This window comes from Legionella drozanskii LLAP-1, assembly GCF_001467585.1.
Classification (GTDB): domain Bacteria; phylum Pseudomonadota; class Gammaproteobacteria; order Legionellales; family Legionellaceae; genus Tatlockia; species Tatlockia drozanskii.
This window is the reverse complement of record NZ_LNXY01000027.1, coordinates 115,343-173,013: the sequence shown is the minus strand read 5'-3', so window position 1 is coordinate 173,013 and position 57,671 is coordinate 115,343. Positions and strand designations below refer to the sequence as shown.

Sequence of the window (57,671 nt, the reverse complement as noted above, 5' to 3'; positions counted from 1 at the left end):
AGGCAGCATAGTTTAGCAAACGAATAATCATTTCACAGAGGAATAGGCGTAACCAGCAACAACTTTCTGGTTCTTAGAGTCTTTAATCAAAGTTATGCCGCTGACTTCCGGTTGCATGCCTGCAAAAAAATCCACCCAGATTGGCCTTTCCGTCGTGTGCCAAATCAGTAATGAATGCCCACGAGGTAATTTCGGATAAGTTGAGGGATGTAATAACCAGCCTGTTTGCTCAGGTAGCATTAGCATGAAATTGCCTAAAAGCCAAAGTGAGTCCGCAACAAGGTATTCTGTGGGCTGCGGTTTTGTTTTGATTGTCTGCATCATTTGATTAATCAGTAACCGCTGCTGATTTTTTTGTTCGCTATGACCTCTATAGATTAATACCATAAAAAAGAGACCTTGCGTCAATAAAGCCAAAATCAGAAATTGTTTTACTCTTGGCTTTAATTCCTCTATTAATTTCACTCGATTAAACATTAAAAGGGGAGATAGAAAAAGAATAGGTATCAGCCAGCGGGTTTCAAAATTACTCAGGCCACCAAAGAAAACTAAAGCGATTAGCAGCGGGATGCTCATAAAATGATAGCGTATAAGCAAGGAATTTGAGGGATTTATGGGGGCAGTGTTTCGCCAATTTGAGAAAAAAAGTCCAGAAATAATGACATTGGGGAGCAAAAAAATGAGGCAGCCTTTAATTAAATCGATGAACCCATGAAATTGCCTAGTTTCATTCGTGAGTTTATAAGCGCTACGAAATGCAAGATTAGGATAGTGCGTAAGCCAAAAAAAATAAGGGCTAGCAACTATAGCGGCAATAAAGAGCGTAATGAGCAGATGCCAGTTAAGTAGTTTAGCTCGATAAGCGTTCAAAGAAATTGCACTCGCAATTAGCAAACTAAGAAAGATGAGGTAATTAAATTTAGAAAGAAATCCTATGCCTATGAACAAACCGAAAATTGCATACCAAGCCGTTTTTGCTAAACCTGAGGGAGCAACAAGCCAGTACCAAGTCAGGCAAGCTGCAAATAAAGCTAAAACGGAATGGGTATTGTCTTTGATTAAGTCCAAACTAATTGAAGGAATAAATGCCCAACTCAATGTTGCACACCAGGCTAATAAAGTGGACTGACAGTAAAGGCGGCAAATTTGATGAAAACTATAAAGACAACCAAAGAGCAGCAGGGATTTTAATACAGCAAGACTCACTAGATGTCGGCCAAGTAACTGAAAAATAAGGTATTGAAGCCAAGAATAGAGGGGCGGTTGATCGGGGTAACCGAGCTTGAGCTGTTGAGCCATGACGATTTGCTCGGCCTCGTCTATTTCTAAAAGTTGCCCGCGCAAAAAAGTACGCAGCAAAATAACAAGAATAGTGAATAAAAATAAAAAAAGCGCAGGTCGATTAACCCAAGCCTGCTGTTCGATGGAGTGTTTATCCAACATCTTCTTTCATCTACCGATAAGTAATACAGAATTGTCATTTTTATCTATTTTGCTGATAATGGACAGATTTATTTAGGGATAAATATGATTATCGCGGTCTATGGCGCTGGGTATGTGGGTTTAGTATCTGCGGCCTGCCTTGCTAAATTAGGGCATTGGGTCACCTGTGCTGATATCAATGAAGAGCGAATAGACCTACTTTTGCGGGGTCAATGCCCATTTTATGAGCAGCAACTTCCTGAATTATTGCAGGAGCAACTTGCCTCTAAACAACTTCATTTTACTGCAGATTTAGCATCGGCCATAAAACAAGCGGAAATACATATTATTGCTACGGGAACACCGAGCTTAGCTGATGGCAACGCTGACTTATCGCAAGTTTATGCAGTAGCTTCGCAAATCGCTAAAGAGGTCAATCATGACTGTCTCATAGTGATTAAATCCACTGTGCCTGTGGGGACGGCTGATGCAATTCAAAAGCATATTCATAAAGAGTTAGCTAGCGAAGGTAAGACAGTGCAGATCGCTGTCGCTTCTAATCCTGAATTTTTAAGAGAGGGTACGGCTGTTCATGATTTTCTAAATGCGGACCGAGTAATTATAGGCGGGGATGCGCAAACATTTGCAGTTTTAAAATCCATTTATCAGCCTCTCAGCGAACAGGGAGTTCCTGTTTTAACCATGAGTCGGCGCTCTGCCGAACTTACTAAATATTCGGCAAATGCTATGCTGGCCTGTCGTATCAGTTTTATAAATCAAATCAGTCGTCTTGCGGATAAGCTGGGGGCGAATATCGATGAAATACGCCAAGGAATAGGTTTGGATCATCGTATCGGCCCTCATTTTCTACAGGCAGGAATTGGCTATGGTGGCTCTTGTTTTCCCAAAGATGTACGTGCTTTGATCCATACTGCTAAAGCAGTGGACGTGGATACTAATTTGTTGGACGCCATAGAAACAATCAATAGCTTACAAAAAAACTGGATTTTTGAGCAAATAACTAACCATTTTGAGCAAAAATTAAATGGATTAACGATAGGAATCTGGGGTGTATCGTTTAAACCTGGAACAGATGATTTGCGCGAAGCCAGTAGCTTAGTTATTATCAATGCTTTATTAAAAGCAGGGGTTAAACTTCGCGTTTTTGACCCAGTAGCGATGCCAGCCGCAGAGCAGTTATTAGCAGACAATACAGCGATTAGTTGGTGCGATTCGTTGGAAGCGGTTTTTACTACGCCTTTACAAGCTTTGGCGATTGCAACGGAATGGCCACAATTTAAAAATTATAATCTTAATAGTCTAAAAACTAAGCTAGGAAATGCACCCCTTTTTGATGGTCGTAATTGTTTTGAATTATCTAAAGTGATTCTGTCTCAATTAGCGTGTTATTATTCTGTAGGTCGTCCACCCATTGTTAACCTTTAGAAGAGGTGAACCAGGGCGAAAAACTGAGATGGTCTTGTGGGAAAAATAAATATTTAGTATAGGTATCGCATCTTGAGGTAAGGAGATTATTGACGATGCAAGTAAAGAAAGCTGTTTTTCCGGTTGCTGGGTTAGGTTCCCGTTTTTTACCCGCAACAAAAGCGAATCCTAAGGAAATGCTACCGATTGTCGATAAGCCATTGATCCAATATGCCGTAGAAGAAGCGGTTCGAGCGGGCATTAGCCATGTGATTTTTATTACGAGTTCAACCAAACGGGCGATAGAAGATCATTTTGATAATCATTTCGAGCTAGAAACACGCTTGCAAGAGCAAGGTAAAGAACAACTACTTGAACTAGTAAAAAGTGTTTCCCCCCCCGGTATTCAATTTTCATACGTGAGACAAAATCAACCTTTAGGGCTAGGGCATGCGATTCTTTGTGCTGAACATGTGGTAGGTGATGATCCTTTCGCAGTTTTACTAGCAGACGATCTCATTGATGATTCAAAATTACCTTGCCTGTCGATGATGACTGAGCTTTTTAAAAAAGATAAGCACTCCATTGTGGCCGTTCAACCTATTCCTTGGAGTGAGGTGAGTCACTATGGAATTGTACGAGTCGCTGACGCCTCTGAGAATCATGCTGTCATTCTCGATATGATCGAAAAACCACAAAGAGAACTAGCGCCTTCAAATCTTGCGGCTGTAGGTAGATATATTTTTACCCCCGAGATTTTTAGATGTCTTAGACAAACGAGTGCAGATTCCCGCGGCGAAATTCAGTTAACCGACGGTATCAAGCACTTAGTCAATGAACAAAAAGTGTATGCTTACCAATTCCTTGGAAAACGTTATGATTGCGGGTCGAAATTAGGTTATTTGCAAGCAACGGTTGAGTTTGGAATGTATCACTCTGAAGTGGGGCAGGCTTTTAGGGATTATTTACGTACATTAGACGAATGAGTCTTAAAATTTTTTTATCAAGAGATCGTTGGTTTTTCGTTCATCCTGTTGAATTGGAGCTACCATCTCTGGCAATATGCTGAACTGATTTGAAATTCCAGTGAGGAACTATGAAAATTCTAGTTGCAGTGAAGCGAGTAGTAGACCCCTACGTCAAGGTGCGAGTTAAAGCAGATGGCACGGGTGTGGAAAAGCAAAACGTCAAAATGTCCATGAACCCTTTTGATGAGATTGCAATAGAACAAGCAATCCGCTTGCTTGAACAAAAAATTGCAACAGAAGTAATCGCTGTAACAATAGGCTCTGATGCTAGCCAAGAAACGTTGAGACAGGCTTTAGCCTTGGGGGCGAATCGGGCAATCCTCGTTAAAACCGACTCTAATCATTGTAGTCTTAATATTGCAAAAATTTTGCAAAAAATTGCTATGGATGAGCAACCTGATATGATTTTAATGGGAAAACAGACGATTGATGGAGATAACAATCAAACGCCGCAAATGCTAGCAGCACTGCTGAATTGGCCTCAAGCAACCTTTATCTCTGAACTGAATATCGAGGGCCGCTCTATAAAAACAACTCGTGAAATAGATGGCGGTTTGGAAACGCTCGGCATGACTTTACCGGCAGTAATTTCTGTTGATCTTCGCTTAAATGAACCGCGCTATGCTAGTTTACCCAACATTATGAAAGCGAAGTCCAAACCTTTGTCAGTGCTTGATTTAGATACACTGGGCTTAGAACTCAAAAATCATATCGAAATTCTTGCGGTAACGGCACCTCCAACTCGTGGTGGAGGGATCAAGGTGGATTCAGTTGAAGAACTACTGAAAAAATTAAAAGAAGAAGCCAAGGTGCTTTAATCAGGAGGAAATTATGAGCACTTTAGTCATTGTTGAACACGATAACCAGCAGATGCATGCGGCGACACGTAATACTTTTGCAGCTGCATTGCAATTAGATAAAAATCCGGTCTTACTTGTCGTAGGCCATGACTGTCATAAGGTAGCTGAGCAAGCCGCCGCTATGGCCGGAGTGCACGCAGTTTGGTTGGTTGATAATTCTTGCTATGCTCACCAGCTTGCAGAAAATATGAGTGAATTAGTCGTCGCAATGGCTTCTTCATTTTCGGCAATCCTTGCTCCTGCATCTACTTTTGGTAAAAATTTATTACCCCGTGTTGCCGCAAAATTAGATGTGGCGCAAGTTTCCGATGTAAGTCGGATCATTGATCAAAACACGTTTGAGCATCCAATCTATGCAGGTAATGCGATTGAAACAGTACGAGTTTTGGACAAAATTAAAGTCTTAACGATTCGTACAACCGCGTTTGATGCCATTAATGAAACACAAAGTCCTTGTTCTATTGACCAGATTGATAAACTGGTTGAAGAAAAGAATTCTCATTTCATCAAGCACGAACTAAGTCGCTCAGAACGTCCTGATCTAAGTAGTGCTAAAATCGTTGTTTCCGGTGGACGCGGTCTGCAAAGTGCAGAGAAATTTAAATTAATTGAAGAACTTGCTGATGCTTTAGGTGCTGCTGTGGGTGCATCAAGAGCTGCTGTTGATGCTGGTTTTGTCCCGAATGACTTCCAGGTTGGTCAGACTGGAAAAGTGATTGCTCCTACCTTATACATTGCTGTTGGTATTTCTGGAGCAATACAGCATTTGGCAGGAATGAAAGATTCAAAAGTCATCGTAGCGATTAACAAGGATGCTGAGGCTCCAATTTTCCAAATTGCTACTTATGGTTTGGTTGGTGATTTGTTTGAATTGATTCCGCAAATGATTAAGCAAATAAAGGAAAATTAAGAAAGATTAGGCTAACAATTTAGAAGGAATATATTATGTTTGTTGGAGTTCCAAAGGAAATAAAATCGCAAGAAAATCGCGTAGGTCTTGTACCTGCAAGCGTTAGAGAAATTGTACGCACTGGCAGTACAGTTTTAGTGGAAAAAGGGGCAGGATTGGGAATTGGCATTAGTGATGACCACTACAGTGCGGCAGGAGCAGAAATAGTTGCCACTCCCGATGAAATTTTTGAGCGCGCTGAACTTATCGTAAAAGTAAAAGAACCACAACCCATTGAATGCCGACGTTTAAGAGAAGGACAGACGCTATTTACCTATTTGCATTTAGCGCCAGATCCTCAACAAACTCGACTGCTCAAAGAATCTGGGGCCACGGCAATTGCCTACGAAACAGTGACCCAAAATGATGGTGGATTACCTTTATTAACACCCATGTCACAGGTCGCTGGAAGAATGTCTATTCAAGCAGGAGCACACTGCCTGGAGATGGCACAAGGAGGCTCTGGAGTTTTATTAGGCGGTGTACCTGGTGTCGCACCGGCAAATGTCGTGGTAATTGGCGGCGGTGTAGTGGGAACTAATGCCGTGCGCATGGCCATGGGTATGGAAGCTCGCGTTACTGTGTTAGATAAATCATTATGTCGTTTGCGAGAACTTGATTTTCAGTTCGGCTCAAAGCTCAATACAATTTATGCAACGGTTGAAGCTTTAGAACAATATGTAGCCGCGGCCGATTTAGTCATCGGAGCAGTACTTGTTCCAGGTGCAGCAGCTCCTAAGCTAGTGAGTCGTACTATGTTAAAAACAATGCGGCCAGGCTCTGTGGTGGTTGATGTCGCCATCGATCAGGGCGGTTGCTTTGAAACGAGTAAGCCAACGACGCATCAAGAACCGACTTATGTGGTGGACAATGTTGTTCATTACTGCGTCGCCAATATGCCAGGCGCCGTTCCTCGCACCTCCACCTTCGCACTCAACAACGCGACGCTGCCCTTTGTGATGAGTTTGGTTACTAAAGGAGTTAAGCTGGCTTTATTAAGTGACGGCCATTTATTGAATGGGTTGAATGTTCACAAAGGTATGATTACTTATGAAGCAGTTGCTCGTGATTTAGGCTATGAATACGTTGCCGCTACGGATGCCTTGGCGAGTTAGCGGGTTATATGGACCCCCGCGGTCGACGCCGCGGGGATTCGCAGTATCAATTGAATAATCATTACACTCCACCAAGGCGTGAGGTGGAGAAATCTTGCGTAATTCAGCGGCATCTATTCAACTACACTTTCTGCAAGGTCTTAGACTGAGCTTGAGCAGCTAATTGCTGACGATAGGGCTGTAGTTCAGATAAAATCAAGGGTTGCAATAAGCCCTTTGCCAAAAAAATCGAAGCGAGAGGTGTAAGATGAGCGGCGTCCCAAGTTACTAAACCTTCACGCCTATTATCATTAACATAAGAGATACAACCTTTTCTATTACAGAAAAAATCCCATAAAGAAACATAGCGTATGCCATTTGTAGCATTCAAATATTTCTTCTTCATAGTCCACTCAGTGGACAAAATATCCGGCCTAATATTCTCTTGAGTCAACCGTTTAGGGGTGTAGTGCCAATATTTATTAAGAACCAATTTATGCAAGGGAATATTCCACTGAGGTACTGGGCCTAAGACGAAAATTTTCTCAATACCTATTTTCTTCAATTCCATAATTATTTTATCTAAGTTGTCGTTATTTTCATGTTGTATGGCCTGGGCCAAAATGACAATTTTAGGACGTTCTTTTCTAACCGTATCTAGAGCAACTTTATTGGATACAACACAGAAATTATCGTTTTTGGCGAGAGGTCTATCCACCCATGTTGGTTGGCAACCAGAACTTGCTACTTGCAGTACGGAAATATCTTTAGGCAGAGTTTTGGCTAAGCCATAATAGAGCTGTTGAGCATGAGAATCGCCCCAGAGAAAGACAGATACATCCGTTTTTGCTGTTTGGCAGCTCTCAGCAATAGATGGTATAGGTATTTCTGTGGCATGTTCATGGGCATAAGCGTCAATATCATAGAAGTTGCATTCGTTCCTGTATTTTTTTCCTATATTATTTTCGACAATATACTTTAGTCTTGGTTGAGAATTTTCAAAAAAATCCGCATAATCGCCGCGATCTTTTAAGCGAAAACTAAAACCATCATATTTATCGGTTTGGTAACCAATAATGCCCATTAGAAGCATAGTAAAAACTAATCCAACTTTAACTCTGCTTTGTTGACTAAAGCGCAGTGGTTTTTCAATAAATTGAAAAGTAAGCCAGGCAAAAATAATGCTAAGTGCTATCAAAATCAAGGTGATTTTAGTCGGAATTAGCTCACCTAAAAAAATATGTCCGAATGACAACAAAGGCCAGTGCCATAGATAAAGTGGATAACTAATTAAACCTAGCCACTTCATGACAGGATTAGAAAGAATAACTCGGTTTAACCAGGCTTGGGGACCTGCGACAATAATATAATAACTACCTACGCAAGGTAACAAAGCCCACCACCCTGGAAAATCCTTTCTTTTATCAATTAAGAGAAGGGCTAAGCTAATTAAAATAAAGCCGAATAACGATTGATAATGAGCTAGTTTTTTTTGCCCATGAGCTAAAACCAGATGTTGATCTTTCTCATTAATTCGAAATTTCAGATCGACAGTCCACTTAACAGGGTAAAGGGTTAGGTAGGCTAATAATGCACCAGTCAATAACTCCCAAAAACGGCTGATAGGCGAGTAAAATGCTTCAATACTTTGGTGATGAACTTTGGCAACATTAAATCCAAATGAGATTAAAATAATGGTTAGGATGAGCATTAAAAGATTGAATTTTCGTTTACAAGCTAACCAAAGTAAAAGTGGCCAAATAATATAGAATTGCTCTTCGATAGCTAAAGACCACAAATGTAAAAAAGGTTTTTTTTCAGCAATATTATCGAAATATCCAGCCTCACCCCAGAAGGTAAAATTAGAAATAAATCCTGCACCTGAAGTCATATGCCTACCCAGTTGCTTATATTCATCGCCGAGAAGCATAAACCAACCGAATAAATAGCAGCTCATTAATACAAAAATAAGTGCAGGAAAAATGCGTTTTATGCGGCGTGAGTAAAAGTCTACAAAACTAAAACAGTTGGTAGCCAAATTCTCCAAAATAATTTTGCTAATTAAAAATCCTGAAATAATAAAGAAAATATCAACACCGACGAAGCCTCCTTTCAGTAAGGAAGGAAAGGCATGAAAACAAACCACGGAGAGAACGGCAATAGCACGAAGACCATCAATGTCCGGTCGGTATTGTGAATGTGCCATTAAGATCCTTGCACAGGATAAAGAGTGCTTATTATTACTTATATATGTGAAAAATAAAATAAGATTGATGGGCTGAAAGAGTGAAGAGATAAGGTGAGTAGAGAGGGGCTGGATTGGCTAGTGAGTGTCGGTACTGTCTTGAGTATACCATCTACTATCAAAGCGAATCCCGCGACTTTGACCTTACCATTAGGGCCAATTGGAAGGCTTTGATAGCGGGATCCATGGATTTAGCTCGCTCTACTTTCTAGCCCTATTGAACATGGCGTGGTCAAGCCAAGTGGATTCGCCAATCTGATCCTTGGCACAACATTTCACCTAAGACTTAAAACAAATTTTCCTGCTCTTGCGAATTAGTTGATGCTTGAACCGCTGAATTTTCTGCAGTAATTGTCGGATCACTATAAACTGATGTTGAAGAATTAGATTCCTCGGAGCCGGGAATGTCCTGCGCGCGGAAGTATTCAACAATCGCATTCGTTTGATTATTTTTAGCAAGCAAACCTGTAGTTGGATCGATGAGAGCTGAAACTACATTTTGAGGTTGAGTTAATTCTTGCTCAGAAGTGTTCGACAGCGCCACTTTCATAAAATCTATCCATAAAGGTAGAGCAAGATTAGCAGCGTATTCATGTAATGATTGCGGGATATCAAAACCAACCCAAGTGGTAACAACGATTTCAGAATTGAAGCCAGCAAACCAAGCATCCACCTGATCATTAGTCGTTCCAGTTTTGCCTGCGAGATCTTGACGATTTAGTACTTTTGCAGCACGAGCCGTACCATGTTGAATAACATCTTTTAATGCAGAGTTCATCAAAAAGGCAACGTCTTCTGGAATGACGCGCGGTGCTAAAGTAGACGGATCTACTTTAGTTAGATCACAATTTTTACAAACTACCGTCGGTTTAGCTTGTAAAAGAATTTTGCCGTCATTGTCAGTAATATGATCAATTAAGAAAGGTTCAATTTTATACCCACCATTGGCAAAAACAGCATAGGCGGTTGTTAAATCCATAGGGCTGACTGAAAGACTACCTAGCGCTAAAGATAAGGCCCTTGGCAGGCTTGATTTACGGAAGCCAAAATGACTAATGAAATCAATGGCATAATCAAAGCCGATATCATCCAGAACACGAATAGAGACTAAATTTCGCGACCGAACTAAAGCATCCTTAAGTCGAGTTGGCCCGTTAAAGGTTAAATTATCATTATGCGGACGCCATAAATTTGCTTGGCTGGGATCATCAACAACGACAGGTGCATCATTGACCAGCGTGGCAAGAGTATAACCTTTATTTAAAGCTGCGGCATAAATAAAAGGTTTAAAGCTTGAACCAGGTTGTCTCTCTGATTGCGTTGCACGGTTAAATTTACTCTTCTGGAAATTAAACCCACCGACTAAAGCTTCCAAGGCGCCATTATTTGGATTTAAAGCAACAAGCGCTGCTTCCACTTGCGGCACTTGGGATAATTGCCAGAGTTCGCTTTGATTACGCACGTAGACAATATCACCCACTTTAACGACTTGTCTTGCTTTGGTCGGGGCTTTGCCCATCCAACCGTTTTTAAGTGCTGGTCTGGCCCAGGATAATCCTTCCCAGGGAATGGTAAATTTTAATCCATAGCGGGTTGTAGCGGAGGCTTCTTTTTCACCGACAGATAAAATAACAACCGGCTCAAGATCATTAATAATGGGGTATTGAACAAGAATTTTATGCAATGATTCAGTTGATTGATCATCAACGCCACCGATATTAGCAACAGGTCCTCTGTAGCCATGGCGACGATCATAAGCGAGAAGATTATTCGTAACGACTTGATTAGCTGCCGTTTGTAGAGGTCCTTTGATCGTGGTGTAAACCTTATAGCCTTTGGTATAAGCTTTGGTTCCAAAATGTTCGAACATGGATTGGCGTATCATTTCTGCCACATAAGGCGCATTAACTTGTACATTTGTACCATGATATTTCGCTGTAATAGGCTGGCTTATTGCCTCCTGGCATTCTTTTTCGGTGATAAATTTTTCTTCGAGTAGACGCTCTAACACGTGGTCTCGACGCTTCTTGGCTGCCAGAGGATTAGCAATGGGGTTTTGCGTTGAGGGCGCTTGAGGCAAGCCAGCGATCATGGCTATTTCAGCAAGATTTAATTCTTTCAAGGATTTTCCGTAGTAAACCATGGCTGCAGCACCCACGCCGTAAGCACGGTTTCCGAGATAAATTTTATTAAGATAGAGTTCGAGAATTTTCTCTTTACTTAGTTCTCTATCAATTTTAATTGCCAGCAAAATTTCATTGAATTTACGTAAAAAGGTTTTTTTGCGCGTTAGGAAGAAGTTACGCGCAACCTGCATGGTGATCGTACTACCGCCTTGTGATTTTGTTCCTGTTTGGATCATACGCACTGTTGCTCGGCCTAAACCAAAAATATCCACACCTGGATGTTCAAAGAAGCGTTGATCTTCAGTTGCTAAAAGGGCATGAACCAGCATAGGTGGTATTTCTTCATAGGTAGCCGGTATGCGTCTTTTTTCGCCATATTCCTGAATAAGGAAGCCGTCTTGAGTGTAAATTCGTAAAGGAACTTGCAAATGAACCGTTTTCAACGATTCGACGCTGGGAAGCTGGCTTTCAAGGTATAGATAGAGGAAACTTGCGCAAACAATAAAAAGAAAGAAAAGGCTAACCAATGCCCAAATCCCTTTGCGCCAGAAATATGCGGGTTTTTTCATGAGACGAGTATTATAGATGTATAGATTGAATTTGCTGATTATAGCGCTATTTAATAGTATTTTGCGAATTATAGTGAAAACTCGTGAAAATAAGCAGACCCAGCGATTCCGCTTTAAACGCGAGGTCCATGGATCGGGATCGCAAATACCTTCTAACCCTATTTAAAAGCAACTCCGTGGATAAGCCACGGAGATTTTCCAGATGCTCTAAGATTGTCTACTAGGGAGTGTCACTCCCTTTAGGAGTAAGAGAGAAGGGAGTGACTCCAATAGGCGTAGACGGACTCAAAATGGGAGTAACTGGATAATGAAAAAACGTTCCTGGAAAGAGGGAGTTGCGATGGGGTCCAAGTAATCGAGTATAGCTGCCGGGAATAATCGGCAATGCTGGTGATTCTCCAATTTGCCCAGGTAAATCTCGAGTTAAAGAAGTTGTCTTAACTGGCGAAGCATCGAATTTTTCTTTAAGTTCAGCGTTTTCTTGCTGTAACAAACTTAATTTGTTCTTATTTTCTTCATTGACAACACTCAGTTCAGCAAATTTTCCTTCTAACTCTCTTAACCGATTTTCATTTTCGATAGAACTAAGATGTGTTGCCTCTAATGCGGAATGTTTTGCTTGCAATCGTTTTAGCTCTTCTTCTTTTTCCTGAACTGCAAGGAATAGTTTTCCATTTCGTTCCTTAAGTTGCTTATTTTCTGCCTCTAAGCTCTCATCTTTGGCTTGTAAATCATAATTTTCTCTAACTTCCGTTTTATGGGCCTCAACTAGCGCTTTGATTGTTTCTCTCACTCCAGCTTCGGATGTACTAAATTCAAGTTCGAAGGGAATAAAAATAATTTTTTCTATGATTTGCGCTGAAATGCAGGGAGTATAGCTTTTTAAAACGCCACGGATGAAGCCAAACATCGCTTCTTTCTTACCATCGTACTCAATATTTGTTTTATCGGAATGAGAAAGCTCTCTTAATTTCTTCATATTTAGTATGAAATCAACCAAGTTATTTTCTATTTCTTGATAATGAGTGTCATCAAGTGGCTTAGTCTCATCTACCATAGGTTTAAATTTTTTGATGAGATAAAGAAGATAATTGAGTACCGGAGTTCTGGAATCATAACTCTGAGTTGCTTCTTTAATAAGCTCCTCGAGATCGCTAATCAATTCATCATGAGGTTTCTTAAGTCGAGAGAGAGCTGATTGATTTTTTTCAGTTTGCGCTTCGTTATAGCGGATTATAGAAACAGCCAGTGCTCTCATCATTCTTTTTAAATCAGACATAGATACTCCTTGTAATTGTGAACTGATACCAAAACCAACTCTCCGAGTGATTCACTATATTAAAATAATACGATGAGCGCAAGCCTTGCTCAAATAGATAATTGAAAGATATTTAGTATAATTTTCATGCTCTTAATGCAAACTAAATCACACAAAAAAATTTATTTTTTCCAAAGACTCAGTTATGATGGCGGCGCTGAAAAAGCTTGAATGGAAAAAGTTTTTTCAGCATTGAAAATAGTCCAACACATGCAAATAAATGGAGTAGAGGGTGCTTAAACGATTCCGAACCCAATGTCGTTCAGTGCTGGGTATAGATCTTGGTCCAACAGCAATCAGAGTGATTGAAATGTCTTGTCAGGACGAAAAACCCCGTATTGAAGCTTATGCCTGTCAATCTTTACCATCAAACCTGGTGGAATCTGCGAACACTAATGAGCTCAGTGAGATACTCAGAAAACTGCTATCAGACCTCAATTCAACTGCAAAACACACTGCTATTGCTCTTCCAGACTCGATAGTTATCACTAAAACAATTCAACTTGTTGATAATCTAACTGATTTAGAACTCGAAGAACTAGTAATCCATGAAGCCAATAAATCACTTATTTTCTCCTCTGAAAAAATTAACATAGATTTTGCTGTATTGGGTGCGAGTAGCGACTTTGCTGGAATGCTTGATATTTTGCTTGTCATTTCCAAAGCTGAAAACATTGATAAACGTGTCAATGCGATCAGCAATGCTGGCTTAAAAGTCAAGCTTGTTGAGCTTGAGTCGCATGCAATTGCCCGGGCTATCGGGCGGTTAACAAGTCAGAATAAAGTTATTGGCATTATTGAGCTAGGCAATCAATTTACCCGCTTATGCATCATACACAATGGAAGAATTATCTATACCGGTGAAGAAGCATTGAGTAACCAACAATTATTTGATGCATTTCAACAGACTTCTATTAGACAAAATCTCAGATTAGAAATGGATAAATCTGATTCTGATTGGATTTTGCTGCACGTTAAACGGAATTTGCAGTTTTTCTTCGCAAATTTTCACTATGAGAATATTGACCAGCTTTATTTAGCAGGTGAGGGGGCTAATTTCATTCATCTGTCCAAACTCATTCAAGAAGCAGTGAATATTTCAACCCAAGTCGCCAATCCACTTAATGGTTTGATTGTCCCTAATTATCTCAATGTGGAAGAACTTACTCAGCTTGCACCATCTTTCTCAGTCGCTATGGGTTTGGCTTTGAGGGCAATATCATGCTAGTTGAAATTAATTTATTACCCTGGCGCCAGACAAAACGTAAGAAAGAAAAACAGAAATTCATTATTATTCTTGGGGTTGGTTTATTACTCATTACCCTTATTTGTTTAATGGTGCATTATGCGATGTATGAGTTGACTCATATTCAGAATAATCGCATCCAACGCCTTAGAGAAGAAATTGTCCTAGTGAATGGGCAAATAGAAGGAATTGAAAAGATCAAAAAACGAAAGGAAGAATTAATTAAGAGAATATTTTTTTTACAAAGGATACAAAATGATGGTTACTTAATTATCCATCTATTTGATGAGTTGACTAAGTTAATTCCTGAGGATGCTTTTCTCAACCGAATGCAGCGAAAAGGCAAGAAAGTGGTTTTGCAGGGTATCGCCGAATTAAATGAGACAATAACCACCTTGATGCGCAAAATAAAGCGAAACCCATGGATGGAAAAACCAAGTCTTATTGAGATTAAAAAGGCTAACAATTCAAGCCAAAAAATTTTTAATCTTAGCTTAATTCTCAAAGCAAATTTTAAAAAGCAACTCACCAATGAATAAATTGATTTATAGCGAAATAAATTGGGAATCTTTCAACCGATTGTCAGTGATTCAGCGGTATTGCCTACTAGTTTTCACTTTGACCCTATGTGTTGGGTTCGGCTATTGGCCTATTTTAAGATCGGACGTTTATCAATATAACAGCTTATTGACTGAGGAAAATAATTTGCGAATAGAGTTTGAAGAAAAACAGGAAAAGGCTAATGTGTTGGCCTATCAAAAACAATTTATATCATTAGAAAAAGTTTACAAAGAAAAATTGAAAGTAGTGACAAAGAAAGATGAAATTTATAATTTATTAAATGACATCTCAAAAGCTGGAACTGAGTCTGGTCTTGTCATGGAGCTTTTTGCTCCTCGATTAGCTGAGTCCAAGAATTTTCTGAATGAAATTACTGTTAACATGGTAATGATTGGAGAGTATCAGCAATTATCAATATTTTTAAGTCGAATTTTACAGTTTAATCGTTTAATTCAATTCTGTGATTTTGATCTAAGAAAGTTAGCTAATAATGAGCAAAAAAATAGTGCAAAAATAGAGTCGTATAGCTTGTTGCGTATGACAATGAGAGCAAAAATTTATCAATATAAAAATAATAATTATGATGAATAAATGGATTGTAGCATTTTTCTTTTTATTAAATTTAACAAGTTCTCATGCTTCGGTAGATACTCTAACTCTCTATTTAAATAAGATAAAGAGTCAGCTAATGCGAGCTGCTGATCCTATTCCTCCATTAAATAGGTTGTCTCCTTTTTTTTACCCTAAAATGCATCAAAATAGCGATCCATTTATAGCAAAATTATCTCGCCATAAAGCTAATGCTATTTTCACTAAAGATAAGCAATTATTAAAATCATCTTCTGTTGAATCTATTCGTTATAACGGGGTGTTGAAACAAGATTCTTTTTTATGGGCGATTATTAGTTGGCCTAATGGAGAATTGTCATCGGTAGGATTAGGTGGTTATTTGGAAAAAAATAACTGGAAAGTTATCGATATCAAAGAAGATTCCCTGCTAATAGAAGGGAAAACTCTTGTTACAGGTCAATGGATAAGGCAAGTCAAAGCACTTCATTTTGGATAGATTGAAGTGATGAAATGGGCTATTTAGGAGTGGATTTTGGACAAAATTATCCTGGCACTCATATTATTTATGAGTGGTGGTCATTTGTTCGCCAAGAATAATGACTTCGAGCGAGTAAAAGCCAAGGCTGTTCAGCAAGAAAATAAAACAGAAAGAGTCATGCAGCTGCCTTTTAAAGAAAAAACATTTAAGGGCAAAACTATCTCTCTGAATTTTCAGAATATTAAGGTTAGAGCTCTTCTGCAATTAATGGCTAATTTTACTGGAATAAACATAGTAGTCAGTGATAAAGTAAGCGGTAATATTAGCTTGCGTTTGAACGATATTCCTTGGGACCGTGCGTTGGACATTATTCTTACAACCAGGTCTTTAACTAAGCGTAAAATAGGCAATGTTATGCTGATAGCTCCTGTTGATGAAATCATAGAGCTTGAAAAAAAAGAATTTAGTGTAGAGAGCGATTTAAGTAGTTTAGTCCCTCTACAAATAGACTTATTTCAAATTAACTATGCAAAAGCGACTGATATTGCTAATTTATTAAGAGATCAAAATGCTAAACTGTTATCCTCTCGCGGGAGTCTAAGTGTGGACCCCAGAACTAATACGATATGGATACAGGATGTTCAGTCTCAGCTTGAAAAGGTAAGAGAATTTGTAAGGCGCCTTGATGTGCCTGTGAAACAAGTTTTAATTGAGGCGCGCATAGTTAACGCGTCGAAAGATTTTGTGAGAGATCTGGGTATCCGCTTTGGTATCTCCAGGCCAGAACACATAATGGGTCGGTTAAGGGATAGCAAGCAAATAGTAGAAACGAGTGGTTCGCAGGAGAATTCTCCTCTGTCTGAGCGTTTAAACCTCGACCTCGCTGCGGTGCCTCTTTCAGCATCCCCAGCATCTGTCGGCATTGCTTTAGCTAAATTAGGCAATGGGATACTTCTTGATTTAGAACTTTCTGCACTTGAAAGTGAAGGAAAAGGAGAAATAATTGCTAATCCAAGGCTCATAACTACCAACCAACAAGCTGCTGTTATTGAGTCAGGAGAAGAAATACCATACCAAGAAGCGACCTTAAGTGGAGCAACTGCCATTTCGTTTAAAAAAGCGGTACTTAGCTTAAAAGTGACACCACAAATTACTCCAGATAGTAAGATTTTGATGGAAATACATATCAATCAAGATATACCGTCTGTAAAAATATTTAATGGGGTTCCTTCTATTTTAACAAAGGAAATTCAAACAAACGTCTTAATAAATGATGGACAAACGATTGTTTTAGGAGGTATTTATAAACAAGATAAATACAAAGCGCTCAATCGTGTTCCTTTCTTAGGAGAATTGCCTGTTGTAGGGCAATTATTTAGAAATAATACGACGGTAGTTAAAAATGAGGAGTTGCTCATTTTCATTACTCCTAGGATAATAACAAACAACTTGTCAGGAGTAACGATAAAAGGACAAAGGCAAGCGTTTGCAGGAGGTATTGAGTTGGACAAGTTTGGTAAGCCATTGAGATCTATTCATTAGCTAGTAAAAGATCCTTAAAGCTACCATGTTAATCAAACTTGGGGTCAGTTTCCCAATGTTACAGTGAAAAAGGGGTATGTAATTTAAAATGAGCATAGTTAAAGTACGCAATATATTTCTAATAGGGCCGATGGGAGCAGGTAAGAGTACAATAGGCCGTACTTTGGCAAAGGAGCTCAAGCTTGAGTTCTATGATTCTGACGAAGTGATCGAAGAGCGTGCAGGAGCAGATATTTCCTGGATTTTTGATATCGAAGGTGAAGATGGATTTCGTCGCCGTGAGCAGAAAGTGATCGATGAGTTAACTCAAAAGAGCAATATTGTTTTAGCAACAGGTGGTGGGGTAGTGATGACTCCTGAAAATCGCAATGCTCTTGCAGGCCGTGGTACGGTTATTTATCTCAAAACCTCTTTACAGCAACAATATGAACGAACGAAACGTGATACTAAACGTCCATTGCTACAAACAGATGATTTAGAGGGACGGTTGGAAATGCTGCGTGATGAAAGAGAACCGTTTTATGATGAATTGGCTGATATCAGTTTTGAAACAGACAAATTAACTGTGAAAGCAGTGGCTAATAATATTATTAAATACATCTATGGCGAAATTTGAATTAGACCAAAAATTAATTGTCCACTTGCCTGGACATGACTATCCTATTCTTATTGGGCATCATGCTTTAAACGATGAAGAGCTGCTGCGTCATTATGTATTGTCGAAGCAGGTCTTGATAGTGACCAATACTACGATTGCTCCGCTTTATCTAAGTTATATGCAATCTGTTTTTGCTGATCGTCAATGTGATACGGTTATCCTTGAAGATGGTGAAGCGTTTAAAAATCAAACGAGCTTATTTACGATTTATGACACTCTAATAGCCAAACAACATCATCGTGATACTACCTTGATCGCTTTGGGGGGAGGTGTCATCGGTGATATTACTGGTTTTGCAGCATCTACCTATCAACGAGGCGTTCGTTTTTTGCAAATACCAACTACTTTGTTAGCTCAAGTCGATGCATCCATAGGTGGAAAAACAGCGATTAATCATCCTCAAGCAAAGAATATGATCGGTAGTTTTCATCAACCCCATGCAGTAATTATCGATTTAAACACTTTGCAAACTCTGCCTAAAAGAGAATTTCGTGCTGGACTGGCTGAAGTGATCAAGTATGCTGTACTGGCCGGGGGTGAATTCTTTGATCTGGTTTACTCTGCTTTAGAAGATGGATTAGATGCAAACCACTCCGAGAAATTGTCAGCTATTATTGCCCAGAGTTGCCAGATAAAAGCAGAAGTTGTTGAAGCGGATGAACGGGAAACAGGGCAGCGCGCATTATTAAATCTGGGACATACTTTTGCCCATGCATTAGAAGCCTATACACATTATAACCGTTGGTTGCACGGAGAAGCGGTTGCTATTGGGATTTATTGTGCTGCTTTACTTTCTTATAAGCTCGCTCAAATTGATGAAAAAGAGTTACACTTGGTTGATAAAATGCTCATGATGGCCAAATTACCACGCAGAATTCCTGTGGATATTGACCTTAATGAGCTACGTGCATTAATGTCTCAAGATAAAAAGATAAAAGATAGGAGTTTGCGCTTTATATTAATGAGAGCAGTTGGAAATTGTTATATCGAGGATAAAGTGTCGGAAGACAGTTTACTATTGTCATTGCAAACTGCAGTCGAAGGAGATTAATTATGCATAATGAGGTAATTGAGCCAGGCATCAAGGAAGAAAATAATCCAGTTACCAAACAAGTTTTTAAGCCCAGCTCTTGGCTTACTAAGATTGATTATATTAATCACCTCGTCTTATTTAATAATGTATTAATAGCTATTTTAGCCGAGCAGGGTGCAGGTAAATCGACTTTCGCCGAATTGCTGCAATCAAGTTTAGATTCGCAAATTAAAACGCATGTTATGAAGGCTGTAGCCCCTTTTTCTCAGCCTGAGTTTTTAGCGCAGTTGGATGCGGCTTTCCATTTTCGCATGGATACTGAAATCAGCCTTGCCAAGTTGGTTAATCAAATTAACGAGCGAAAAGCGCATGTATTAATTATTATTGATGATGCGCAACATTTGCCTGATTCGTTCTTACAGGAAGTTTTGTTTGAAATAAAGCATCAAGGGGAGGGTGGTTTTTTCCATCTTTGCCTAGTATCTGGCTTTTCATTGGTAGCAAGCTTAAATAAATTAGAACCCAATTTAATTCATACTTTAGAACCAGGTGCTTTAACTGAAGTCGAAACCAAAACTTATCTATTAAATTCTTTGTCTTCGCTCAAAGTATTAGACAAAGCAATGACCGAAAAACGGTTAGAGCAATTTTATCAGATGACAGGCGGTAGTATTGCAAGAATTAACAGTCAAATGAAAGATTATTTTTGTCCTGAACCCATGAATACGGCAGATAGACGTAAGTCTTTTGTTAGGAATTTAGGTTTTCTGGCTACTGCGGCAATTGCCTTAATGGCTTCATCCTATATATGGCAAAATCAATTTTTGCCTTCTTCTACACAAGCATTAGAAGAGCTAGAGTATGAAATAAACGAACCAGTAGCGGAAATCAGTCAACCTTTACCTTCTTTAGTGCCACTTGTACCTTCGTTAGAAAAAGAACAAGTTTTGGTTAGCCAATTACCCGATATTAATCATGAGTTAGCTAGCCGACCCAGTCAGATACCAGGCTGGTTAGCTTCGGCGGTAAAACAACAGGTTCAACCTTCACCAAAGCGCATTGTTGACGTCGCACTTGATGAGGAGTCGGACGATTCAATGGTAGTAAGAGACAGGGTAGTAGTCATACCTAAAACCTTGCATGCAACAGAAAAAGCAGCAAAACCAGCACCTAAAATTGTTACAGCGGTTCAGACTATTCCTAGTAAAATTGGCCAAGCCAGAATGTCAACGGGCAGCCAGTTTACCATACAAGTATTGGCAAGCCGTAAACGAGACGATGTGATGCATTTTGTTAATAGTCATAAAATGGCTGCAAATACGAAAATTCGTTTAACAAAACGTGATGGTTTGGATTGGTACGTCTTGACCATTGGCGAATTTGGTCAAATGGATCAGGCTCAAGCTGCAATTAGAGGTTTACCTGCTGAGCTTGCTAAGTTTAATCCCTGGATTAGACCTGTTGCACAGCTTAAGGCAGTGGGTTAGGCGTAGGTTGGGCTAAGGCCAACAGCCGTCAGACTAACTAAGGTGATTTCCATCTCCCGCGAAAAACATGATCCAATTATTCAGATGCCTTCCGCGGGCGAGGGGTTGTCGATTCACTCCTTCTCCCGCGCAAGAAGCTCAACTAGTGGGACGATTTTTTTAGCGGGAAAGTGAATAGAACGAATGAGAAAAAATTGCGAACAGTTAATTGTTAGGACCCACCCACACCTCACGCTTGGTGCAACTTAAGTCCAAATGACTGATCAATCCTCTTCTGTTTTGTCCATGTTAGATAACCAATGATCGCCATCCCCATATACACAATCATCAATAAACAATGAAAAGGTAGTTGTTTTTGGAAATACATATAGGCATAAATGCTGTCAGTCACTAACCAAAAAAACCAAGTAGCCAGCGCTTTGTGGCACATGAGCCATTGGGCAGCAAGGCTTAATGAAGTAGTTAGCGCGTCCAATAGAACCACATTGGAAGGGGTAAAGGTCGTCAGCAAGATACTAAAAAGAATAAAGCAACCCATAATTGCTATGAGCAGTAAAGTCCATTGCTTCTTTGAGAGTTTTCGTATGTTTCCTAGTGGTTCGGTGGGTTTTTTCCAGAGATACCAACCATAGCAGGTACTTAAAAAATAAAATAGCTCAAGTAACATGTCTGCATAGATACCATTTTGCCAATAGAGAACACTGTTGAAGCAAGTAGCTAATAAAGTCATTAACCAGGCTTTATTATCAAGACGGATAAAATAATAAGTGGATAAAAGTGAAGTAACTGTACCCAGTATATCTAACAGCATAGAATTCCTTACAACAAAGATGTTCAACCTATTAATCTTGGCCGCATTTTTGCTTTATTCTTTCAGCTATATCTTAAATAAAAGTCAACAGAATTTATAAATATATTTAGCATGGTTTGCATTACGTTCGATGTGAATTTTATAGTAAACTGGCTAACATGGGAAATAAAAACTGTTTTCCGCTAGTCCGCTAGCCCATAGAAGCGTGTTGTAACAAGGAGAGAATCATGTACAAAAGGGTATTATTCGCGACTGATTTTGATGAGGTTGGAATTAAAGCCGCGCATAAAGCAAAAAAAATTGCTGATGAAAATCAAGCTGATTTACTTCTCGTTCATGTGGTGGAACCTATTCCTGCCTATGCATATCCTGGATTTGCCGGATTTGCCGAAGTTGAGGTGTCGATACGTGAGCAAGCTGAAAAGGAATTAGCTGCTTTAGCTAAGCAATTAAAAGTGGATGAAAAGCACTGCCTGATAGAATTCGGTTCAACAAAGAATGAAATTCTTCGTGTGGCTCAAGAAAAGAAAATCGATTTGATTGTCACAGGTAGTCATGGAAAACATGGTCTTGCGTTGCTACTTGGTTCCACTGCCAATGCTATTCTTCATGGTGCTGAATGCGATGTATTAATTGTACGCCCACGATAGTAATGAGTTTTTTGGGCTAGGTTCCACCTACACAAAATGCTCCACCTCAAACTGGCATTGTATTAGCGAACTGTAGGTTGGGCCTTGGCCTGAGGTATCTTCACTTTTTTTTGAACAAAAATAGGTGTTGCTCCAATCACTAGCTCGATCCGTTCGGGCTGAGGAAGCGCGAAGCGCTGTCTCGAAGCCTTGGTGCAAAAGCACCCCTTCGAGTGCCTCAGGACAGGCATTCGAGACGTCGCTGGCGCTCCTCCTTAGGCTGAACGGTTCAGTAAAACACTGGATTTGGCTCGAAATATTATTCAAAAAAAAGTGACAATACCTTAGGGCCTTGACCCACCATCACCCCAATGCTCTCCCTTAGCAGCATTGATTTTAGACTATAATTTGCAGAGCAAGTGTAATTTTAGATTCCACGCGATCTTGAGTCAGAGGCTGTGATGACCTATCAACGAATTATGATTGCAGTAGATGGAAGCGAAGCTTCTAAACTAGCGTTGCAAGAGGCGATTCGACTTGCTCAAGCTCAGAAAGCCGTATTACGTATTATCCATATTGTTGATGAAAATTATGTTAATTCTTCTGAAACACATATTGACTATGCAACGCTTTGGCAGGCATATCGTGAGGAAGGATTAAAATTTTTAGATAAAATCAGCAAAAAACTGCGTCAAGCAAAAGTCTCTTTTGATTGCCAACTCATTGAACTTAAGCCTTTCACAGGCAAAGTAGCGGAAAAAATTGTGACGGAATCACAAACATGGCCTGCTGATTTGCTTGTTCTTGGAACTCATGGTCGGCGAGGACTTAACCACTTTATTTTAGGTAGCGTAGCAGAGAATATCATAAGAATTGCGACAACACCTGTCTTGCTCATCAGAGGATAAGCCACTATCAAGATTGAAACGCATGATTTATTCGGCGATCCTTTACAAGAAGATCTATACTAAGTTAACCCTGTAAAGAGAAGACTATGTGTTTATTTACAAAGGGTTACAATTTATTAAAGATTTTTATCTTGCTAGTCGGTCTAGCTGCAGCGGGGATTGTAATGAACAACATCAGGTTTGTTACTGATTAGTAGTTGTTTTTGCGAGCAGCTCAAAAATTTCTTCATCTGTTGTTTGATTGAAATCTTCATACCACAAACCAACTGCATAGAAATTAACTGGTTTCAATGGACAAACCAAGTAATCAGCCAGTCCTGCCAAATCATTGCAGGTTGCATCAGCTGCAACAGGCACAGCAATAATAATGGATGCAGGTTGTTGCAGGCGGACTGCTTTGAGCGCCGCCAACATCGATGCACCGGTTGCGATGCCATCGTCAACGAGAATAACTGTCTTGGCTTTGAGGTTCAAAGAGGGGCGATCTTGGCGATAGAGCGATTCGCGACGTTGAAGTTCTTTTTGTTCCACTTGGATTACTTTCTGAATTGATGAATCACTTAAATGAAAGGAGTGGATGATTTCGTCATTGAAAACAACAGCATCACCAGTGACAATGGCTCCCATCGCCAGTTCCTCATGTCCGGGAACTCCCAATTTTCTAACGATCAACACATCGAGCGGAAGTGAAAGTGTCCTTGCAATTTCATAGGCCACTGGAACACCGCCACGTGCTAAGCCTAATACAATGGTATTTTGATCATTTGCATACTCTTTTAGTTGCTCAGCTAGGATTTTTCCTGCTTCATAGCGATCAACATATTTTTCCATCTGTCTTTAATCTCTAAACAAATCTGCATTAATTGTATTATTCTTATAAATTATAGCCCTATTAAAATAAGGTCGATTTGATGCATGCAATGTTAATGGAAAAACCACAGCAAAAATTGAATTATGTTGAGGTAGAAAAACCTCAGCCAACAGTAGATCAAATTCTCATTAAAGTGAGTGCTTGTGGAATTTGTCGAACTGATTTACATGTGATGGATGGTGAATTAAAACATCCTAAACTACCGCTTATCCCGGGGCATCAAATTGTTGGCTGCGTCGAACAATTGGGCAAAAATGTCAAAGGATTTGCATTGGGACAGCGAGTGGGGGTTCCGTGGTTAGGCGGAAGTTGTGGAAGCTGTCATTTTTGTTTGTCAGGTCGTGAGAATTTATGCGATCAAGCAAAGTTTACTGGCTATCAAATTGATGGTGGTTTTGCAGAATATTGTGTTGCGGACTCGCGTTTTTGTTTTCCGATACCAGAAGGTTATCCCGATCAACAGGCTGCTCCATTATTTTGTGCAGGTTTAATTGGTTATCGCGCCTTAATGAAGACTGAAAACGCAAAGCATCTCGGTTTATACGGGTTTGGTGCTGCGGCGCATATTATTATTCAAGTTGCGCGTCAGCAGGGACGAAAACTATACGCCTTTACTAGTCCAGGTGATCGCGCAGCTCAGGATTTTGCGTATGAACTAGGCGCAACATGGGCAGGCAGTTCCGAGCAAAAATCCCCGCAGCTACTTGAGGCCGCTATTATTTTTGCTCCAGTAGGCCAACTTGTTCCCTTGGCCTTAAGTAATACAGAAAAGGGCGGCATCGTTGTTTGCGCGGGGATCCATATGAGTGATATCCCTAGTTTTCCTTATGAAATTCTTTGGGGAGAACGTACTTTGTGTTCAGTAGCGAATTTGACCAGAAAGGATGGAGAAGCGTTTTTATCATTAGCTCCCCAAATTCCGGTAAAAACAGAAATTCATAGCTATCCCTTAACGGAAGTGAATCAAGCTCTTGATGATCTTCGCTTTGGCCGTTTTACAGGTGCGGCTGTGATTAGGATTTAACAGGAAAGTATCCACCTAACTATCTGATTTATCATTTATTCTGATCATTAATTAAACTTTATGACAAAATAGAAAATTAATAGAATGAACCTTTTCATCAGAACTGAGATTTATCATAATAAGCCGGATTTTTATTGCTGAGGATTATTATGAAAAAATCTGTAAGTCTTGCATTGTTATCGATGCTCTGTGTTTCAGCTTCCGGTTTCGCAGAGGTCACGTCTAACAAAACGACTACTATTCGTTTTAATACGAAATTAAACCGATTACATGCTGTATCTTGCGATAAAACTGCTACTCAATGTATCGCGGTTGGTTTTGGGGCCGAGTATCATCTACATGAGCGACTTGCATATGTTAGTCAAGATGGAGGCAAAACTTGGGGGGAGCCAACGATTTTAACAGCACCCAAAGAAGAACTTACTCCAACGTTAAGTGACGATCCAAATTCAGCAAATATTCACTGCAATGATTCTGGGCAGAGTTGTAAGGTTACCAGTTCGGCCATTATTAATAGAATACCTACCCCGATTGTTTACTCTTCTCAAGATGGAGGTCTAACCTGGAGTGAGCCGAAAATACTTCCCTTACCCAAATCAGTCAATAAGAGCCAAGTTTATAAGAATGATTCTTTAGCTACTTCAATTTCATGCGATGTGAGTGGAGTTGTTTGCACGATTGTAGGAGGACTAATGGGTGATAATGAAGCTCTACCGTTTGTTTACTCAACTAAGAATGCGGGAGAAACCTGGAAGTTATACAGTTCATTAAAGATTCCATCGTACCAGGCATCAGATGACGATTACCACGGAACTATTCTCTTTGGCGTTAGTTGCAATTTTTCTGGACGCAATTGCGTGGCGGTTGGTGGCTCAGTGATCGCAACCTCTTTTTTTAGTAATTACTATTCGCTAAACCCCATTGTATACCATACTCAAGATGCAGGTGAGCATTGGAGTAAACCCATTGTATTACCTATGAAAGAAACAGTGTCTAGTGCTGGCGCCTTAGCTGATATCGCTTGTGATGGTTCAGGTATGCAGTGCTTAACCCTTGGCTATGACTATGATTATTTTACCTCTAATTACCAACCCTATTCTTTTATTACTCGTAATGGTGGTTTGGATTGGAGTGATAAGAATTTTATTACTACCAAACCAGGTAAGTTTGGATTGTCCTCGATACATTGTGATGACTCCGGAAAACGTTGCAAGGTAGTAGGGTGGACTTTGAGGCGGATTGCTTCAATTCCAATTGTAAATCCACTTCTCTATACAACGAATGATGCTGGAAAACTTTGGGAAAAAGATACTTCTTTTTCTATAAACAATTCCGCAAAATTCAATGATATTTTCTGCAACAATACTGGAGAAAATTGCATTGTTGTTGGCACGCAAGTAGAAACAAACAATGCACAATTGATGAAACAATTCCTTAAAAAGCGATCGAAAGTTAATTTGTATAAATCTCAAAAATCAAGCCATTAATTTTTATATCGTCGCCCTACAAAGGGGGCGACGATATACTATTTTTACATTGAAATATTATTTTAAATCACTAGACAATTGGAGAATTTTTTACCATCATTGTCGACTCTAAATCAGACAGAAAAAATAAGGGTCAAGTATGATGCGAAAGTTTAAAATATTAGTGCTTGTTAGTTTTTTAATGAGCTTATTCCAGTCCACAATAGCTGCCCAATCTCCAATAAAAAAGACGGAAACAGTTGATAGTGCAAATCAAAAAGCTATTTTAGTTTATGTGAATGAATACCGAGCTAAACGTGGTCTAAAACCTCTAAAAATGAATAACCTAATGTCAGCAGAAGCTGCAAAGCATAGCCGCGATATGGCAAACCATGCAATTCCTTTTGGTCATCAATATTTCGACAAACGGATCCACCGCCTATTCAATGCAATTCAACAATGTCAGGGTGGATCGGAGAATGTCGCTTATAATTATAAAGATGCGAAAGATGTTGTACGAAATTGGCTTACTAGCAGAGGGCATCGCAGAAATATTGAAGGAAATTATAATCTCACCGGTATAGGTTTGGCACGTGATAAAAGAGGAAAACTTTACTTCACACAAATTTTCCTCCGCACAACGAATCCTGCCTATTTGCAGAAATCAGTTGGATAATAAGCTCGGAGGATGTTAGACCTGTAGTTTGGGCCTTGGCCCAACCTACTAGATGGATTCTCCTATTTGCGAAACTAAAAGATCACGCAGCCAGGTCTATATTTTCTTCTCGAAGCGATTTAATAATCGCTGGTCTTTTTTGAAGTTCTGCAAAATAACGTCTTAAATGAGCGTACTCATTAAGATCAATTTTCATGTTCGAAGCCCATAAAAGTATTACAAATAGATAGGCATCTGGCATTGCAAACTGATCGCCGGTTAAAAAATTATTTTTAGCGAGGTGTTTGTCAACATAGTCAAACTTCTTTTTAATAACAGGAATGAAGATTGTTTCTTTTAATTCAGCTGGAATAGCTGAATTAAATAAGTTACTGAAACCTTTATGCAATTCAGAAGAAACGTAATTAGACCATCCAAGTACAAAATAGCGATTTAAATCACCCATTGGAGGACAGAGATGGGTGGCTTTATATTCATCGACAAGGTATTGTTGAATAATAATATTTTCGCTAAGGACTTGTTTATTATCTAACTCCAAAGCAGGTACTCCTCCTTTTGGATTAATGGAGAGATAATCGTTATTTTTCTCTGTTTTTTTAGTTTTCAAATCAACTGACTCATACTCGCAATCGAGGCCAATTTCGTTAATAACGATGCGAACAGCCAACGAACAAGCACCTTTAGAGTAATATAATTTCATTATTCATTCCTTATTAAATATTCCTTCTCTCATTTGTAACGTGCCCAACAGCTAACTACAAGTAAAGCGAATTAATTTTTATTTTCTTCATTACCCCTGTTGAGAAAAAGTACAGCACCCAAAAAGATAAAATACAAAAGAGCAAGCAATGCGCAGAACAATCCAAAGAGGATATTATTATGTGATTCATATAAGTAGTTAGCTATTTCTATCCCAATAGCTTGTGAACACATACCAATCATACTCATTAAGGCCGAAGTTGTTCCTTTACCGATTGGCGTGCAGAAAAGAATGAAACGATTTAGCGGTGCTCCAGCGATACCTAGACCAAAAAAATAAACAATAAGACCAGGCAATAGCCAGATAAAATGCTGGTTTATGGTCAAGGGTAGAAGGAAGCTAGTAAGCAAACCGATGCCTACAATTGCGGAGCCTATGCGAAGAATTTTTTTAACGCTACCCCGATGCGTTAACCGCAGGAGGACCCAGTTACCAAAAATACAAGCTGCGAACAAGGGAATTTGCCATAAACCATATTGAATAACGGATAATTTTGCATTAGCGATTAAAATAACAGGCGCAAGAGCGATCCAAGCAACACAAGGCAATCCCATTAAGCCAAGCGCAATTGATCCCAACATAAATGAGGGATTGATAAATAAATTTTTATAGTTGGTTAAAACGGTTCGTGGTGATAAGGAAATACGCTTAATTTGTTCACCATCTCGTTTTGTTTGGCCAATGGGTTCAGGCATAAATTTCCACAATCCCCAAAGTGCTAGAAGAGCAAACAGGCCAATAATGACAAAAATTAAACGCCAGCTGAAATAATGAATAAACGCGGCTCCAAGCAAGGGGCCTAGTAAGGGCGCGATGGTAGACACATTTGCCATGACAGAGATTAAGCGAATAGCATCCATTTCCGCGAAAATTTCCTGCAAAGTTGCATAGCCAATAACGCCGATAAAACATAAGCCCATACCTTGGAAAAAGCGAGCGATTAAAAAATGTTCCATCGAATTTGAGCAAGCAATGGCAATGGTACAAAATAAAAAAAGCAGAGCGCCAGCAAGCATAACTGGTCTGCGACCATATCGATCAGAAAGGGGGCCAAGGAATAGTTGTAAGCTTGCTCCTCCTAGAATATAAGCAGTTAAAGAGGTGGCAACCGCAGTTTCAGACCCATGAAATGATTCAACTACTTTAAGCATGCCAGGCATAATCATGTCGTTGGCAATGTAGGTAAGAAACTCATACAACACTAAAAAGCAGGCGAAAACCAAGGCTTGTTTGCGAGTAATATTAATAAGTGGTTGAGCCATGGTTGTTCCCTGGAATGGGCCAAATTCGTATTGAAATCTATTAAGTATACCTGAAAAATTAGTGGCTTGCTTATTTTATGAGCTTAATTTGTAAATGCGAAGCATCGGAGTGATTAATTATCCTTTTCCTTCTTTTCGCGTCTGAACAAATTAACTAATGAGGGCCAAAAAGCAACGATAAAAACAAACAAAGTAAAAAGCAAAACAGCAATAACCATTTTGAAAATACTAAAATTAAGCACATCACGAGATATAAACAAGCTTGTTATCGAACTAGATACAACAAGAAGCATTCTGACAAGCCATCCCAGCATTTCATTCTCCTATGGAGTTGAGTAAAAGCAGCCCAGTTTCTGTAAGGCGGTAATCTCTCATCATCCTTTGAGCATTTCTTTTCAGCAAGTGCTAATTGGGTACTTTTAAATGCAATTTATGCTTTGAACTACTCATTAACGAAATCTGTCGTAAATCAAGTCTAGCAATAATTGTCATCATCGTCGTATTATTAATTTTACGTTGTTTCCTAAGCAGCCGTAATTCTTGCCTTGCTCCTTCTAAAGCGATAAGGCGCAACTGATCTTCAAATTCTATTGCTTTTATACTCGTTAATTTCTCAGTTTCAGCACCAATATTTGAAATAATGTATTGATTAAGACCGGCCATAAGCGAGTTACCCACTTGCATAAAAATAGCAGCATCTTGTTCATCAGCTTTAGCACCGAAGAGTTTTATTTGATTTTCAATGGCGTGAATGCCTGCTTGAGCAGCTGCGATGATTGCTTCATTTTCTTCATTGTTAGGTGGGTTATCAATGAGCTTCTGGAGCCCAGGTAGGAGGATAGGTAGAGCGATAGTGCCGATAAGTAATGAGCAAAGAACAACCCCAACAACTAGAATAATCAAAAGATCGCGTTCTGGGAAAGCCGTGCCATCTGTCATTAAAATAGGCAAAGATAAGATAGCCGCTAATGCGACTGCCCCGCGTACGCCACCCAGCGAAATAACGGCTACAACTCTTAGATTGGGCCAACGCCAAGTGGTATGACGGCGTCGGGCAATTAAAACCTCAAAGGGTATAGTTAAATAAATCCACAATGCACGTAGAAAGACAAGAGTTAAGGTGATGAGGGCAATAATTTCGGCGCAGTCGGATAAGCTATAGCCTGTGTGAGCAAGTAATTGCAGCGCATGAGGTAAATATAATCCTAAAAGAATAAAGATAAGCCCGTTTAAAGTGATATCTAGCATGCCCCAGACAAAATGGCCTTCGATGCGCATTCTTGCCATTGTTCTATCTAAAAAGCCTGCTTTATCGATAGTAAATCCCGCGGAAACTGCTGCAAGTATTCCTGAAAATCCCAATTTTTCTGCTGCGAGGTAAGCTGTAAAAGGAAGTAGAAGTAAAAGTAAATTTTCTGTCGTGGTTTCGTGCTCATTTTTTCCTGTTAATTGACCTAAAAGTGCAACAAAAAGATAAGTTAGAATCGCTCCAACAATCATTCCGCCAAATCCAATGAGAAGCAGGCTAACTATCGCTTTACTCATCGAAAAAACACCCGTAAGCATCGCAGCGACTGCAAATTTAAATGAAACCAGCCCTGATGCGTCATTTAAAAGGGCTTCACCTTGTAAAATATGCATAATTTGCTCTGGCATTCGGACTTTTGCAGTCATGGATCTAAGCGTTATTGCATCAGTTGGGGATAAGGCTGCTGCTAAAGCAAAGGCGGCTGGCAAGGGGATAGTCGGAATTAGCCAATGCACCAGAAAACCTATTCCTGCTACAGTAAAAAAAACAAGACCAATGGATAAAGTAATGATTGTTCTTTTATTTAACAAAAACTCACGTTTGGGAAAGCGCCAGCTATCGCTAAAAAGTAAGGGAGGAATAAACAATAACATAAAAAGTTCATGATGGAATGCAAGATGAAAGTTTGGGAAAAAGAGTGCAATAAGAGCCCCTAAAGTCACTTGAGTAATTGGCGTGGGTAATGAGGGCACGAACCGGGAAATAACGCCGGATATAACCATTAAAAGCAAAAGAATTAAGCAAATTATTGCACTTTCCATAATTGCGGTTACTCCTGGAATATGCCTATGGGCTGGATTAAAAATAAAAAAGCTAAACTTCTTTAATAAAAATTGCAATAGAACTCAAAATTTATGTGAAATTTTTATGGACTGCCTGAAAGAGCTCTGTAGCGTCACCGCTCCCTGAAGTGGGGTTTAAAATGAACAGGTCAAGTCCAGCGATTCGCCAGATGGTTTAACCATTCACTTTTATAGAATAAAGTTGTTATCTAGTTTCCAGCAGGTTATTCTTGTGTCCCCCCAAATAATGGGAATCCTAGTTGTATTAAGGTGTTTTATGGAAGATAAAGGTAGATTCATGCGATTTGCTTTCGTATTCATTTGTTCTAGCTTGGCTTTAGTCACAAGTTGCAGTAATGAGCAATCAAAAATGGTTAAAGCAGCTCCTGAAGTAGGGGTTGTCACGCTTAAAACAGAAAAACTTACCCTAACGACAGAATTACCAGGCAGGACGCATGCCTATCGTGTGGCGGAAGTAAGACCGCAGGTGGGTGGAATTATTTTAAAGCGCCAATTCACCGAAGGTAGCGACGTTCACGCCGGGCAGTCTTTATATCAAATTGATCCCGCTACTTATCAAGCGGCGTATAAGAGTGCTCAGGCAGAGCTTGCTAAAGCCGAAGCCAATGCTGAAATTGGTCATCTAACAGTTAATCGATATAAGCCTCTGTTGGGGACTCATTATGTAAGTCGTCAAATTTACGATACCGCCGTTGCTACCACAAAACAGAACGACGCAGCGATTATTGCTGCAAAGGCAGCCTTGGAAAATGCACATATTAATCTCCTCTACACAAAGGTAAATTCTCCAATTACCGGACGTATCGGGAAATCGAGGGTCACAGAAGGGGCATTAGTTACAGCGAATCAACCTACGGCCTTAGCTTCCATTCAACAACTTGATCCAATTTATGTGGATGTCACGCAATCATCGACTGAATTTTTGCGATTAAAACGAGAATTAGTAAAAGGCTCGCTGACCAAAGGCGCTGATAGCGTTGCGGTTCAGTTGTTTCTTGAGGATGGCAGTATCTATTCCCAAAAGGGGACTTTACAATTTTCTGATGTGACTGTCGATGAGGCAACTGGTTCAATCACTTTGCGAGCTATTTTCCCTAACCAGAATCTTGAATTATTACCGGGTATGTTTGTGCGTGCACGAATAATTGAAGGAGTCAAAGATCAAGCCATTTTAGCGCCGCAGCAAGGGATTACTCGCAACGCGCGAGGTGAAGCCACAGCGTTAGTTGTTGATGCTCAAGGCAAGGTCGTAATGCGAAAATTGGTGACAGGCCAAGCGATTCGCGATAAATGGGTTGTTGTAAGCGGATTGAATGCTGGCGATAAAGTAGTTGTTACTGGTCAGCAAAAAATACGTCCTGGAGTTGTGGTAACTGCGGTTGAAGCCGAAGATGGTTCGAAAAATATGGCGGCAGGCGATAAACCTGAGCCTAGTTCTCAGAAGAGCAGTTAAATATGTCAGATTTTTTTATAGATAGACCAATCTTTGCTTGGGTTCTGGCTATTCTTGTGATGCTAGTGGGCGCTTTAGCGCTTTTAAAGTTGCCGGTGGCACAATATCCTTCGGTTGCCCCTCCCGCAATAGCGATTACGGCGATTTATCCAGGGGCCGATGCTCAAACTGTTCAAGATACGGTCACGCAAATTATTGAACAAAACATGAGTGGAATTGATAACCTCATGTATCTGTCTTCGCAAAGCGATTCCTCTGGGACTGTGACTATAACCCTGACCTTTGATTCCAAGGCTAATGCGGATATAGCTCAGGTGCAGGTGCAAAATAAATTACAGCTGGCAATGCCTTTATTGCCACAAGAGGTACAACAACAAGGGATAAGAGTAAAAAAATCCAGCAGCAGTTTTCTTTTAGTGTTAGGTGCCGTGTCTGAGAATGACACCATGGATCAGTACGATTTAGCTGATTATGTATCGTCGAATATTAAAGATTCCATTAGCCGCTTAAATGGGGTAGGCGATGTACAACTTTTCGGCTCCCAGTATTCGATGCGAATCTGGCTGGATCCTAATAAGTTGAATAATTATCAATTACAGCCAAGCGATATTATTTATGCAATTAAAGCGCAAAATAATCAAATTGCTGCGGGTCAATTAGGTGGCACCCCGGCTGTCAGCGGACAACAATTAAACGCCTCGATTATTGCTCAAACACGTTTAAAATCACCTGATGAATTTGGAAAAATATTACTTAAAGTTAATTCGAACGGTTCGCAAGTGCGGTTACGTGATGTTGCGCGGGTTGAACTTGGTGGTGAAAATTACGATGTCATTGCGCGATATAATGGCAAACCAGCGGCTGGTTTGGGTATCAAGTTAGCCGTTGGTGCAAATGCTTTAAATACAGCAGCGGCCGTGAAAGCTGCTGTTGCCAATATGGAACCTTTTTTCCCTCCAGATTTTAAAATTGTATACCCTTACGATACGACCCCTTTTGTGAAGCTGTCGATCCATGAGGTGCTGAAAACGCTATGCGAAGCAATTATCCTTGTCTTCTTAGTTATGTACTTGTTTTTGCAAAATATTAGAGCAACCTTAATTCCTACTATTGCTGTGCCTATCGTTTTGTTAGGGACCTTCGCTATTTTATCCATTTTAGGTTTCTCCATTAATACGCTCACCATGTTCGGGATGGTGCTTGCCATTGGTTTGCTGGTGGACGATGCAATTGTCGTTGTTGAAAACGTTGAACGAGTAATGGTTGAGGAAAAGTTGGGACCGAAAGAAGCAACACGTCGTTCGATGGGGCAAATTCAGGGAGCTCTTGTTGGTATTGCCATGGTCCTTTCCGCAGTTTTTATTCCGATGGCCTTTTTTGGAGGTTCAACTGGCGTCATTTATCGTCAGTTCTCTGTGACGATTGTATCGGCAATGGCTCTTTCAGTCTTAGTAGCGCTCATTTTAACGCCTGCTTTATGTGCATCCATCCTAAAACCTCTAACCGCAACGGAACAGGTGAAGACAGGTTTTTTTGGCTGGTTTAATCGAGGTTTTGACCGAGCTACTCATCTTTACCACGACAGCGTCGAAAAACTTCTGCGTAAAACAGGACGATATCTTCTCGTTTACTTATTGATTGTTTTAGGGATGGGATATCTGTTCTTAACCTTACCTACCTCGTTTTTGCCCGAGGAAGATCAAGGCCTTGTTTTAACGATGATGCAATTGCCCGCGGGAGCGACTCAAGAGCGTACCCAAAAAGTTGCGGACCAAATTTATCGTTATTATGCGACCAAAGAAAAAGATAATGTTGTATCGACGTTTACAGTCGTAGGCTTTGGTTTTAATGGTCGTGGCCAAAATTCGGGTATTGCTTTTAGCACCTTAAAAAGTTGGGATAAACGGGAAGGGGTAGAGAATAAGGTTCCTGCAATTATTGCAAGAGCGATGGGTGAATTTTCGCATATCAAAGACGGTTTGGTTTTCGCTTTTAACTTGCCTGCCATTATTGAATTGGGCACCGCAAGTGGATTTGATTTTCAATTAGTTGATAAGGCTAATATTGGTCATGAAAAATTAACAGAAGCTCGTAATCAACTCTTAGGGATGATCGCTCAGCATCCAGATACTCTTGCGCGTGTTAGACCCAATGGGTTGGAAGACACTCCACAGTTTAAATTAGCTATTGACCAAGAAAAAGCGAACGCCTTAGGTGTTGCAATTACTGATATTAATCAAACGATATCTATCGCTTTAGGTAGTGCTTATGTGAATGATTTTATTGATCGCGGTCGAGTAAAAAAAGTATATGTACAGGGCGCCGCTCCTTATCGAATGCTGCCCGATGATAGTAAATCTTGGTTTGTAAGAGGCGATAAAGGACAAATGGTTCCTTTTTCAGCCTTTGGTTCAACCTATTGGAGATATGGTTCACCACGATTAGAACGTTTTAACGGGTTACCTTCGATGGAAATTTTGGGGGAAGCAGCTTTGGGGAAAAGTAGTGGTGAAGCAATGCAGTTAATGGCTTCATTAGCAGATAAATTACCCCCAGGCGTAGGTTACGATTGGACTGGTATGTCCTATCAAGAACGTTTGTCCGGTGATCAAGCGCCTGCTTTATATGCAATTTCTTTACTGGTTGTGTTCTTATGTTTGGCGGCTTTATACGAAAGTTGGTCCATTCCGTTTTCTGTCATGCTTGTGGTTCCGCTTGGCGTTATCGGTGCCTTATTAGCTGCAAGTCTTCGTAGCATGAATAATGATGTCTATTTCCAAGTAGGACTGTTAACAACGATTGGTTTATCAGCAAAAAATGCGATTTTAATTGTTGAATTTGCCAAGGATCTGATCGTGAAAGAAAATAAAGGACTGATTGAGGCTACCCTTGAAGCGGTCCGCATGCGCTTACGTCCGATTTTAATGACTTCAATCGCGTTCATTTTTGGTGTTCTTCCTTTGGTAATAAGCACCGGTGCAGGTTCAGGTGCGCAAAATGCTGTAGGTACGGGGGTCGCTGGAGGGATGCTCACCGCAACAGTCTTAGCAATCTTTTTCGTGCCCATTTTCTTTGTGGTCGTTAGAAAACGGTTTGCTGGAAATAAGGACTAAACCGTTTTTCTCATCGTGGTCGCTTAAATTTTTAAGCTAAAAACTAACACAACTAAATTGATAGAATAATAGCCATATCGATGTATAATTACTTATCTTTCATGCCCAAGAAAAATTTATGCTAGACGATAAAGAAATTGCACTTTTTCAAGCAATTAAAGAGGGTGATCTAGAATGGTTACAGCAACTAATCGAAGAAACTCCAGATTTAATCTATGCCAAAACTGATGAAGGAAATACTCTTCTCCACTGTTTATATGCCATGGATCAAGAGGAGTCTTCTATCGCAGATTGGCTACGCCATAAGGCACCAGAGCTTGAGGAAGCTGTCAACAAAAACAATGAAACGCCTTGGGATATTCATAGAAAAGTCCAAGCCATTTTTTCGCATTCTTCTTATGAGGTTTCTTCCGAAGTTGTAGGAAGATATGCCGATATTTTACGAGCTGTCAATGTGACCTCGGCTAGAGTTGTTGTTAATTATTTAACGAGAACGACGGGGCAGAGTCCGGTTGATCATAATCAAGTTTATGCAGCAGCTTATCATGAAATGTTGGATAGTTTATTAACGAACCAAATAGGCCTTAATCACTATATCAGCGCTCTGACAGAAATAGCTGAAAATTCTAATGATGAAGACGCGCTTGTGTTCTTTACTATCATTTCTTATCTTAATTTTCGCTTGAAATTACAAAAAGAGGAGAAACAATTAGAAAATATACTGATACATCAACATGCTAATAATAGATATATGGATAATAACGAAAAAGATTTCGAATACGCTTCCAAAAAAATTCAAGAAAATAAGATAGAAGATTTGTTCAAAAAGGCATACAAAGCTGAGGTAAAAAAAGAGGATTTTTCTGATTTCATTCAGGAGCATTATCTTCAGCATTGGGATTTTTTTTTAGAAAAAGAACAGGATCTTAGGTACTGGTTTGATCGCTATAAAAGATACAAAGATAATAAAAAACATTTCAGTCAACAAATAAAAGAAGTGAATTTAAAATTACAGGATTTTGAAAGTGTTAGCCAACGCTTATCAGAAGCTAGAGAGGATTTTACTCATTTCATCATCAAGGAGATGGAAACTAGAAATGAAGAATCTAAGTCCTTCATAATGAGCACCATGTTAGATGCATCTGTTTTTAAATTTCATGAATTTCAATTAAGAATGGATTCATTTTATGCCTATTACCTACAAAACTTCCTTAAAGATGAAGAAACATTCAATGAAATAGCTAACAAACTACATCAAAAGATATTGAATAATCTTGTTTACCAGTGGTTGGATCAAATTCCCTTGGCAATTTGGGATAAAGAGTTAACTTTTTTTGCGAGACTTCATACTATTGCTTATCAAATTGACGATATTAATCAGAGAGATAGGGTGTATGAATTAATCGACCTGGTTGCATTCTTTAATACTAATAAGGGATCACCCAACAAAAAAGAGGAATTTATTTATCGCTGGCTGGAAACTAATTTTAATCTTTCTAGGGATGAAATCAAAAAACAAGGTAGCGATATTTTAGAGATAACAATCGCCATTATCAGCGAAACAATTCGTTCAGAATCCATTTTATATTTTCAAAATCTAATTAAAAATGAACTTGTTCGCCTACATAATTTAAATGAATCTTTTTCTCCTTTTGTCTATAGGGGATATGATGAAGGCATGACTAGGGAAAAAAGAGTAAAATTGATGAGGCGCGACATTGATTTTAACTCTAATGAAAGAGGGTTATCGGTTAACTTAGGCGGCGAACAGCCTACTAGCCATTCAGTCAATTTCACAGTTACTAATTTAACTACCCATGACCAATTGAGTGATCATACTGGAGGACAAGAGACAATTCCTTATCATACTGGTTTTGCTGGGGATAATATTTCCTTTACTGAGCTACTCACTTGTGCTGCTTATTACGCAAGCCATGAAGGTTGCATCAGTATTGCTTCGAACACTGTTAGTGTTGATTTAGATCTCTATTTGATGGATATAAGAAATCAAAGAATATATGAGCAATTCAACATAAAAAGAGATTTGCGCGAGAAAGTTATCAAAAATTTAGGAGTGGAATCTTATGTTTGTAATTTTCAAATCCAGAGAATTACTGAATTAGAAGAGTATAATGCCCCTCCCTACATACGATATGAAATTACTGATCCTATCTTATCAGAGGATCTCAAACGAGGTTTATTGCCGTTGTCTGTGGCCAGAGACGAACAAGGTTTTTATCAAATTCCATTTTTTTTAATCAATGCCTGTGTAAATATTCTTGCTGGTGAACCTAAACGATTTTTCTTTGAGGTCGCTCCTGATCAAAAAACAGCGGTATTAAGACTCATTGAGCAGGTTGATGGCGTTGAGACGGTTCTATTTAGTACGGATAATGAATTTGATAACCCGCAATATCGAGACAAAATTGCTAATCAGTCTATTTACAATTATGTATTTTCCTATCAATCTCAATTTGATTTAACTTACGGCGAAAGGCTTAATTTTATAGAATATGTCCTCATGGCGCAGCGTCGTTTTGGTGAGCACTCGCCTGTTGAAGCTGAGCAAGAGAGAACTAAGGAAGTAAAACGTGTCCAGAAATATAATAGAGGTGTTTTAGGGAGACATTTACTATTCTCTCCTCATAGTTCTGACAGCAATGGCGAGAAGGAAGATACTCAGTCTGAAAAGCATCGTGAGGAAGAAAGTGCTCAATTACCTTCACGAAATAAATCCCCTTCCTCACAATGAATCAAGGAATGAGTCGTGTGGTATAAATCCGATGCTGAAGGCCTAACAATTTATGTTTATGCTCAACCAGGTGCAAAATCAACAGCAATCGTTGGAATACACGATGATGCGCTTAAAATTCGCTTAAACACCCCGGCTGTTGAAGGCCGAGCAAATGATGCATTACTTAAATTTATCGCTCAACTTTTTGATGTTCCACTGCGGCAGGTAAAGCTAGTGCGTGGGGATAAGATAAGGCGTAAAACACTGAGGATAATTGGTAGTGTTGTTGAGCCAAGCAAGGTTTTTTCAAATTAGGTTGTTTCAGGGGCCAACCTAATTTGTGGACCCTATGACCAACAACCATTATTAAATACTTAAGCACATTCTCTATGCAAACTTGAAAAAAATGAGTCTATTTTTATTTTGATTTCGCAATCTTAAATAAACTCGGTATAATCTTTTCTTTTTATCTTTTGATTTAATATGAAGCTGTTACGCGGATTGGCTAAAGTTCCTTATTTTTCGGAGGGTACAGTAGCGGCTATTGGTAATTTTGATGGTGTACACTTAGGACATCAAGCGCTGCTAGCTGCTTTGAGGGCACAAGCAGATAAACGACAATTACCCCTGGTAGTTCTTTTATTTGAACCGCAACCTGCTGAATATTTTCGTGGCCAGCAGGCTCCTGCTAGACTAACAAGTTTGCGGGAAAAGTCGGAAGTGCTTGAATCTTGCAAAGTTGACTATCTTTGCTGCCTTAAATTTAATGAGGCTTTTGCTTTATTGTCAGCTCAAGAATTTGCTCAGCGTTATTTTTTTTCTTGGCTACAGGCTAACTATTTATTAGTCGGAGCGGATTTTCATTTTGGACAAGATCGTTCAGGAGATGTGTCTTTACTGAAAAGAATGGGCGAACAGTCCAATTGTATCGTGGAAACTTTTCCCGATTATTCGATTAACCATATTCGCATAAGTTCGACTAAAATTAGAGAGGCACTAGTACAAGGTCAGCTTGAGCAAGCATCAGTTTTACTCGGTAGAACGTTTAGTCTTTGCGGTCGGGTGGTTAAAGGAAATGAGCGCGGAAGAGAATGGGGAATCCCGACTGCTAATCTGACTATGCATCGCCTAGCTCTTCCTCTGAAAGGGGTGTTTTGCGTCAAGGTACGCAGAGCTAATGGCGAATGGTTAGAAGGGGTGGCCAATTTAGGATCTAGACCAACGGTTGATGGTACAAAAAATATCCTCGAAATTCATTTATTTAATTTTGATGGCAATTTATATGGTGAAATGCTGCAAGTGTTTTTCTTGCACAAATTACGAGATGAGGTTAAATTTTCATCAGTGGACGTTTTGATCAAGCAAATCCATAATGATGTTGCTGCGGCAAAGGCATATTTGAGTAGTCCCTCAACATAAGTCGCGGTAAGGCTGGGCGTTGAACACGCCGTTTTAAACTTAATGCATTAACAGAGTAGGCACAGATGGCAGAATACAAAGATACTTTAAATTTACCAGAAACGTCTTTTCCAATGAAGGCTAATCTTGCTCAACGCGAGCCACAGATGATAGTCAACTGGCAAACTAAAGCTATCTACGAAAAAATGAGAGATATTAGTGCCGGCTCAAAACGTTTTATCTTGCATGACGGCCCTCCCTATGCGAATGGGCATTTACATTGCGGCCATGCACTTAACAAAATTCTTAAAGATATTATTACAAAATCAAAATCACTGAGTGGTTTTGATGCGCCCTTTGTTCCCGGTTGGGATTGTCATGGTTTGCCTATTGAGTTGAATGTTGAGAAAAAAGTAGGCAAGGCCGGAATGAAAATTAGCGCCACAGAGTTTCGTGCTAAATGCCGCGAATATGCTGCAAGCCAAATTGATATTCAGCGTGAAGAGTTTGAACGTTTAGGTGTCTTTGGCGATTGGCAACATCCCTACATTACCATGGATTATTCTTACGAAGCCAATATTATTCGTGCCCTGGGTAAGGTGATTGAAAATGGGCATTTACAGCAAGGATTTAAGCCAGTTCATTGGTGTATCGATTGTGGTTCTGCTTTAGCTGAAGCTGAGGTTGAATATGAAGATAAAACTTCGCCCTCGATTGATGTCGCTTTTTACGCAGCTGAGCCTGAAAAGATCCTTAGTTTAATCGATAGTTCTTTAGCTCTGAAGCCAATCATCGTTCCAATCTGGACAACAACTCCCTGGTCCTTGCCTGCAAATGAAGCCGTTTGTTTGCATCCGGACTATGAATATGTGCTAGTGGATGTCGGTAAAAATTATTATCTACTCAGTAACGATTTGCTGAAGCCGGTGATGGCTCGTTATGGCATTGAAAATTATCAAATCAAAGGCAAGGCGACAGGCCAAGTCTTTGAAAAAATTTCATTAGAGCATCCTTTCAATGAGCGCCAGGTACCGATCATCCTGGGTGACCATGTCACCATTGACTCAGGTACAGGCTGTGTGCATACCGCACCAGCGCATGGTCCAGAAGACTACCAAGTAGGGCAGGCCTATCACCTCCCGCTTATTAATCCAGTGATGGCAAATGGTTGCTATGCGAAGGATGTCCCTTTATTCGCTGGGCTTTCTGTTTTAAAAGCGAATGAAAAAATTATTGAAGTCTTGGAAGAACATCAGGTCCTTTTACATCATGAATCAATACGCCATAGCTATCCACATTGCTGGCGCCATAAAACGCCGATGATTTTTCTTGCGACTCCTCAATGGTTTATTGCCATGGATAAAAATGGCTTACGTCAGGCAATTAAGGCTGAAATTGAAAAGGTGAATTGGGTTCCTGATTGGGGTAAGGCTCGTATTGCCAATATGGTTGAAACAAGACCTGATTGGTGCATTTCCAGGCAGCGTGCTTGGGGTACACCGATGCCCTTATTTGTGCATAAATCCACAAGGGAACTTCATCCTAAAACGATCGAATTGCTTGAGCTGATTGCTTTAAAAGTTGAAAAAAGCGGAATTAATGCCTGGTTTGAACTCGATACCGCTGAGTTTTTAGGCGCTGATGCGAGTGACTACGAAAAGATTAGCGATACTCTCGATGTTTGGTTTGATTCCGGCGTATCACATTATTGTGTTTTAAAACAAAATGAAGCACTCGGTTTACCTGCGGACGTTTATTTTGAGGGTTCAGATCAGCATCGTGGTTGGTTTAATTCATCCCTCACCACGGCAGTTGCTATCTATGGCCACGCACCCTATAAAACAGTATTAACCCACGGCTATACAGTCGATGCGGAAGGGAAAAAATTATCTAAATCCAAAGGTAATTACGTTGCCCTCGACAAATTAGTGAATCAGCACGGTGCTGATATTTTGCGCTTATGGGTTGCCTCGACTGATTATCGCCATGAAGTGAGTATTTCCGAGGAAATAATCAAACGTAATGCAGATGCGTACCGTCGTATTCGCAATACCGCTCGATTTTTACTGGCTAATTTATTTGATTTCGTCCCCGAAAAGAATTTACTTAAAGCGACGCAGCTTGTTGAATTAGATCGTTGGGCAATTAAGCGATGTCAAGAATTGCAAGAGGAAATCAAAGAAGCTTACAAGAATTATCATTTTCATGTCATTTATCAGAAGATTCATAATTTCTGTGCAGTGGATATGGGAAGTTTCTATCTTGATGTGATTAAAGATCGCCAGTACACCACAGCAAAAAATAGCCTGGCCAGACGTTCTTGCCAAACTGCGATGTATCATATTGTTCAGGCTTTAACCCGTTGGCTAGCCCCGATTTTATCATTTACTGCCGATGAGATTTGGCAGTTTATACCCGGTAAATCAAGTGAATCTGTATTTCTTGAACAATGGTATGATCAATGGCCACAAATTGAAGTTATGGACATGATATTCTGGCAACAACTTCAAGCAGTGCGCGATGAGGTTAATAAAGCGCTTGAAAGCCAACGGAAAGAAGGGCTAATTGGTTCAGCTTTAGCCGCAGAAGTTACACTTTACGCAGGTGAGCAATTATTCCCTGTGCTTAAGAAGTTAGGAGACGAATTGCGTTTTGTGCTAATCACTTCTTCTGCTATTGTAAAGCCGATGGATCAGTGTAAAGCTGAGACTTTAAGATCTAACGATTTGGATCTCGCTATATCAGTTCGTGCAAGTGAGTACGAAAAATGTGGACGCTGTTGGCATCGACGTGAGGAAGTAGGTTCGGATCCTAAACATCCAGAGTTATGCCAACGTTGTATTGATAATATTAGTGGTCGTGATGAAGTGAGGCATTTCGCATGAAAAAATGGCCCTGGTTTCTTTTAAGTCTTATAGTCATACTTTTGGATCAGCTTAGTAAATACTGGGCTGCTACTAATCTAATTCCCTATCAGCCGGAACCCCTGTTCCCAATGTTTAATTTCACCCTGGCTTACAATACTGGCGCCGCTTTCAGTTTTTTAAGTGGAACAGGAAGTTGGCATCGGTGGTTTTTTGCAGGATTTAGCATAGTCATGTCTATAGTTTTAGTGGTCTGGCTGGTGCGGTTATCGCCAAAAGCGAGATTGCAATCTCTGGCTGTCAGCTTAATTCTCGGAGGTGCTGTAGGAAATCTATATGACAGAGCAGTATTGGGCCATGTTATTGATTTTATTGATGTTTATTATGAAAACCACCACTGGCCAGTATTCAATCTAGCCGATAGCGCTATTTGTATTGGAGCGTTTCTATTATTTATCGATTTATGCAAAAACCCCGGTCGATAAAGCATGTAAATGCTTACTTTCGGGATTAACAATGCTAACCGCGGCAACGGCTGGGAGACTAAGATAATGCTCAGCCTCATCCCATTCTACTTCCGCTGGAAATAAACGTAACATAGGCAAGCACTTATTAAGCGATGCACAAAATGCTAAATTAGCTGGGTAGGGTCGCGCTTGATGATAACCTAAGGCCATTACTTGCATAGCCTCAGAAATGGTTGCAATGCCTGGAAGATGATTGATCGAGTAGATTGAAGCGGTTTGTGCGATAGCGGGCAAAAAACCAGGACTGGAAACAAAGTGTACCCCGGCGTGATAACATTCTTCGAGCTGTTGCGTATTGGTAATGTTACCTGCTCCAACGCGTAAGTTGGGGAAATCATCAATGATTCTTTTTAACAGCGCTTGCTCACTGCAATTAATCTCAACAATGGAAAATCCTGCTTGCCCAATTTGCTTCAGTCTGTCGAACAACAGTGCATCGACGTCTAAAGTTACAATAATTGATTGATTTCCAAACAGTTTATCACTCATCATAATTGGTTCGCTAAGCAAGCTGTAATTTGTCCATGTTAGAAGAGTTACGCTTGCTTATCAAGTGTTATCTACATAGTATTTGGGAAAAAACGAATGAATGTTTTTATCCTTGACTCTTTGCAAAACAGGGAGCTAAGTTGAACCAGCACGGGGTTGCAATTTGGCCCAACCGATTGATTAGTCTGGAAAGTTGATGAAAGGTTGGGCCAAGTCCCAACCTACACTCACTATAGAACGCTGGGACTTAATAAGGCGTTGTTTTAAACGGAGTGGGTGAGGGAGGATTTATTGTTTTGTCTAGAGTTTTATCTGGGATAGGAGTCACTCTTGGGCTATTAGCAGTTACAGCAAAACGAGGTAAATTTTGTAGTAGAAAATCCATTGTCATTTTGGGTATTGGCATACCTGGTATAATAGTATTTCTAATTAAATCTTGGGCTTCTTTATTTGGTTTTCCATTTTTTAACTTAAAGCTATCAGCGAAGCGATCAATGGCTTCTTTAGTCGGATTCGATTTAATTAATTCCAGTATGTGCCGAAAAATTTGGGCCTTGGAAACAGGGTCTTTTTTTACAGACACACCTGAAGGGCTAGGCGTTGGAGTTGTCGGTTTAGGCAAAGGTAATGGTGTATCAGGACTTAATTCATTTGCAATTTGATCCATAAAGGCCGCAATAGATGCAGCTTGATTGCTAAGATCTAAAATTTGCTGTTGCAGTCTGTCGCTATGTGCCAAAGCGTGTTGAGTTTTTGTCAGATTTAGTGTGAGTTCCTGATCTTTATTAGTCCCAACAACGTATCTGATATTAGAAATTGTCGGTTTAGAGTGTTCGTAATGGCGTTGTGCCGATAATTTATCATCAGGAGATAAAGCGTCAAATCGATGTTTCAGATCGGTAGCACTAAGATTAGGCATTGCTGTGAGCAAGTAAACTAATCCAGATTGAGGGTCAATATAAAGTCTTAGAGTGTGAGGAAGAATGAAAACCGCCATTTTATAGGATGGAACTTTTATACCGCTTGCGTCGTAAAAAGATTTTTTATCTTCAAGTACGGCTAAAATATCGTCCATACCTACAGATCGACCATTAAGCGCATTGAGCTCATCAAATTTCTTAGTGACTTCTTCATCCTGATTATTATTAACGAATCCATCGATTTCTTTTTGCTTTTCATCAATAGCTTGATGAAGAGCAGCAATCATTTCTTTAAATTCTTTAATTTTTTCTTCAGTTGATTTGCCTTCAGTTCTTTGTTCAAAGAGTTCATAGTCTTTATCTAACTGATCAAGGCTATCTTCGAAGACGGCGTAACGCTGAAGAATTGCCTTGTGTTCAATTTCTAATGCAGCTAATTCTTCTTCAAGTGCTTGAGCTTCTTTAAGCTTTTCTTCCAAAGCGCTGTCAATGAGCTGAGAAGCTAACTGATAAGCTGCATACGTTTGCGAAAAAATAAGCTGATTTGCATTGGGAAGATAGGATTCAACTTCTTTCACGGCACTGCGTTGATTTTGGGTAGCTATTCTGTCGATTTGTTTTTGAATAGCTGCGTTTAACTCTTTAGCGTGAGCCTTTTTCCTATAAACTGCGATTAAATATAAAAAGGACATAATGCGCAGTTTTCTAATATAATTATCTAAATTGTTTTGGTGTACAATTTGTTTAAAGGTTGCAAATAACGCTACTTGCTCATGAATAAGTGCTTTAGTCGTTTTACCTGCAATACTTTTCCAAAATGCCGCAGCTTGTTTCGTGTTTTTTAAGCCTGTTTGACCGAGGAGTTGAACAAATAGACGCTCGTAGGGATCTTCCAAGTGACTATTTTGGGTGGCCATTTGATCTTTGCTGGGTTTGGCTACTGCATGAGTTGCAGGCTTTTTGAGCGCGGTCAAGGTTTTAGACGATGAGGAATTTGACTGATCAGGCATGATAAAGCTCGTAGAAAACAATAACTAATATTATAGAGTATACACAAATCAACTGTCTACTCAATAGTCAAAATGTCTTGCACGCAAGCTAGTCCATACTACCAACATTGGGTTGTATGACCCTTAGGCAGACCCACTGGACCTGCGGTAATCCCTTTCACGCCAAGACTATTAAACGTGAGCGTTTGACACAGTTCATCCGCAGTGGCCTGTGCTCTAATTGGAATAGCTTGCAGGCTAAAGCGGGTATCGGATTGTTCTGTTATTTTTAACCGATACCAATTCTGCTCTGAACGCTCTGTTCCTAAAATATCGCTCTCATTGCCAGTTGCTATCGTTGCTCCTTGATAGGACTGTTGTTGAGAGTAATAGGCCTCCATTCGATTCGCAAGCGCAAGTAAGGCAGTTTGTCCGTCGACACGTCTTGCTTGAGTCATTGAATTGCGATAACTAGGGTAGGTGAACACAGCAAAAAGGCTAATGATCATCATAACTATCATTAATTCAATTAAAGAAAATCCTTTATTGATCATAAAAATCCATTAAGAATATAAACCCAGTTGGGACAAATTTTCTGAATCGTCTTTATTATCTCGCCTTCTTGGTGAATTTGATGAAAATAGAGAGGGATAATTGATATCTTCGTTTCTAGCTTTAGTTACAGCGTCTAATTTATCTCTAATCAATAAATCCATTAGACAATTTTTGTCGTTAGATCCATGAGGAAATTTTTCTACAAGAAGCGGATGGCCTACAAGGTAGGCTTGGTCATTGTTCACTTTATGGAATGAACGATCTTCATCCTTGAAAGCCCAGTCATAAATGCTAAGACGACAAATTTGAATTTTACTTAAAGCAAATTGTTTAAATCGACTGGCCTGATTATCAATCCAATTTGCACCCAAGGTGACTCCTTTGGCAGCCAACTGAAAAAGGAAACCACAACTATTATCCCATAGGAAACCACTTGTTTTGAGAAAAGTACCAACTGAAAAAGCCGCAATTTTAACAACTGGATGTATGATGGTTAAAGCAGCGCGAGTCGTTAAAGAAATGAGATCTATACCAGGGAGTACGACAAAATTTTTCAGCAATTGTATAGGAGGAGAGATAAACAACATCAATCCATTAAGAAAAATATTAAAGAAGGGATTTTCTATATAGCGGCCAAAAGGACTAGAAAAACCATAAAGTGGAGATAGACGAAAATCTGAAAAATAATTGTGTACTAAAGATTTAGGGGAAAAATCTAAAAGGGTCACGCCCAAGGCTTGCAAATTTCCTAAGGTTGATAAGGTCTTAGATACGAAATTGGTTAGACCTCTGAAAGGAACATGGATGAACATGCTACTTAGTTCTAAAAGGGGCATGGTTAATAGGGCTAAAGTTAAATCAAGAAGTGCAGCAATGCTTTGTTTGATAGTGCGAATTAATAAATAACCACTTTTTTCCAAACCAGAAACAAATCCATCCCCTCCATAATAATAACCTTCAATAAAAGGAGCGATCATTAACTTAATAAGAATGAGAGCCCCTCTCAATAACCACTTAGTCGTGCCAAGTAGCCAGTCATCACCTGGATGCATAATGGTGTCATTGATTGCTATACCTCCCTTCAAACCCAGGAAAGCATAATTGACGTAAGGAAATTGCCCCATCTCTTCTTGTAAAGCCGGGATAGCTTCACATAAACCAAAACCCAGAGTAACAGCCAAGGCAGTAATGATAGCTACTTCTGCAGGATTATCTTTCAGTATTTTAACGGCTTCGATAAAAAACTTATCCAGATCACCACCAACTACTATTCCTTGCCAATAAGTCGCTGCGACGGAAATTGCTTCGGCGCTGGTGCCATGACTCATCCATTGGGCAAAGGCTTGAGTAGGTTTTATCCCTGTAATTAATCCTTTTAAATGCAATTTAGCTAGTAAAGAAGTAAGCGCGTCTGGCGCAACAATCGCCCCGCCACCGTACGCATAGGCTGCTAGCGCCAAAGTGCCTATAATTGGATTTTTTTCACTGAGATCAACAAAATAAGAGCCTATATGTCGAGTTACCTCTAACAAACGGTGCAGGGGATTATCGTAAGTTGGTGAGCTAGGTGGGTGTTCCTCACGTGCTAATACGTAATTAGAATTTGAAATTTGGGTGTGAATAAACTGTGCCAAAGTTTGGCCATTCGCAAGCAAGCCTTCTTCACTTTGTAGAATTTCTTGCAATGACATTAAATATTTTTGCATAGAAGTTCTTTTTTTAAGTATCAGTTTTGTTTTCCTAGCTTCCGCTTCAGGATGATCATGATGAATATGATTAATAAAATCATCGTAAAGATCATGAGTGATAAATTGAGTTATGCTGCGATACACATAGACAAAAAAGCTAGGCAATTTGGAAAAAAAAGCTTTAAGTTGTAGTTTAAGTCGTTGATCTAAATAGAGATGTTTTCCGCTTAATTCACTGATGGAAACTAAATCATCTCCACTCGGTAAAGGGTAGTATAGCCCATCCTGCTCAAAGAAATTGATACGATTAGCTTCTTCGCTAATTTCTTCCCTACTGTAGCCTTGCTGAGGAACTCCCTCCAAAGCATAGTAGGGTTTTATCTTGGTGGTGGCTAAGCCCGTGTATAAATTGGTTGTTTGGCTTGGTTGAGAAGGTTTAAGCGGCAAGGACCAGTAGTCAATAAATTGTCGGCTGTTGAACCATAAATTTTTAAAAAATAATCCTAGTCGCTCAAAGCGATTAGCGGGAATATCCGCCAATTTGGAACCTAATTTTAAGTCGTATAAGCGGCAAATAACTCTTAAAGTGTCATATAAAGCCGTCTCATCATTGCCAATATGTGACTCGCTATCCCAGACATAGAAAGGAGGTTTATCAACTATGTTTGAAGGTTCTTGGGTAAAATCAAGTTGATCAATACGACTTACTGGATAAGCTCGGTTAAATTGATAATGTTGAGCAGCTTTCCGTGCCTCGTATAAAATCTTTCCTAATTCTCCCTCGGAAACCACGGGGTTATTCGCTAATAGACGATTGCTATCTTCGCATTCACAGAGAATTTTAAGGACGTCGCGTCGCAATTTTTCCTGACTTTCCCAATCTTCAATGGCTAATTCTCTTTCCTGTTCTAATAAATCCTCAAGGCGTTTAATAGCCGAAAGAGTTAGCCCATATTTCGTATATTGTGCGTCTGTACGAGGTTTGGGATAGTTATCAGAACGGATACGATAACGATTAAGTTGGCTAATCGCATTAGCTACGATGGAGGCACAGCGCTCACCTGGTAAAGCACGTAATTTTTCTGCATCATGAGTGATATATAGTAATTGTGTGGCATCATTATTATGATTAGCGATCATCAACAAATAATCCCCGTTAGGGAGTAAATATTGTGCTTTGAAAAAGCCATAGATCACGATGCCGGCATGGTCACTAGTCGCTGATGCCGTAATTGTCGGCGAAGCGTAAAAATCGTGAGGTCTAACTGATAATGGAATGATGGTACGCATAAGATAATGGGGTAGGTTTTAAACCTTGGGGACAAGTATAAATTTTTATGTTTTTAAGGCAAGCAAAATATGTTAAATTTGTTTGCAAAATTGTCAAAATAGCATCTTTAACAGCATCGATACCGCTTTTTACTGTTAAAGTGCGCTAAAAATATACAGGAAAAAGATTAATGACAAGTTATTGTGGTTATATTGCTTTAGTTGGGCGACCTAATGTGGGTAAGTCCACACTTTTAAATTGTATCTTGCAGCAAAAATTAAGTATCACTTCTCGAAAACCGCAAACCACGAGACACAGTATTTTGGGTATACAAACCGAAGGGGAGTATCAGTACGTGTATGTCGATACACCGGGTATTCACCAAGGTTCTAAGAAAGTGATGAATCGTTTGATGAATAAAACAGCCAATGCAGCATTACGAGATGTGGACGTCATTGTTTTTATTGTTGACGGTACGCATTGGAATGAAGAGGATGATCATGTTTTGCAGCTGATTAAACAAGCAGGGGCTCCTTGTATTCTTGCTGTGAATAAAGTAGATAAAATTGCCGAAAAAAGCCAATTATTACCTTGGATCGAAACAGTAAGCCAACGGCATGATTTTGCCGCTATCATTCCTCTCTCAGCGAAAACTGGTGTGCAAGTTGATCAACTAGAAGAACGATTAAAAGCATTCCTACCTGAAGGTCCCCATTTATTCGCTGATGATCAATTTACCGATCGCCCTGTTAAATTTCTATGCGCCGAACTGCTGCGCGAAAAAATATTTCGTCTCTGTGGTCAAGAACTACCGTATTCCACCACCGTTGATATTGAATCTTATAAAGATGAAGGAAATCTAGTTCGTATTCATGCGTTAATCTTAGTCGATAAAGACAATCACAAGCGCATGATCATTGGCGACAAAGGGAAAAAATTAAAAGAAATGGCCACTAGTGCACGTTTAGATATGGAACGATTACTCGACAAAAAAGTCTTTCTACAATGCTGGTGCAAAGTGAAATCGGGTTGGGCTGATGACGAGCGTTTATTAAGACAATTGGGCTATGACAACTGAGACACTCGAAGCTTGGGTTTTACATAAAAGCCCTTCTGGAGACAGCAGTGCGCGGGTGAGTTTTTTTACCCGCGAAAAAGGAGTTCTCAATTGTTTGTATAAAGGGGGACGGACGCCTAAAAAACAAGCCATTTTACAGCCATTTATACCTTTGTGGTTAGCGGTGGATGTGCGAAAAGACTATTATTTCGTCCGTCAACTTGAAATTCAAAAAGAAGCAGTCGAACTGAGAGCAAATTCTCTTTTTGCTGGACTTTACGTTAATGAATTGATTTTTTATGCGCTGAGTTCGATGGATTCTTATCCGGAGCTTTTTGTCATTTATCAAGAGACCCTCCGAGGATTAGCGGATTTCAACGATAAATTAGGCATAGAAGTTTTGTTAAGGCGATTCGAATGGGCTTTGCTACTTGCCTGTGGTTATTCCTTATCCTTTACTCACGAAGCGCATTCAATAAACCCCATTCGAGCACATCATTGTTATCAACTTCTTCCCGACGAAGGCTTTATATTAGCTAGTGCAGGGATTCCAGGCGAACATATTCTGGCTTTGGCAGAGGGACAACTCGATGAGTTGAAGCTGTTAAAAACAGCGAAGTTCATTATGCGTCAGGCCATTGATCATCTTTTAGGAGGAAGAGAGTTGAAATCTCGCTCCTTGTATCCACGCAAATAACTTGGCACATAAATCGCTTATGATTTTCTTATAGAAGTATAGCTGCCAGCGCCATTTAGCGTCATAATTTGGAGCAATTGTTTTAACAAATGGTGGAAATGATGTCTAAAGAAATTTTACTCGGCGTTAATATTGATCACATCGCAACTCTTCGTCAGGCCCGTGGTACTCGTTATCCCGATCCAGTTCAAGCAGCTATGGATGCGGAAGAAGCTGGTGCAGATGGAATTACCCTGCACATGCGGGAAGATTTACGTCATATTCAAGCGCGTGATGTTAGACTTATTAAATCAGTATTACAAACTCGGATGAATTTGGAATTGGCTGTAACCGAAGCCATGCTTGATTTTGCTGAAGAAATAAAGCCCGAACATGCTTGTTTAGTACCTGAAAAACGTGAAGAGTTAACAACAGAAGGGGGCTTAGATGTGGTAGGTCATTATCAATCTGTTGCTAACGCAGTAAAACGTTTACAGCAAATCGGCTCTGAGGTTTCTTTGTTTATCGACGCGGATAAAAAACAAATTGATGCGGCAGTTGAAGTCGGTGCGCCCGCTATCGAAATCCATACTGGTTGCTATGCTGATGCAACAACAGCGATGGAACAAGAGCAAGAATTGCAGCGAATTAAAGAGGCAGCGGAGTATGCGGCAAGTTTTAATTTAATTGTAAATGCGGGACACGGTTTACATTATCATAATGTTAAACCAATCGCGGCTATAAAAGAGTTTAATGAATTAAACATTGGCCATGCAATCATTGCACGCGCTTTATTTTCTGGCTTGAAAAATGCAGTGAGGGACATGCGTCAACTTATGCTGGAAGCAAGGAACTATGGCAAATACTGACTCAATTGTTATCCGTTTTACCGGCGATTCCGGGGATGGGGTGCAACTGGTAGGTGAGCAATTAACTATCACAGCCGCTTTGAATGGACGTGATGTGAGAACTTTACCTGATTTCCCCGCCGAAATAAGAGCGCCTGCTGGCACGGTAGCAGGCGTTTCTGGATTCCAGCTGGCGATGGCGGAACAAGCTATTTTTACTGCTGGGGAAACACTGGATGTTTTGGTGGCCTTAAACCCTGCAGCCTTGAAAACGTCGCTGCAATTTTTAAGTCCGGGTGGATTGCTTATTATTAATGAAGATAGTTTTACGGATAAAGATTGGCAAAAAGCGGGTTTAACAAGCGAGTTTCTCGAAAAATCGGCTGAGCATTATCATTTAATATCCTTACCTTTAATCACCCAAACTTTACAAGCGATTGAAGCACTCTCTATCAATCATGCTCAAGCGAAGAAAGCAAAAAACTTTTATGTACTCGGGCTTGTGCTCTGGCTTTTTGATTTACCAACTGACAATTGTCTCGCTTTTATCGCTAAAAAATTTAAAGCTCAACCGCAAACGGCTAAAGCAAATGAGTTAACCCTCTTGGCAGGCTATAACTATGCAATGACTTTAGAATTAAGTCGTCGCCAATTTATGCTAGGGCAAGTGAATCGCGACAGCGGAGAATACAGGCAAATTACCGGTGTTGAAGCGGTTGGTTTAGCTTTAGCTACCCTTTCGGTCAGTACAAAAATTCCCGTTTTCGTTTCCGGTTATCCGATTACACCTGCTTCTGCCATTTTACATGAATGTGCCAAATTGTCTGACTATGGCGTGAGATTGCTGCAGGCTGAAGATGAAATCGCTGCCTTGTGCTCCTGTATTGGTGCTGCTTATGGAGGTCATTTAGCACTGAGCTGTACCTCAGGACCTGGTCTTGATTTAAAAAGTGAAAGTCTGGGTTTAGCGGCAATGACGGAGTTGCCTCTCGTATTAATTGATGTACAACGAGCAGGGGCATCCACAGGCTTACCCACTAAAACAGGTCAGAGTGATCTGCGCCAAGCGCTCTATGGTCGTCATGGCGAAGCGCCTTTACCCGTTTTGGCAGCTCAATCATCAGCCGATTGTTTTAATACGATTATTGAAGCATTTACCATAGCGACTAAATACATGACGCCGGTCATCGTGTTATTGGATGCTTATCTGGCTAATGCGGCTGAACCCTGGAAAATTCCCTCAGTCGAATCCATTAAAATACCCAAGATCGATTTTAATCGCTTCCCCAAACCCTATCAGCGAGATGAGGTTTTAGCACGTAGCTGGAATGTTCCAGGAACTCCAGGTTTTATCCATCAAATTGGTGGCTTAGAGAAACAAGGGGAAGAGGGACGTGTTAGTTATGACGCCGAAAATCACCAAAAAATGGTTAATTTGCGAGCTGCAAAAATTGCAGCTGTATCGCGTGAATATGCTGATTTAGTGGTTGAAGGGAATGTTAATGCCAACATTTTGTTGATTGGCTGGGGCTCAACTTATGGCAGCTTGAAATCGGCCGTCCATCAATGTCATGCAGAGGGCTTACCTCTTGCGCTACTTCATTTGCGCCACTTGAATCCTTTTCCAGAAGGGTTAACCGAGTTATTCGCAAAATATGAGAAAATTTTGGTTGCAGAATTAAATTCCGGCCAGTTATGTCAATTACTGCGCGCTAAATATTTGGTCGATGCGAAGTCCATTAGTCAATGCAATGGCCAACCCTTTACTGTAAGCCAGCTTGTTAAAGCCATTCAATTGGAAATTAACCATGAACAACAACAGTTATAAGCGTGAAGACTTTACTAATGCGACGGAAGTTCGATGGTGCCCCGGCTGTGGGGATTATGCCATTTTGGCGGCCCTGCAACGTCTTCTGCCCGAATTAGGCCTTGCACCTGAACAACATGTCTTTATATCGGGAATTGGCTGTGCGGGACGATTACCCTATTATATGAATACTTATGGCTTTCATACGATTCATGGTAGAGCTCCAGCAGTTGCTACAGGACTTAAGTCAATGCGAGATGATTTGACGGTTTGGGTTATTACCGGCGATGGAGATGCCTTGAGTATTGGCGGTAATCACTTAATTCACTGCCTGAGACGAAATGTGAATGTGAATATCCTTCTTTTTAATAACCAAGTTTACGGTCTGACAAAAGGACAATTTTCACCCACTTCGCAAAAAGGGCAGGTTACCAAAACTTCACCTGAGGGAGTATCTAATGAGCCGATTAATCCATTGATGATTGCGCTGGCATCGGGCGCTAGTTTTGTCGCTCGTGCAGTGGATAAAGATCCAGCGCATTTGGGCTCAATTCTCAAGAAAGCCTATGAACATCAAGGTTGTTCTTTTGTAGAAATCTATCAAGATTGCAATATCTTCAATCACGGTGCCTTCGATGCATTTGCTGTAAAAACAAATCGCGCAGACAAAACAATTGTATTGGAAGAGGGCGCGCCCTTATTATTCGGCGCTGAGAAAGAGTGGGCTTTAACCCTAGAAGGCGAATCTTTACAGCAAGTGGCTAATCAAGGGGATTTAGCTTATCGCCACGATTCGAGTAATTTTATCGCTGCAATGCGCCTTGCACGTCTCAACTTTCCTGAGTTTCCTGTGCCTTTAGGCGTTTATTATCAAAAGCAACGTGAAATTTTTACTCTGAGTAAATCTCATAAGAAGACAGTCGACGATTTACCTGCGCTATTTCGCGCTAGAGCGAGTTGGCAGCAGGGGGAGAAATAGCGGGGATTCGTCAGTTTATGTTCAAGCCGCTCTTACATCTTGAAGATCTAAAAAAGTAGTCAAACCATTTTTGGCTATTTGCTCGCCAATCTGAATCATAGTATGGCAATTATATTTTGCTTTAATGGACTCAATGTATCGCTCAATCGTTTTACGCGAAACCTGTTTAATTTCTGCAATCAGTGAAGCTGATTTCCCTAAACGTAGCCATTGGAGACACTCTTGTTCCTTTGGAGTCAGGTAATAACGAGATTGATTCTTGAAATAGAGTCTGTTGTTTGCTTCTTTTTCAAAATTGATTTTTCGTGGATCAGAGTGGATGAGGTTGATTTTTTTCTGTTGCTTTGCTGCATCCTCAATATTGAGGGGAAGCTTATAGACAGCAGCAAGCTCAGGTATCGTTTTCATACAGTTTCTAAAATAACTAATAAAAGCGTGGAGAGAATCCAATTTTTCAAGATAACGTTGATTGATGGAATCATCGGTCAAACGACCGCTGAAATGATAGCAATGCGTCATATCATCATCGTGTTGGCTAATGGTTAGCGTATGACCTTGATCAAAGGCTGCTGCCATTTGGTAGAGCTCTTCGGTGTTCTTATTCAACTCTAGATAATCCCAAAAATCATAATGGAACTGCTTTTTAGCTTTTTCAGCATGAACATGCACATCATTGCGTGCGTGATTGCGTCGAAGATATTCGGTTGCATAATCTGCTTTTGAACCCAAACAAAATGCATTTCCTTCCTGATCCACTGCTGTATAACCAAAAAAATGCACACCAAGTGTCTCTAAAGGTGCACAAATCGAGTTTAAGAGGGTATGGTGAGCCAAACTTGGATTTTGGGAGAAATTATGTTGTATTTTCATGAGATTATGAACCTTGCAAATTTAACAGCAAGGATATAATAACATAAATTGGTTAAAATAAATACAATAAGAATAAAAACAAGGCATGGTCTCTGGTCATCAACTTCCTATCTGTCCGATTTTCGTCCTATATCTTAGCGGCCGAAAAACATAAGATGCCTTTTTGTAATATAAAAAATGGAGTAGAAACAATGAAAGAGAAAAGGCAAAAAGGTAAAGAAAAGGAGGTGGTTGTTGTTTCAGCGCAGAAAACTGCAACGCAGGGAGAGGATGAAATATTTAACAAAAAGCGAGAATGGCCTAATCGACGGGGAAAACAAAGAGTTGAAACACTACATGCTCGCAATACAAGTTCAACTTTAAGCAGTGAAGACACAACTAATAGACGAGATATCCTTGCTGAATTGCCCACCGACTCAAGGCCCGTAGTCATCGATCTTGGTATGGGAAAGGGTCAATTTTTAATTGATTTAGCAAGCGAACTTGGAAAAAAATGTACTTTGATTGGGGTTAGCGCATCACCTAATGAAATCCGATGGCATACCTGCAACTATGCGGGTATTGAGATTGTAAAAGGCAAATTACCGCACGATGATTCCATTATGGAGCTATTGTATGAGAGACAAGGTGAAGCTGATGGTGTTTTTGATACTTACGGTCCTTCAACTTATTCGAATAATCCGTTACACAGCTTAATTTATGCGGCGATTTTACTTAAATCTGGCGCTAAATTTTCAGCAATAACTTCAACAGAAGGAAACGCTCACTATACTGTATTTGGAAATGCATTCATTCGCGCAAAAATAAAAGCTTTTTTCAAGGAAGAGTTAGATATTGATATCAATTTCGAATTTACAGCAATTGAATCAGAAGTGAAGCCTGGAAAGATCAATACCGATTTATTAGTTACTTTCACTAAAGGCAAACAAGAATTAAATGCATCGGATTATCTTACTCTTTGTCGAGCAGCTGACAACATGGTGGGTATATCCAAACCAAGCAAACCCAGTTGGTATAAATATAACACTAGCTATGGGATGTTTTCGATTGACATGCGCACTTATAAACCTTTCGAACCGATTGGGGAAATTAATATTACAAATTTTAGCAATTAAGCAGTAGCACTTCTCATGAAGGAGGTTCCACGGTTTGAGTCCAGCTTTGGCCCCTTCCGCTTTCGCGAAGGGGTCAGGAACTGGCCAGTAGGTGGAGTTGTGCAATCTGGCGAAATCGCGGCATTGGCCGCGGATTCCGTGTAGATAGGCCCTTAGCCCCACTAATTCATTTTTACAGGTCCTACGGCTGCAGGAAAAAATCATGAGCTAACAATCGCCTATGAGCACGAAAATAAGTAAGAGGTGATTGCTCAAGGAGATCCGCGAGTTTATCCATATATACGCAAGCAAAACGATCTACCTGATGAGCAAAATAACTTTCTTCTGCTCCAGCACGAAAAACGCGTCCCCATTTAGGGTTATAAAAGGTTTGTTCTTCTTGTAAAAGCTTTGATATTTCTATATCAATTGAAGTAATTTGTTTCTGTAATTCATTCACTTCATTAGCATGGGTTTTTTCGTGTTTTTCAATATCTTGGGTGTGAAGTTCAAGGTATTTTTCTTCCAAATGCTTTTTTATTTCCATCGAAGCAACAATTTTTCTTTCAATGGGGAGCGCATTTTTTTGCGAGAGAATCTCTTGTTCAAGTTCTTCAACAACAAGCGCAGTCCGCCAATTGCAATCCTTTTTCAATCTGACAATGTCACCATAAATATGGTCACCGATATAGAGAATTTCATCCCCATTCACTTCTAAATCATCTGTAAATTTCCGAGCACAGCCGCCTTGATAAACACCGGGAAGGATTTTACCTTGCACATTGGACATGGTTCCATTTTCAGGATTAATCGACAAAAATTTAAGATTGTCATAAAAAAAGCGAGGTTTGTTTGCCAAAGTGATGACAAATTCAAATAAATCTTTCCAGCTTTTACCCTTTTCTAAAAAAGGATCAATCGCATATTCTAAAAGGAGTTTGGTATAAAAAAATTCGGAATTGGTAAGAAGAAAAATTTTCTTACCTAGATTAATATACCGTTGCAATCCCTCGACTACTTCCTTCTCTTTTAATACATAAGCTTCCAAATTTTTGCTGATGCACTGCTTCAAACTACCATCAGAATGAATTTTATCTACGGTACTTAACACATCCAAAGCAATGTTTGCGTAAGTTGGAAGCTCATGGACTAATTCATCTTTTAAATCAATTAATTGACTATAAAGTACACAAAAAGCAATCGAAAAGGC

47 protein-coding genes and 1 pseudogene (2 of these 48 running past the window's edge) are annotated in these 57,671 nt (G+C 39.8%); 32 read left to right on the top strand and 16 right to left on the bottom strand.

Annotation, left to right across the window (positions count from 1 at the left end; translation table 11 throughout):
• Window positions 1-27: the final stretch of a lipid-A-disaccharide synthase N-terminal domain-containing protein gene (locus Ldro_RS10055; protein ID WP_058496290.1), read on the top strand. The gene continues 279 nt to the left of window position 1, outside the view; the window shows 27 of its 306 coding nt (coding positions 280-306); the start codon falls outside the window, past its left edge; its stop codon occupies window positions 25-27.
• Here the strand turns inward: Ldro_RS10055 and Ldro_RS10050 are convergent, their stop codons facing one another.
• Window positions 28-1,443, bottom strand: a complete 1,416-nt coding sequence (locus Ldro_RS10050; protein WP_058496289.1) for an ArnT family glycosyltransferase — start codon at window positions 1,441-1,443, stop codon at window positions 28-30.
• 84 nt (window positions 1,444-1,527) lie between these two features.
• On the opposite strand from Ldro_RS10050, the gene Ldro_RS10045 reads away from it, so the two are divergent.
• The 5 genes from Ldro_RS10045 to ald all read left to right on the top strand — a co-directional run bounded on the left by Ldro_RS10045 (window position 1,528) and on the right by ald (window position 6,799).
• Window positions 1,528-2,868 carry a UDP-glucose dehydrogenase family protein gene (locus Ldro_RS10045; RefSeq protein WP_058496288.1) on the top strand — a complete coding sequence of 447 codons (1,341 nt, stop codon included), beginning with the start codon at window positions 1,528-1,530 and terminating at the stop codon, window positions 2,866-2,868.
• A 95-nt stretch (window positions 2,869-2,963) separates the two neighbouring features.
• Window positions 2,964-3,833, top strand: coding sequence for a UTP--glucose-1-phosphate uridylyltransferase GalU (gene galU / locus Ldro_RS10040; protein ID WP_058496287.1), 870 nt, complete (start codon window positions 2,964-2,966; stop codon window positions 3,831-3,833).
• A 110-nt stretch (window positions 3,834-3,943) separates the two neighbouring features.
• A complete protein-coding gene (locus tag Ldro_RS10035) occupies window positions 3,944-4,693 on the top strand; it encodes an electron transfer flavoprotein subunit beta/FixA family protein (protein ID WP_058496286.1) in 750 nt (249 codons plus the stop codon).
• 13 nt (window positions 4,694-4,706) lie between these two features.
• Window positions 4,707-5,645: an electron transfer flavoprotein subunit alpha/FixB family protein gene (locus tag Ldro_RS10030; protein ID WP_058496285.1), complete on the top strand. Its 939-nt coding sequence runs from the start codon at window positions 4,707-4,709 to the stop codon at window positions 5,643-5,645.
• A 35-nt stretch (window positions 5,646-5,680) separates the two neighbouring features.
• Window positions 5,681-6,799, top strand: a complete 1,119-nt coding sequence (gene ald / locus Ldro_RS10025) for an alanine dehydrogenase (RefSeq protein ID WP_058496284.1) — start codon at window positions 5,681-5,683, stop codon at window positions 6,797-6,799.
• A 121-nt stretch (window positions 6,800-6,920) separates the two neighbouring features.
• Here ald and Ldro_RS10020 read toward each other — a convergent pair whose 3' ends face one another.
• From Ldro_RS10020 to Ldro_RS10010, 3 genes are all read right to left on the bottom strand, one after another.
• Window positions 6,921-8,984: an acyltransferase family protein gene (locus tag Ldro_RS10020; protein ID WP_058496283.1), complete on the bottom strand. Its 2,064-nt coding sequence runs from the start codon at window positions 8,982-8,984 to the stop codon at window positions 6,921-6,923.
• Window positions 8,985-9,309: 325 nt separating this feature from the next.
• Window positions 9,310-11,718 (bottom strand): penicillin-binding protein 1A, encoded by a 2,409-nt coding sequence (locus tag Ldro_RS10015; protein WP_058496282.1) that lies wholly within the window; start codon window positions 11,716-11,718, stop codon window positions 9,310-9,312.
• Between the two features lie 220 nt (window positions 11,719-11,938).
• Entirely contained in the window at window positions 11,939-12,997 is a 1,059-nt protein-coding gene (locus Ldro_RS10010; RefSeq protein WP_058496281.1) for a hypothetical protein, read from the bottom strand.
• 271 nt (window positions 12,998-13,268) lie between these two features.
• Between Ldro_RS10010 and pilM the strand changes: the two genes are divergently transcribed.
• The 8 genes and pseudogenes from pilM to Ldro_RS09970 all read left to right on the top strand — a co-directional run bounded on the left by pilM (window position 13,269) and on the right by Ldro_RS09970 (window position 20,611).
• Window positions 13,269-14,264 carry a type IV pilus biogenesis protein PilM gene (pilM, locus tag Ldro_RS10005; RefSeq protein WP_058496280.1) on the top strand — a complete coding sequence of 332 codons (996 nt, stop codon included), beginning with the start codon at window positions 13,269-13,271 and terminating at the stop codon, window positions 14,262-14,264.
• Window positions 14,258-14,821, top strand: a complete 564-nt coding sequence (locus Ldro_RS10000) for a PilN domain-containing protein (RefSeq protein WP_058496279.1) — start codon at window positions 14,258-14,260, stop codon at window positions 14,819-14,821. The genes pilM and Ldro_RS10000 overlap by 7 nt, the downstream gene beginning before the upstream one ends.
• On the top strand, window positions 14,814-15,434 hold the full coding sequence (locus Ldro_RS09995; protein WP_058496278.1) for a type IV pilus inner membrane component PilO: 621 nt from the start codon (window positions 14,814-14,816) through the stop codon (window positions 15,432-15,434). The genes Ldro_RS10000 and Ldro_RS09995 overlap by 8 nt, the downstream gene beginning before the upstream one ends.
• Window positions 15,424-15,909, top strand: a complete 486-nt coding sequence (locus Ldro_RS09990) for a pilus assembly protein PilP (RefSeq protein ID WP_058496277.1) — start codon at window positions 15,424-15,426, stop codon at window positions 15,907-15,909. The genes Ldro_RS09995 and Ldro_RS09990 overlap by 11 nt, the downstream gene beginning before the upstream one ends.
• A gap of 150 nt (window positions 15,910-16,059) precedes the next feature.
• A pseudogene (locus Ldro_RS09985) lies at window positions 16,060-17,433 on the top strand (type IV pilus secretin PilQ); the annotation flags it as partial.
• An 88-nt stretch (window positions 17,434-17,521) separates the two neighbouring features.
• On the top strand, window positions 17,522-18,049 hold the full coding sequence (gene aroK / locus Ldro_RS09980) for a shikimate kinase AroK (RefSeq protein WP_083497950.1): 528 nt from the start codon (window positions 17,522-17,524) through the stop codon (window positions 18,047-18,049).
• The gene (gene aroB, locus Ldro_RS09975) at window positions 18,036-19,142 is read left to right on the top strand and encodes a 3-dehydroquinate synthase (protein WP_058496275.1); all 1,107 of its coding nucleotides are present in this window, start codon (window positions 18,036-18,038) and stop codon (window positions 19,140-19,142) included. The genes aroK and aroB overlap by 14 nt, the downstream gene beginning before the upstream one ends.
• Before the next feature lie 2 nt (window positions 19,143-19,144).
• Window positions 19,145-20,611, top strand: coding sequence for an AAA family ATPase (locus tag Ldro_RS09970; protein WP_058496274.1), 1,467 nt, complete (start codon window positions 19,145-19,147; stop codon window positions 20,609-20,611).
• Between the two features lie 229 nt (window positions 20,612-20,840).
• Here Ldro_RS09970 and pnuC read toward each other — a convergent pair whose 3' ends face one another.
• Window positions 20,841-21,422, bottom strand: coding sequence for a nicotinamide riboside transporter PnuC (gene pnuC / locus Ldro_RS09965; RefSeq protein ID WP_058496273.1), 582 nt, complete (start codon window positions 21,420-21,422; stop codon window positions 20,841-20,843).
• A gap of 227 nt (window positions 21,423-21,649) precedes the next feature.
• Here pnuC and Ldro_RS09960 point away from each other — a divergent pair, with 227 nt between their 5' ends.
• Together Ldro_RS09960 and Ldro_RS09955 are read left to right on the top strand one after the other, a co-directional pair.
• A complete protein-coding gene (locus Ldro_RS09960; RefSeq protein WP_058496272.1) occupies window positions 21,650-22,072 on the top strand; it encodes a universal stress protein in 423 nt (140 codons plus the stop codon).
• Window positions 22,073-22,512: 440 nt separating this feature from the next.
• Window positions 22,513-22,959, top strand: coding sequence for a universal stress protein (locus tag Ldro_RS09955; protein WP_058496271.1), 447 nt, complete (start codon window positions 22,513-22,515; stop codon window positions 22,957-22,959).
• A 183-nt stretch (window positions 22,960-23,142) separates the two neighbouring features.
• Here Ldro_RS09955 and Ldro_RS09950 read toward each other — a convergent pair whose 3' ends face one another.
• Window positions 23,143-23,790: a phosphoribosyltransferase gene (locus Ldro_RS09950; protein ID WP_058496270.1), complete on the bottom strand. Its 648-nt coding sequence runs from the start codon at window positions 23,788-23,790 to the stop codon at window positions 23,143-23,145.
• An 80-nt stretch (window positions 23,791-23,870) separates the two neighbouring features.
• On the opposite strand from Ldro_RS09950, the gene Ldro_RS09945 reads away from it, so the two are divergent.
• The 3 genes from Ldro_RS09945 to Ldro_RS09935 all read left to right on the top strand — a co-directional run bounded on the left by Ldro_RS09945 (window position 23,871) and on the right by Ldro_RS09935 (window position 26,996).
• Complete coding sequence (locus Ldro_RS09945; RefSeq protein WP_058496269.1) at window positions 23,871-24,854, top strand: zinc-dependent alcohol dehydrogenase family protein; 984 nt, start codon at window positions 23,871-23,873, stop codon at window positions 24,852-24,854.
• Between the two features lie 149 nt (window positions 24,855-25,003).
• Window positions 25,004-26,341, top strand: a complete 1,338-nt coding sequence (locus tag Ldro_RS09940; RefSeq protein ID WP_058496268.1) for a sialidase family protein — start codon at window positions 25,004-25,006, stop codon at window positions 26,339-26,341.
• 139 nt (window positions 26,342-26,480) lie between these two features.
• Complete coding sequence (locus tag Ldro_RS09935) at window positions 26,481-26,996, top strand: CAP domain-containing protein (protein ID WP_058496267.1); 516 nt, start codon at window positions 26,481-26,483, stop codon at window positions 26,994-26,996.
• A gap of 82 nt (window positions 26,997-27,078) precedes the next feature.
• Here Ldro_RS09935 and gstA read toward each other — a convergent pair whose 3' ends face one another.
• The 4 genes from gstA to Ldro_RS09915 form a co-directional block, all read right to left on the bottom strand.
• Window positions 27,079-27,696 carry a glutathione transferase GstA gene (gene gstA, locus Ldro_RS09930; RefSeq protein ID WP_058496266.1) on the bottom strand — a complete coding sequence of 206 codons (618 nt, stop codon included), beginning with the start codon at window positions 27,694-27,696 and terminating at the stop codon, window positions 27,079-27,081.
• Window positions 27,697-27,767: 71 nt separating this feature from the next.
• Window positions 27,768-29,018 carry an MFS transporter gene (locus tag Ldro_RS09925; RefSeq protein WP_058496265.1) on the bottom strand — a complete coding sequence of 417 codons (1,251 nt, stop codon included), beginning with the start codon at window positions 29,016-29,018 and terminating at the stop codon, window positions 27,768-27,770.
• Between the two features lie 113 nt (window positions 29,019-29,131).
• On the bottom strand, window positions 29,132-29,332 hold the full coding sequence (locus Ldro_RS09920) for a hypothetical protein (RefSeq protein ID WP_058496264.1): 201 nt from the start codon (window positions 29,330-29,332) through the stop codon (window positions 29,132-29,134).
• A 91-nt stretch (window positions 29,333-29,423) separates the two neighbouring features.
• The gene (locus Ldro_RS09915) at window positions 29,424-31,088 is read right to left on the bottom strand and encodes a Na+/H+ antiporter (RefSeq protein ID WP_058496263.1); all 1,665 of its coding nucleotides are present in this window, start codon (window positions 31,086-31,088) and stop codon (window positions 29,424-29,426) included.
• Window positions 31,089-31,386: 298 nt separating this feature from the next.
• Between Ldro_RS09915 and Ldro_RS09910 the strand changes: the two genes are divergently transcribed.
• The 7 genes from Ldro_RS09910 to lspA all read left to right on the top strand — a co-directional run bounded on the left by Ldro_RS09910 (window position 31,387) and on the right by lspA (window position 43,177).
• Window positions 31,387-32,583 (top strand): efflux RND transporter periplasmic adaptor subunit, encoded by a 1,197-nt coding sequence (locus Ldro_RS09910; protein WP_058496262.1) that lies wholly within the window; start codon window positions 31,387-31,389, stop codon window positions 32,581-32,583.
• 2 nt (window positions 32,584-32,585) lie between these two features.
• Complete coding sequence (locus Ldro_RS09905) at window positions 32,586-35,696, top strand: efflux RND transporter permease subunit (RefSeq protein WP_058496261.1); 3,111 nt, start codon at window positions 32,586-32,588, stop codon at window positions 35,694-35,696.
• Window positions 35,697-35,814: 118 nt separating this feature from the next.
• Window positions 35,815-38,448: a hypothetical protein gene (locus Ldro_RS09900; protein ID WP_058496260.1), complete on the top strand. Its 2,634-nt coding sequence runs from the start codon at window positions 35,815-35,817 to the stop codon at window positions 38,446-38,448.
• Window positions 38,449-38,463: 15 nt separating this feature from the next.
• On the top strand, window positions 38,464-38,745 hold the full coding sequence (locus Ldro_RS09895) for a DUF167 domain-containing protein (RefSeq protein ID WP_058496259.1): 282 nt from the start codon (window positions 38,464-38,466) through the stop codon (window positions 38,743-38,745).
• Window positions 38,746-38,913: 168 nt separating this feature from the next.
• On the top strand, window positions 38,914-39,849 hold the full coding sequence (ribF, locus tag Ldro_RS09890) for a bifunctional riboflavin kinase/FAD synthetase (protein ID WP_058496258.1): 936 nt from the start codon (window positions 38,914-38,916) through the stop codon (window positions 39,847-39,849).
• A gap of 65 nt (window positions 39,850-39,914) precedes the next feature.
• The gene (gene ileS / locus Ldro_RS09885) at window positions 39,915-42,713 is read left to right on the top strand and encodes an isoleucine--tRNA ligase (protein ID WP_058496257.1); all 2,799 of its coding nucleotides are present in this window, start codon (window positions 39,915-39,917) and stop codon (window positions 42,711-42,713) included.
• Complete coding sequence (gene lspA / locus Ldro_RS09880) at window positions 42,710-43,177, top strand: signal peptidase II (protein WP_058496256.1); 468 nt, start codon at window positions 42,710-42,712, stop codon at window positions 43,175-43,177. Before ileS ends, lspA begins: the two co-directional genes overlap by 4 nt.
• On the opposite strand, the gene Ldro_RS09875 is transcribed toward lspA, so the two are convergent.
• From Ldro_RS09875 to Ldro_RS09860, 4 genes are all read right to left on the bottom strand, one after another.
• Window positions 43,154-43,711, bottom strand: a complete 558-nt coding sequence (locus tag Ldro_RS09875) for a multidrug DMT transporter permease (RefSeq protein ID WP_058496255.1) — start codon at window positions 43,709-43,711, stop codon at window positions 43,154-43,156. The two genes, lspA and Ldro_RS09875, sit on opposite strands and share 24 nt — an antisense overlap.
• Before the next feature lie 244 nt (window positions 43,712-43,955).
• Complete coding sequence (locus Ldro_RS09870; RefSeq protein ID WP_058496254.1) at window positions 43,956-45,638, bottom strand: hypothetical protein; 1,683 nt, start codon at window positions 45,636-45,638, stop codon at window positions 43,956-43,958.
• A 98-nt stretch (window positions 45,639-45,736) separates the two neighbouring features.
• Window positions 45,737-46,171, bottom strand: coding sequence for a type IV pilin protein (locus tag Ldro_RS09865; protein ID WP_058496253.1), 435 nt, complete (start codon window positions 46,169-46,171; stop codon window positions 45,737-45,739).
• A gap of 9 nt (window positions 46,172-46,180) precedes the next feature.
• Window positions 46,181-49,150, bottom strand: a complete 2,970-nt coding sequence (locus Ldro_RS09860) for a hypothetical protein (protein ID WP_058496252.1) — start codon at window positions 49,148-49,150, stop codon at window positions 46,181-46,183.
• 170 nt (window positions 49,151-49,320) lie between these two features.
• Here Ldro_RS09860 and era point away from each other — a divergent pair, with 170 nt between their 5' ends.
• The 5 genes from era to Ldro_RS09835 all read left to right on the top strand — a co-directional run bounded on the left by era (window position 49,321) and on the right by Ldro_RS09835 (window position 54,497).
• The gene (gene era / locus Ldro_RS09855; RefSeq protein ID WP_058496251.1) at window positions 49,321-50,208 is read left to right on the top strand and encodes a GTPase Era; all 888 of its coding nucleotides are present in this window, start codon (window positions 49,321-49,323) and stop codon (window positions 50,206-50,208) included.
• Entirely contained in the window at window positions 50,198-50,884 is a 687-nt protein-coding gene (gene recO, locus Ldro_RS09850; protein ID WP_058496250.1) for a DNA repair protein RecO, read from the top strand. The genes era and recO overlap by 11 nt, the downstream gene beginning before the upstream one ends.
• A gap of 101 nt (window positions 50,885-50,985) precedes the next feature.
• Entirely contained in the window at window positions 50,986-51,732 is a 747-nt protein-coding gene (gene pdxJ, locus Ldro_RS09845) for a pyridoxine 5'-phosphate synthase (RefSeq protein ID WP_058496751.1), read from the top strand.
• Window positions 51,719-53,539: a 2-oxoacid:acceptor oxidoreductase subunit alpha gene (locus Ldro_RS09840; protein WP_058496249.1), complete on the top strand. Its 1,821-nt coding sequence runs from the start codon at window positions 51,719-51,721 to the stop codon at window positions 53,537-53,539. Before pdxJ ends, Ldro_RS09840 begins: the two co-directional genes overlap by 14 nt.
• Window positions 53,520-54,497, top strand: a complete 978-nt coding sequence (locus Ldro_RS09835; protein ID WP_058496248.1) for a 2-oxoacid:ferredoxin oxidoreductase subunit beta — start codon at window positions 53,520-53,522, stop codon at window positions 54,495-54,497. The genes Ldro_RS09840 and Ldro_RS09835 overlap by 20 nt, the downstream gene beginning before the upstream one ends.
• A 21-nt stretch (window positions 54,498-54,518) precedes the next feature.
• On the opposite strand, the gene Ldro_RS09830 is transcribed toward Ldro_RS09835, so the two are convergent.
• On the bottom strand, window positions 54,519-55,367 hold the full coding sequence (locus tag Ldro_RS09830) for a helix-turn-helix transcriptional regulator (protein ID WP_058496247.1): 849 nt from the start codon (window positions 55,365-55,367) through the stop codon (window positions 54,519-54,521).
• A 191-nt stretch (window positions 55,368-55,558) separates the two neighbouring features.
• Here Ldro_RS09830 and Ldro_RS09825 point away from each other — a divergent pair, with 191 nt between their 5' ends.
• Window positions 55,559-56,482: a class I SAM-dependent methyltransferase gene (locus Ldro_RS09825; protein WP_058496246.1), complete on the top strand. Its 924-nt coding sequence runs from the start codon at window positions 55,559-55,561 to the stop codon at window positions 56,480-56,482.
• 181 nt (window positions 56,483-56,663) lie between these two features.
• Here the strand turns inward: Ldro_RS09825 and Ldro_RS09820 are convergent, their stop codons facing one another.
• On the bottom strand, window positions 56,664-57,671 hold the 3' portion of the coding sequence (locus Ldro_RS09820; RefSeq protein ID WP_058496245.1) for an HAD-IG family 5'-nucleotidase. 375 nt of this gene lie beyond the right edge of the window; the window shows 1,008 of its 1,383 coding nt (coding positions 376-1,383); its start codon lies off the right edge, out of view — the gene reads right to left on this strand; the stop codon is at window positions 56,664-56,666.

What these genes read in the sequence shown, in the direction of transcription:
- Ldro_RS09840 (WP_058496249.1), top strand. Translation starts at nt 51,719, where the DNA reads ATGGCAAATACTGACTCAATTGTTATCCGTTTTACCGGCGATTCCGGG.
- Ldro_RS09875 (WP_058496255.1), bottom strand. Translation starts at nt 43,711, where the DNA reads ATGATGAGTGATAAACTGTTTGGAAATCAATCAATTATTGTAACTTTA.
- Ldro_RS10030 (WP_058496285.1), top strand. Translation starts at nt 4,707, where the DNA reads ATGAGCACTTTAGTCATTGTTGAACACGATAACCAGCAGATGCATGCG.
- Ldro_RS09920 (WP_058496264.1), bottom strand. Translation starts at nt 29,332, where the DNA reads ATGCTGGGATGGCTTGTCAGAATGCTTCTTGTTGTATCTAGTTCGATA.
- Ldro_RS09960 (WP_058496272.1), top strand. Translation starts at nt 21,650, where the DNA reads ATGTACAAAAGGGTATTATTCGCGACTGATTTTGATGAGGTTGGAATT.
- recO (WP_058496250.1), top strand. Translation starts at nt 50,198, where the DNA reads ATGACAACTGAGACACTCGAAGCTTGGGTTTTACATAAAAGCCCTTCT.
- Ldro_RS10020 (WP_058496283.1), bottom strand. Translation starts at nt 8,984, where the DNA reads ATGGCACATTCACAATACCGACCGGACATTGATGGTCTTCGTGCTATT.
- era (WP_058496251.1), top strand. Translation starts at nt 49,321, where the DNA reads ATGACAAGTTATTGTGGTTATATTGCTTTAGTTGGGCGACCTAATGTG.
- Ldro_RS09970 (WP_058496274.1), top strand. Translation starts at nt 19,145, where the DNA reads ATGCATAATGAGGTAATTGAGCCAGGCATCAAGGAAGAAAATAATCCA.
- Ldro_RS09995 (WP_058496278.1), top strand. Translation starts at nt 14,814, where the DNA reads ATGAATAAATTGATTTATAGCGAAATAAATTGGGAATCTTTCAACCGA.
- ileS (WP_058496257.1), top strand. Translation starts at nt 39,915, where the DNA reads ATGGCAGAATACAAAGATACTTTAAATTTACCAGAAACGTCTTTTCCA.
- Ldro_RS09905 (WP_058496261.1), top strand. Translation starts at nt 32,586, where the DNA reads ATGTCAGATTTTTTTATAGATAGACCAATCTTTGCTTGGGTTCTGGCT.
- ald (WP_058496284.1), top strand. Translation starts at nt 5,681, where the DNA reads ATGTTTGTTGGAGTTCCAAAGGAAATAAAATCGCAAGAAAATCGCGTA.
- pdxJ (WP_058496751.1), top strand. Translation starts at nt 50,986, where the DNA reads ATGTCTAAAGAAATTTTACTCGGCGTTAATATTGATCACATCGCAACT.
- Ldro_RS09955 (WP_058496271.1), top strand. Translation starts at nt 22,513, where the DNA reads ATGACCTATCAACGAATTATGATTGCAGTAGATGGAAGCGAAGCTTCT.
- Ldro_RS09935 (WP_058496267.1), top strand. Translation starts at nt 26,481, where the DNA reads ATGATGCGAAAGTTTAAAATATTAGTGCTTGTTAGTTTTTTAATGAGC.
- aroB (WP_058496275.1), top strand. Translation starts at nt 18,036, where the DNA reads ATGGCGAAATTTGAATTAGACCAAAAATTAATTGTCCACTTGCCTGGA.
- Ldro_RS09870 (WP_058496254.1), bottom strand. Translation starts at nt 45,638, where the DNA reads ATGCCTGATCAGTCAAATTCCTCATCGTCTAAAACCTTGACCGCGCTC.
- Ldro_RS10010 (WP_058496281.1), bottom strand. Translation starts at nt 12,997, where the DNA reads ATGTCTGATTTAAAAAGAATGATGAGAGCACTGGCTGTTTCTATAATC.
- Ldro_RS09940 (WP_058496268.1), top strand. Translation starts at nt 25,004, where the DNA reads ATGAAAAAATCTGTAAGTCTTGCATTGTTATCGATGCTCTGTGTTTCA.
- Ldro_RS10000 (WP_058496279.1), top strand. Translation starts at nt 14,258, where the DNA reads ATGCTAGTTGAAATTAATTTATTACCCTGGCGCCAGACAAAACGTAAG.
- pnuC (WP_058496273.1), bottom strand. Translation starts at nt 21,422, where the DNA reads ATGCTGTTAGATATACTGGGTACAGTTACTTCACTTTTATCCACTTAT.
- Ldro_RS09865 (WP_058496253.1), bottom strand. Translation starts at nt 46,171, where the DNA reads ATGATCAATAAAGGATTTTCTTTAATTGAATTAATGATAGTTATGATG.
- Ldro_RS09925 (WP_058496265.1), bottom strand. Translation starts at nt 29,018, where the DNA reads ATGGCTCAACCACTTATTAATATTACTCGCAAACAAGCCTTGGTTTTC.
- galU (WP_058496287.1), top strand. Translation starts at nt 2,964, where the DNA reads ATGCAAGTAAAGAAAGCTGTTTTTCCGGTTGCTGGGTTAGGTTCCCGT.
- Ldro_RS09860 (WP_058496252.1), bottom strand. Translation starts at nt 49,150, where the DNA reads ATGCGTACCATCATTCCATTATCAGTTAGACCTCACGATTTTTACGCT.
- Ldro_RS09945 (WP_058496269.1), top strand. Translation starts at nt 23,871, where the DNA reads ATGCATGCAATGTTAATGGAAAAACCACAGCAAAAATTGAATTATGTT.
- Ldro_RS10035 (WP_058496286.1), top strand. Translation starts at nt 3,944, where the DNA reads ATGAAAATTCTAGTTGCAGTGAAGCGAGTAGTAGACCCCTACGTCAAG.
- Ldro_RS09990 (WP_058496277.1), top strand. Translation starts at nt 15,424, where the DNA reads ATGATGAATAAATGGATTGTAGCATTTTTCTTTTTATTAAATTTAACA.
- Ldro_RS09900 (WP_058496260.1), top strand. Translation starts at nt 35,815, where the DNA reads ATGCTAGACGATAAAGAAATTGCACTTTTTCAAGCAATTAAAGAGGGT.
- lspA (WP_058496256.1), top strand. Translation starts at nt 42,710, where the DNA reads ATGAAAAAATGGCCCTGGTTTCTTTTAAGTCTTATAGTCATACTTTTG.
- Ldro_RS10045 (WP_058496288.1), top strand. Translation starts at nt 1,528, where the DNA reads ATGATTATCGCGGTCTATGGCGCTGGGTATGTGGGTTTAGTATCTGCG.
- Ldro_RS09830 (WP_058496247.1), bottom strand. Translation starts at nt 55,367, where the DNA reads ATGAAAATACAACATAATTTCTCCCAAAATCCAAGTTTGGCTCACCAT.
- aroK (WP_083497950.1), top strand. Translation starts at nt 17,522, where the DNA reads ATGAGCATAGTTAAAGTACGCAATATATTTCTAATAGGGCCGATGGGA.
- Ldro_RS09825 (WP_058496246.1), top strand. Translation starts at nt 55,559, where the DNA reads ATGAAAGAGAAAAGGCAAAAAGGTAAAGAAAAGGAGGTGGTTGTTGTT.
- ribF (WP_058496258.1), top strand. Translation starts at nt 38,914, where the DNA reads ATGAAGCTGTTACGCGGATTGGCTAAAGTTCCTTATTTTTCGGAGGGT.
- Ldro_RS09835 (WP_058496248.1), top strand. Translation starts at nt 53,520, where the DNA reads ATGAACAACAACAGTTATAAGCGTGAAGACTTTACTAATGCGACGGAA.
- Ldro_RS10015 (WP_058496282.1), bottom strand. Translation starts at nt 11,718, where the DNA reads ATGAAAAAACCCGCATATTTCTGGCGCAAAGGGATTTGGGCATTGGTT.
- Ldro_RS09950 (WP_058496270.1), bottom strand. Translation starts at nt 23,790, where the DNA reads ATGGAAAAATATGTTGATCGCTATGAAGCAGGAAAAATCCTAGCTGAG.
- gstA (WP_058496266.1), bottom strand. Translation starts at nt 27,696, where the DNA reads ATGAAATTATATTACTCTAAAGGTGCTTGTTCGTTGGCTGTTCGCATC.
- Ldro_RS09910 (WP_058496262.1), top strand. Translation starts at nt 31,387, where the DNA reads ATGGAAGATAAAGGTAGATTCATGCGATTTGCTTTCGTATTCATTTGT.
- Ldro_RS09915 (WP_058496263.1), bottom strand. Translation starts at nt 31,088, where the DNA reads ATGGAAAGTGCAATAATTTGCTTAATTCTTTTGCTTTTAATGGTTATA.
- Ldro_RS10050 (WP_058496289.1), bottom strand. Translation starts at nt 1,443, where the DNA reads ATGTTGGATAAACACTCCATCGAACAGCAGGCTTGGGTTAATCGACCT.